Here is a 55,136-nt window from a genome sequence, read left to right as displayed (position 1 = left end):
CAATATCTCATTTTCTATTATATCTTTGCTTAGTACTTTGTACATAAGGAAGTGTTCATGATTAGTTGTTTAGCGATTACTAAACTAACACTTCCTTATTATATTTACAATTTTAAATTAGTCTAGAAGACTTCTATAATAAAATTACCACGCATACTACATTCGGGAATATTTTCTGTTATACAGCTATTTTGCAAATGTATGTATTTAATACTTTTTCACAAAATCAATTCCCCTTTACCCTGCCTTATTATTTCGGGCTCTCCGTCAGTACAATCTACTACAGTAGACCCTTCTATTCCACCAAATCCACCGTCGATTACAACATCTACGATATCTTGGTATCTTTCGTAAATCAATTCGGGATCGGTTGTATATTCTATAACCTCATCGTCGTCTTTTATGGAAGTTGTCAGTATAGGATTCCCTAAACTGTGAACAAGTTCACGAATAATATTGTTGTCGGGAACACGTATTCCTACCGTTTTTTTATTCTTGTATATTTTAGGGAGAGTAGAGGTTGTATTAAGAATGAAAGTGAATGCTCCCGGCAGATTTTTTTTCATTGTTTTGAAAGTAGCATTGTCAACCTTGGCATACTCGCTAATATTACTCAGATCGTAACATATAATAGAAAGGTTGCTCTTTGCCGGATTTATATTCTTCAATCTGCAAATTTCCTCTACTGCACGTACGTTCATAGCATCGCAACCAATGGCATATACAGTATCCGTCGGGTAGATAATAAGACCGCCATCCTGCAATATTTTGACAATCTTGTCCAATTCTTTCTGATTGGGGTTTTCGGGATATATTTTTACTAACATATAAATGTCTTTGTAAACAAAAAAACAGTTACCGGATATTTTAAATCTCCGATAACTGTTTTGTATTTAGTTTATCTTGTGGCGATTTATTTCTTTTCGATATAATCCGTAACGACAGCAGATGTTAGTCCCATATTGGAGAAGCCTCCATCGTGGAATAAGTTTTGCATCGTTACTTTACGAGTAAGATCAGAGAACATAACAATACAATAGTCAGCACATTCTTCAGCGCTGGCATTGCCTAGAGGAGACATTTTTTCTGCAAAGTCGAAAAATGCACCCATTCCGCCGATACCTTGTCCGGCAGTTGTCATTGTTGGCGATTGAGAGATTGTATTTACACGCACTCCTTTGTCTCTACCATAAACATATCCAAAACTACGTCCGATAGATTCAAGCAATGCTTTTGCATCGGCCATATCATTATATCCTGTAAATGTACGTTGAGCAGCAATATGCGTAAGTGCAAGAATAGATCCGCCATCAGCGATAGCATCCATTTTTTTAGCTACTTGCATCATCTTGTGAAAAGATTGGGCAGAAATATCTAGCGTCTTATCATAGAATCCATAATCAAGATTATCGTAATCTCTTCCTTTACGTACGTTAGGAGACATTCCGATAGAATGAAGAACAAAGTCAATTTTTCCACCAAGGATTTCCATCGACTGCGTAAATACTTGCTCAAGGTCTTCTACTATTGTAGCATCGGCAGCTATTACTTTCACATTAAGTTTTTCGCTTAATGCATTTGTTTCTCCCATTCTTACAGCCATTGGCGTGTTAGACAGAGTTATAGTTGCTCCTTGCTCTACAGCTTTTTCAGCCACTTTCCAAGCGATTGACTTATCGTTCAATGCACCGAAGATGATTCCTCTTTTGCCTTTTAATAAATTATTACTCATTTCTATTATTATTTAAATAGTTATCTTGTTGTTATGGCACAAAAATACTAAAAATGTGCAATAGTTGTTATCTTTTGTAACAAAAATATCAGATGATGACTCTAATCTGTGATTATTTGACCTTTCTTTTCTCGTTTATTGTTCATCATAACCACCAATATGACCGACGCAATAATGAGTACTAATCCTGCGAAGCTATTCCATCCGAATGATTCGTGAAAGTAGAATATGCCCACAATTGTAGCCACCACAGGCTCCATCGAACCGAGTATAGATGTTATAGTAGATCCTGCATATTTTACGGCAGTTATCAATGACAATCCTGATAAGACAGTCGCAAAAAGGACTAAACCGACAATGTTGAGCCATGCATTTCTATCAGGCAGAATCTCGATACCTGTTGTAAATGAAGCATAGATGGAAAACATAAAAGCACCAAATAGCATCACATAGAACATCAAAACTTCAGGTTCGAGTTTCTTAAATACAGGTCTACCAAGATTTACAATGTAGACGGCATAAGTAAATACGGTGATCAACACAATAAATAATCCACGGGTGCTTATGAATCCGTTATCGCTCCAGCAGAGCAAACCTACTCCAACGAGAGATGTTACGGCCGCAATAAATAAGGTCAGTGACTTCTTCTCCTTATAGAATATAATCATAAGACACGATACAACGATAGGATACAGGAAATGAAGAGTCGTAGATACTCCGCTCGAAATATAAGTATAAGAATATATTAAACCCATTGCTGTAATGGTGTATAACATCCCCATAACAAAGAGTTGGATAGCCGTCTTAGGTGGTATTCTGAAATCTTTTTTTCTAATGAGACAGATTGTGCCTAAAAGAATAGCGGCAAGCAGACTGCGGTAGAATAGAATAGATGGGGTATGTACTCCTGCTTTGAGTAATGGTATAGAAAAGAATGCAATCAAACCGAATGTCCCCGATGATAGCAATGCAAGTATAATACCTTTTGTTTTTTTCATTTATTTTTTTCTAAAAAGTACACAAAGGTAATATAAAGAGACAGTTCAAAGAATGCCTTATAATTAAAATGAATAACAACTAGTATATTTTGATGCCATCAGTCCATATTTTTGTTAGGCTTTATTTAGTATAAAATATATACCTTTGAGCAATAATTTAATAAACGGGCTGATAATGTTCAAAAAGATAAAGTCTTATATGATGCCTCTAGCCATGATTACAGGAGGCTTATTCTACCAATATACGTCACTATTATCTTTTATCACACCGTACCTTATTGCATTAATGCTATTCATCACCTATTGCGGCATCTCACTTCGCGATATTCGTTTTTCCCGCTTACATTTTTTTCTGCTACTCATCCAGATATTAGGAAGTGTAGGTGTCTACTTATTATTAGCACCTATCCATATTATTCTTGCACAAGGGGCTATGATCTGTATTTTAGCTCCAACAGCTACGGCGGCTCCTGTTATTACAGGTATGCTGGGAGGCAACACGGGTAGTTTGACCACGTATAGTTTACTAAGCAATATAACGGTTGCCGTTCTTGCTCCTATTATATTTGCTGCATTTGGCAATATTAATGCCGATTCATTTGTAGAGTCAATGCTAATTGTATCCGAAAAAGTCTTTATTCTTTTACTCCTGCCTTTTATTTGTGCACTACTACTAAGCAGACTTTTACCCCGAGTACATGAAACCATTAAGAAAAACCGAGGATTGTCTTTTTACCTATGGTCCCTCGCTTTAGTCATTATAACGGGAAAAACTGTATTTTTTATACTTAATCAAGAAAATCCGAACCTTCTGGTTCAAGTAGCCTTAGGCATCGGAGCATTTGTTATATGCGTAATCCAATTTTTAGTCGGACGTAAGCTAGGGAGCAAATATGACGACACCATAGCCGGTGGGCAGGGATTGGGTCAGAAGAATACTATTTTAGCCATCTGGATGGCACAAACCTATCTAAACCCCATATCGTCTATTGGACCAGGAGCATACGTTCTTTGGCAAAATTTGGTAAATTCTTATCAGGTATGGCGCAAGCGTAAAGATTTGTAGTAAGTCGAACTGTTAATATTTACAGATGATCGATAGGTGCCAGCACCATATTCTTCAAATATTCGAATTCCAACTCGAATGGCTCGCTAAATATCTCGTCGGCAAAAGCCGCTTCAATCTGTTTTACAGACCAAAACTTACCATTCATCTGTTCCGTTCTTTTTATTGAATATTCATCTTCTATCTTAATTATAAACAGAAAAGTAAGACGCTTAGTTTCTTCATTTTCAAAAACATATTTCAACAAGAATTTTAACGGAAGATCCATTTCATCCCCCATCATCTTTTTTATACTGTTGCGTGCAGCCAAATTGATTTCATGATTGAACAACATATACTTTTCGAAAGGATAGTCCAGCTTTCTAGGGCTAAGGGTATCCGCATTCGCTCTTTCTTGCAAAAAAACCTTACCATTAGATATGAGTGCCACTCTAACTATAGGATGCAGAAATTTATTCTTCATCTTTAGAGAAACTGATTTGGCTATTTTACCCGTTACTTCACCCTTTTCTGTAACTATAGGTAACCACTCTTCTTGTTTTAATTTTGCTACAATATTTCCTGTACGTGCAATCTGATAAATTCCGATAGCTAGTATTCCTACTATCGGTAGCACTGAATAAACAACTATATCCGAAATCCTGTCATCATAAATTGTCATTTTGAAGTGCTCGTACATCAACACAAAAAAGATGTGCATAGTGAGCGTGTACTGAAGCAAAGAAGCGATATGATAAAATTCATTCAAAAAAGCTTTTTGTAAAAGACTTCTTTTTCGAAAGAATTTAGTCGCAATAAAAGTTTTACTCAGCCTTATTCCAATAAGCATCGAAACAATACATATTTCACAAAAAGAGGAATAGGTATTAGGCACTTGCAAATAATTGTGAGCAAATAACCAAAAAATTAATGTAAAAGCCAAAGCTAAAGTAGATACATAAAATGTTATGCTAAACATTCTACTCTTAGATAAACCTCTAATGAGTATTTCAGCTATAATTGCAATCGCCAAAGATGCCATTAGTGCATACTGTTCCTGTATTCTTGATAATGAATGTAGAATCAGGTACAATACGAACGGAAGCAAGCCGATTACAGAATTAGAAATGTATCTTCTTATACCACTGTTAAGCATAAGTTATAATCCTTTAATAAATAATGTTACTAGGTAAGGCTTGGAGATATCTCTTATCTTAATGTGTAGGAAATATTGTAGAGCCTGTCGGTTTTTTTAATATAAAATAAACAATCAAATACAAATAAAGTTCTTCAAATTGCATTTAAATGTGTTTAATATACGCTTTGTTATTTTCTCCTCTAACTCATTGCTAGAGAATCTATTCTTTTTTTTCTCTAAATGTAAATAATTTATTTATAACAAACTGCATCATCGCAACTATTAGTACAGCAAAAACTTTTGCCACCATATTATTTAGTCCAATCACTCCTATAAAAAGGGTTAGGAGTACAGAGCTAACAACCATGCCAATACAGGCAATACCAACAAATGAGAAAAATCTTTTTATCTTATTATCCGTTACTTTAAATGTAAAATAGCTATTCAGCACGAAGTTGTTAATAACAGCCAGAGTCTGACTAATAATATTAGATATGAGAATATTGAGCATAAGTACCGACATATTCCCTCCCAACAAATTACTTATATGTGGTGAAAAAGCATAATGTACGGCAAATTTATTTACTAACAGGTAATAAATACTCATATCTATAATAAGACCTACAACCCCAACCATACCGTATTTTATCAATTGGCGGAATGACTTCTGTTGTGTGAGTTTGTTCTTAATCAGTTTATCGAAAAGGTTCTTCATTTGTTAGCTTTAATTAGCAAGCATTTGCTTTCTCTTTAATTTGAATAAGAGCATATGATCTTTATTTTCATTGAATTTATCACTCGATTCGAGCTGGATAAATTCATATTTTTCCTTATATTTTTCCTTTATATCATCAATAGATTCAATCATGATTATAAAGAAACCACTATCAGGTTGTTCTTTTTCAAAATTTTTGAAATTATTTCCCAAGTAAAAATTTAATCCATATAGATTCTTATATTCCAATAGATTATTCATTACATACGTATTATCCTTAAGTTCATATTTGTCCGAAATATACTCGGCAAAATGTCGGGGAGAATACGTATTTTTAAATGTAGGCAAAAGGAAAGAATCCATAAATATATTTATAGCCAGCATAACGCCAAAACCAGCCATAAGAACTTTTACATTCATCTTTCTCTTTAATAAATATATGCTGTTACCTATTGCTAAAATAAGAATAGTTATACCAAATAGACCTATCCATCCGGGATTCTGGAACAAGTCTGAGAATATCTTTATATCACGCAAAGTTCTTTCTCTTTTAGAAAAACTGTGCGAAATTTCTTCAATATTAATTATGCCTGCATAGGCCAGACCTACCACCAAAACCATCAGCACACAGATTCCAACAAGAATCAATGTCGAAATGCGTATCGCTTTAGGTTTCATTTCTGCAAGGTATATGAAAAATCGAGCAATAAATATACTGATGAAGGGATATACCAACATAATATATGTGCTCCGTTTAGATGCCGGTATAGTAAAGAACAGGAGAGGAATAACAATTGCAATAAAGCTGAACAATAAGACTTTATCCATTGCCATTATTTTATTAAAGCACTTTATGCAAATAGCCTTGAAACCTCCTTGCGGTTTAGTATACTTGATGAAGAATAAGGATATCACTAATAGTATAGTCCACGGTAAAAAACCTGCTAAAAGGATAAAAGGATAATAATACCACGGATTTTCAACTCCCAGATTATAGTCAGTACCCAATGTTTCAGTATCCATACGAAGGAAACGACCAAAGTTCTCTGCGAAAACTTTATCGAAAAAGGCATCTCCTTGCACTTGATAAGCAGCATAATACCAAACTAGCGGAATAAGTAACGCAGGAAGAGCAACAATAACACACTTCCCTACCGCACGGAAAAAATTGACTTTCTGTGTCAATAATAATGTACCGAAAACGAGACACGGAAGAACTATCCCTACAGGCCCTTTCACTAGTGTAGCCATACTTAATAATATCCATGCCGAAACAAGCTGTCCGAATCGCCGCTTTTCAGACCATGTATATAGTTGAATAGTACCTGCTACAAGAAAAAACGTCAATAACATATCCACCCGCGTAGTCATCGCAGCCCGATGTATTTCAAAACATGTAATCACAATAAGGCAGGCTATAAAGGACTCAAGAATAGGACGTCTTCGTGCAAAAAACATAAAACTAACACCTATCATAGCTATAAAAGCTAAAGCAGATGGTAGTCGCGATGTAAAAGGAGTAACTTCTCCACCATTCAGAGCCAACGAAAATCCCGATATCAACCAATGATTCAAAGGGGGCTTATAAGCGAATTCATCGGCATAATTAGATGGAATAATCCACTCACCTTTTTCTATCATCGATATTGCTAAAGCAGCTTCACGGGGTTCACCTTTTGTGTAGAAATCGCCCAAACCCAACCAAGGCAGAGTCGATAGTGCCGCTATTAAAAGAATTAATATTAGCGGCTTTTGGAGATAAAGTGTTTGGAGAAAATGAGTTTTCTTCATGTTTTACTTTATAGTAATAGTTGCCAAAGATACAGTTTATTCTGAATACTTTAAGAGTCTGGAATTAAAAATTAAATATCCGGAGATCAAAAAAAATGATTCGGCAATGAAAAACAAAAAATAATTGGCTACTTTTGATTTTATAGTGTAGAATTTGTATTGTGTAAATATGCTTAGTAATGGACGACAAAGTAAGACTTTCTGTATTAGGTTTTTCCTTTAACCAAACTCAGACCGGAACCTATGGATTGGTTCTGGCCGAAGAAGACGGACAACGTAGACTGATGGTTATTGTAGGAACACCTGAGGCTCAGTCGATAGCCTTCAAGCTGCAAAACTCAGCTCCGCCACGCCCGTTAACACACGATCTTTTTCAAATGTTATTGTCGAGCTTTAAGATAACTTTGTTAGAGGTTGATATATATAAATATGAAAACGGTGTTTTCTTTTCCCAATTATTGTTGAAGCAAGGTGAAGAAACCATTACAATTGAATCTCGCACATCTGATGCTGTTGGCATAGCACTAAGAACAAAATCACCGATATTCACAACTGAAGCCATAATGAAGGAGCTAGCAGTAATCTTAGATGACAATGCTGCATCTGATGACTTCGGTGATGATGAAAGAGATAATATAGCTCTTGATTACTCGCTTTTGAACGAAGAAGAGCTAGAGTCTTTACTCGAAGATGCTGTAAATGGAGAGGATTACGAATTAGCTTCAATCCTGAGGGACGAACTGGAAAAGAAAAAAGGAGACGAATAATATAATTGTAATGTAAAAAATAAAGGCATCCCATAATTGAGATGCCTTTTTAATTTTCATTTTATACTTACCGATTTCTGCTTCACATTCCAGCCCTCAATCATAATTTCGAGCGATGCATCCGATGTTTTCGGATTATATTCTACTATTACGGTTTTTTTATTGTCGGGAGTAACCGAAATATAATTATCCGAATAGAATGCAGGAAGTATCCGCTCTTTCGTTTTACTATCGACTAATGAAATACGATTAAAGAAAGCAATTGTATTACCTGCTTTATTAGACACACTCACTTCTACTTTACTATCATTTATTCTACGGGCAGAGATTTCGACATCTGTAGCTCTCATTTTTTGCAAACCGCTGTAAATACCCTTTGCATTTGGTAACCAATAGAAATTTTCACTTAATATAGTACCATTAGCATTAACCAACTGTAACGTTATAAACCCACCATCTTCATTACACAATCGAGGGATTAATCTCTTGAGAGACGAAAGCGGCTTAGCAGAAGACGCATTCATATACATAATTTCGCGAGAAATAACTTTTTCCTCTCCTGCCATAGTATGAGTTTTCACAACGGCCATTACATTATTCACATTCTCAAAACCATTATTTACAACCATCACCATACTATCCACCGGATTGTACATGATATGCAATGGTTCACTACCCGAACGCAGCCCATACAGACAAGCATTAGGATCGAGATAGTAATCATACATTTGCCCACGCATAGCAGTCCACGGATTTTGCGTTTTCCAGATAATACTTCCGGTATACCAAGTCCACATATGCGAACTGAATCCTTCCATCAATGCCCGATACTGATCGTAGTTTAACAACTGCGCTTTCATAGCAAAATCTTTCGCATCTTTAGCTTCTCCATATGGCTCAACATATTGGTCGTAGCCTATATATTTGTGATATTGCCACACAGAATCGACTTTATGTCGAGGTGTCGCTGCCGGATTATACTCAGGAGCTATAAGATTTTCAGTTGGAATAAATCGAAGCAAAGATTCATAGTCACCTACCCCTACCGATCCTACTTCCGAATTGAACGGAAATGTGCGATCTCCCCAGAATGTTCTTATATCTTGAATGCCGTAAGGACCGTCGCCATTACCACCGATAGAATTGAAAGACATCTCGTCTGAATTGGAATAGTCTATAAACCATCGCGTACCATCCAGTTCGGGCAGTATAGAATCACGAAGAGATACAAGTATATCATCCGGTGGAGTAATTTCATTTCCGCCACACCATATAGCCAACGAAGCATGATTACGTATCATTTTTATCATATCCGCAGCCGATTCCAAGAATAAAGAATGATTGTCGGGATATTTGCGTCGTGTCCACTGATCTTCAAGTTTCATTGGATCTACCCAGCGACCATTACAATCGCCCGACATCCAAAAATCTTGTATAACAAGCAATCCATACTTATCACACGCATCATAAAATTCGGGACGTTCGGCTAAAGCTCCTCCCCATATTCGGATAAGATTGAGATTCATATCCCGATGAAATCGTATTTCTGCGTCATATCGCTCTTTTGAGAAACGCAACATTGCATCCGAAATAATCCAGTTACCGCCTTTTATAAATATTTTTTGTCCGTTAATAGCTACCTGCATGCTTCGGGTGGTAATATTCCACTCTTGCTGCATTTCTCTAACACCAAAAGTAACACTTTCGGCATCTGAGGTTTTACCATTTGCAATAAACTCAATTTTAATATTGTACAGATTTTGATCACCGTATCCGACAGGCCACCACAACCTAGGATTTTCCATTATATAGTCAGGCAAAGCAATTTCTTTCGTCGAATTAGCAGCTAACGTTACATCCTGCGATATTGTTTGACCATTCAGGCTATATTGCAGTTTACCTTGCACACTTTTATTACTTGCATTCTCCAACTCAGTAGTTACTTTTATTTTAGCCGGAGCTTGTTTGCCCTCAACTTTGCGCTTGCCGGGAACAAGTGTTACAATATGCGGATTTTTCAGATTAACACTTCCGGTTTTTTCTATAAATACTTTATCCCAAATACCGGTATTCCTGTCTCTTATTGGCTGTATCCAATCCCAGCCCGCTACATACTGATGCGCAACACCTTTGGCAATAGTGCCGTCGCCTCCTTGCCCTCCATTCGGATTCCCTACAGGATCAGGAGGATATACAATTACTGCTAGACGGTTATTCCCGTCTTTTGCCAAATATGGACTAATATCGAATGTCTTTCGAAGAAACATACCCTCGTAAGGTTCTGAATTTATTTTCTTACCATTTATAAAAATATCGCAGCTATAGTTTATTCCTCTGAAAGTAAGCCATACACGATCATCGTTTTGAGGTACACTTTCTTTGAAATCTTTTACAAACCAATAGGTATAATATTCCCTTCCTGTATTATAAATATCCGGGATACGCTCATTATTCATTCCGTAGAATGGATCTGGTACTTCTTTATTTGCAAGCTGAGTTGTTAAAACAGTCCCGGGAACTACGGCTGGTTGCCATTTAGATAAAGAGTAAGATTGTTTTGAGATTGTCTCTCCTGCATCTTTCGTTTTTTGAGATGGCAAACATTTCCATCCGTTGTCAAGTTCATACTTGTCTTGTGCTAAAATTGCAGACACGCCTACACATAATAGCATTAATACAGTGGTAATTAGTTTTTTCATAGCTTAGGCAATTGTTATCTGATGAATGTATGTACAAATATAAGATTTTGTTTTGTTATTCTTTAACCAATTTGTACTGATAATTCCTTGTTTTTTGCCTATTTTTGTATCCCTTTTTAAGAAAAAACATGTCAGAAGAGAAAAGCATATTAATCAAAGGGGCACGTGTCAATAATCTGAAAGATATTGATGTAGAAATCCCACGAAATAAGTTTGTTGTAATTACCGGTCTATCTGGTTCCGGTAAATCGTCATTGGCATTCGACACTCTCTATGCCGAGGGTCAGCGTCGTTATGTAGAAAGTCTTTCTGCATATGCTCGTCAGTTCCTCGGACGAATGAATAAGCCGGAGTGCGATTACATAAAAGGCATCCCGCCTGCTATTGCTATCGAACAGCGTGTAACATCACGTAACCCACGGTCGACAGTAGGAACCTCGACTGAAATTTATGAATACCTGCGACTCTTGTTTGCTCGTATTGGCAAAACTATTTCACCGGTTTCGGGTGAAGAGGTTAAGAAACATCAGGTAAGCGATATCGTGAATAAGATGCTGACTTATCCGACCGATACGCGTTTAATCATCTTAACTAAGATAATATTACGCGATAATCGTACTATCAATCAACAATTAGATATCCTTGGCAAAGAAGGTTTCTCACGTGTAGAAGTAGACGGACGGCTAGAACAAATAGAAGATATTATTGCATCGGATAAAGTGTATGATCTGGACAATATGTTTCTCTTGATCGATCGTTTGACATGCGACAGCGACAATGCAAATATAAGCCGTTTCTCTGAATCGATAGAAACAGCCTTCTTCGAAGGAGAAGGTGATTGTATCATCCGCTTCTATGCCGAAAAAGGTGTAGAAACAATTGGCTTTTCGAAACGCTTCGAAGCAGATGGCATTCAATTTGAAGAGCCTAACGATATGATGTTCAGTTTCAATAGCCCCACCGGAGCGTGTCCCGTATGCGAGGGATTCGGCAAAGTAATGGGTATTGATGAAGATTTAGTTATTCCCAACAAGAGCCATTCGGTTTACGAAGATGCAGTAGTATGCTGGAAGGGAGAAAAGATGAGCGAATGGAAAAATCAGTTCATTCTGTCGGCAGACAAATATAACTTCCCTATTCACCGTCCTTATTTCGAATTAACAGATAAAGAACACGATTTGCTTTGGCATGGAGCTGAAGGATTACATGGTATTGATGATTTCTTCAAAATGGTAGAAGAGAATCAATACAAAATCCAATACCGTGTCATGTTAGCCCGCTATCGCGGAAAGACAACCTGTCCGGCCTGTAAGGGTGCACGGCTTAAACCGCAGGCACTATATGTAAAAGTTGGAGGAAAAACAATTTCGGACATAGTACTGATGCCTGTTTCTGAAATGAAAATATTCTTCGATCAGCTGGTTTTAGATGAAACAGACGCAGCAATCGCAAAGCGTCTATTAGTCGACATAACAAGCCGTATTCATTATATAACAAGTGTCGGGTTAGGTTATTTAACGCTCAATAGATTATCCAACTCTCTATCCGGAGGAGAAAGCCAGCGCATCAATCTAGCAACATCTTTGGGCAGCAGTCTGATTGGTTCTCTATATATACTCGACGAGCCGAGTATCGGTCTTCACTCGCGCGACACAAACCTACTGATTGATGTTCTAAGAGATTTACGATCTATAGGCAACACTGTTGTAGTGGTAGAGCATGACGAAGAAATTATCCGTGCAGCCGACTATATAATAGATATTGGACCTAAAGCAGGACGATTAGGTGGTGAAGTTGTTTATCAGGGAGATGTTGCAGGGCTCGAAAAACAAACCGAAAGCTATACTGTCCGCTATCTGAATGGAGAGGAAAAGATAGAAATACCTCAAAAGCGGCGTAAATGGAATAACTATCTGGAGATAAAAGGAGCCAGACAAAATAATCTGAAAAACATCGATGTAAAATTCCCTCTCAATGTAATGACTGTAGTAACAGGCGTTAGCGGTTCGGGAAAATCATCATTGGTTTGCGATGTACTTTACACTGCTCTCAACCGTTATTATAATGAGAAGGGCGACCAGATCGTTCAATATAATGGATTAGAAGGAGATCTGAAATTGATCAAGGTTGTAGAAATGATCGATCAGAATGCAATCGGACGCTCGTCCCGCTCCAATCCTGTAACTTATATAAAAGCTTACGATGAAATCCGCAAACTGTTTGCCGATCAACCTCTAGCGAAACAAATGCATTTTACTCCCGCTTTTTTCTCTTTCAATGTAGAGGGTGGGCGATGTGAAGATTGTGCAGGAGAAGGTAAGATTCTGGTAGAAATGCAGTTTATGGCCGATGTTTCACTTGTTTGCGAAACATGTAGTGGCAAGCGGTTCAAGCAAGATATACTTGATGTGTTGTATCGTGATAAAAACATCTATGATGTTTTAGATATGACTATCGATGAAGCTATCGACTTCTTCGGAGAAGGAAAAGGTAGTACCGAAAAGAAAATAGTAAAACGATTAAAATCATTACAAGATGTAGGATTGGGCTACGTAAAACTCGGGCAATCATCATCATCTTTATCGGGTGGTGAAAACCAACGGGTCAAATTGGCCTTCCATTTGGTTGATGAAAAATCAGACCCTACACTCTTTATTTTTGATGAGCCTACAACCGGCTTGCATTTCCACGACATCAAAACTCTGCTCAAGGTTTTCGACTCTTTGATCAAAAGAGGGCATACTATCATCATTATCGAACACAATATGGACGTTATCAAATGTGCAGACCATATAATCGATATAGGCCCTGAGGGTGGTAAAGAAGGTGGCTATGTTGTATGCGAAGGTACTCCCGAGCAGATAGTAAAATGCAAAAAGTCTCACACAGGATTTTATCTGAAAGATAAATTGTAATTTCAGAGCGATGAAAAATGCCGTAAAATCATCTATAAAATGGTATTTATTATCATTCGTTATCTGTTGCGCTGCTTTTATCGGTATCATGGCAGGGCGAGAAGCACTATTAGACAAAGATGGGGTTATAACTTGGGCAAAAGTAACCGGAACGCATAGCGAAACTCATTATTCGGGAGGACGACCCAGAGGTAGCAAAGTCACAAAAAAATATATTGATATTGTCTTTCAGACAAAAGACGAAACAATTGAAGATCAGGTAAAAAATGAGGTTGGAAAGGTTATGGCAGGCGATTCTATAAAGATAATATATGTTGCTACTTTCCCATCAATAATGGAGATTCATAAAGACGATAATGGTAATATCGATTGGAAAAAAGTACCGCGCCCTAAGCACACAAAATTCTTTGGATCGTCAGGTAAATAATTCTTTACTTACTTCTTAAATACAAGATAAACGGCTGCGATAAGGAAAAAGAAAGCCAATAAGTGATTCCACTTAAGCGTTTCCGTTTTGAACGCCAATGTGCTGAAAAGCACAAAAACGACAAGGGTAATTACCTCTTGGATAATCTTCAATTGCATCAATGAAAACGGTCCTCCATTACCTTGAAAACCCAACCTATTAGCGGGAACTTGAAAACAGTATTCAAAGAAAGCAATTCCCCAACTTATAGCAATCACACCAAACAATGGCAATGCGGCGAACCACGAATACTCCCTTAACTTGAGATGCCCATACCAGGCAAAAGTCATAAAAACATTTGAAACAATGAGTAAAAGAATTGTATAAAATCCCGATAGGTTCATATGATAATAATGATCAAATTAATAGTTGAAAAAATCAACTGCAAAATTAGTGAAATTTATTTCTCGGCATTCGTTTATAGTTAGAAGTCATCTAGACTTTTTATTCTAATTAATTTTCTTTAAGAATATACTAACAAAAGCTATACAAAAGGACATTGTTGTTTTTAAATCTATTAAGGAAAGCCCTACAACTATCCCTTCTAGCATTAGTCCTTTCAATTCTACATCTTTGTCTATAAAGCTTGCCATCAAATATTAAATCATTATATCTATCTACATCACGGGCATTCACAGATTTCTTTGTCGTTGTACAATATCCAGAGCACTTATCTTTAAATTCTTTGGAATCAAAACCGACATATGCATTGATAAATAAGTCATCGGTAGCAATTAGATGCTTTTAAAACCTGAAGAAGTTCATCAAAGCAATTTAAATCCAAATTAGCCTTATTCTTCTTGAGGATATGTAACCAATAATTTCCGCTTATTCCCAGTTTACACCATTTACGAGAATGGGTATTAACTATTGTATAACAAAGAATTACATCTTAAAAGAAACACTTTATTATTTTATTAGGAGGAATATTTGTTTTTATTAATAACTGTTTTTATATTTATTGCCATTAACCATTATAAGATATAAAATTATGAAAAACAATATAATATTCTTTATATGCATACTATCATTATCTTCAATATTATTAAGTTGCTCAGGTTACGCTGATTCAATTCCACCACGTCATTACAGATTGGAAATAAGATTTGAAGACGGTGCAGGTAATGATAAGCTTCGTGGAATAGATTACATAGAAGAAAATGAGGCACATAAAATAAAAAGAAATATTTACCGATTGGAGGTTGCACAAATAGGAAAATTCAAAGAAGAACTTTCCCTGTTTCCCTTATATTTGCAGATGACCGATTCTTATCATTATTTAGTTTTCGCGACTTCAACTCCACCAGAGTCACCAGATTTCCATCCTTCCAGATTGACCCACACATTTATTTGTCCTTATATTTTTGGCGATTCAGACGAACATATCATCATTTCTAATTGGAATAATAATCAGTTATGTACAAGTATTATCATTGACGGTAAAACCTACTCTGCAAACGGAACTGATCAACAGGGAAATGCTCCTTTTATTGTGCTATTAGATAAATAATTCTATGATTTTTATATTTCAATAACGAATTTTGTTTGTCAATATGGACTCTTAGTTGAAGGTTATCTGAATGCGGATTTTCGTTTGGTGATTTTTATTTCTTGTTCCCACTAAAATTTTGATTAGGTCAGCTAGCTTAATATTAAATTCTTATCTTTGGAACATTAAACCAGAAGATACATAATCCCTATGAGATCAGTTATTATATACTTGTTGTTATCCGTAAGCTGTGTAACCACCGCTTTAACACAAACACTAACCGAAGCTAAAGAATTATACAACAAAGGGGAGTTTGAAAAGGCTTTACCCCTATTCGAAGGCGAATATAATGCAAAACCCACAGATGCATCTATAAATTTCTGGTATGGTGCGTGTTTATTCGAAACAAATCAAAACCTCAAAAAAGCAGAAGAAGCACTTCGTTTTGCTTCCACCAAAAGAATACAAGACTCTTTTCTCTATTTGGGAATGCTTTACACCAATCAATACCGTTTCTCAGAAGCGAGAGATATGTTTAGTAAATACGAAGCCTTACTAAAAAAGAAAGATGATGCAGCCCGTGCTAATCTCGAAGAGAAAAGAAAGCTGACATCGCGATTGAATCGAATGGTTTCTAACACCGAGGATGTACAAATCATAGACAGCATAGTTGTTGATAAAGCAGAATTTCTTTCTGCCTACAAAATGAGCACCAGTTCGGGGCGTCTCGACTATTTCAATAAAGTATTTACAAGTAGCAGACCTGTTGAGTCTACGGTTTATTTTAATGAGAAAGGAACAAAGATATATTACGGCCAACCCCTCGAAGGTATTTCTTATAGCCTGTTCTCGATGGAAAAGCTTCTTGATGATTTTGGCAATGAAAAAGAACTATCTGCAACCAACTTTGGCTTGGAGGGCGATGTAAACTATCCATACATGATGGCTGACGGTGTTACGATATACTTTGCAGCCCGAGACGAAGAATCAATCGGTGGATACGACCTGTTTGTTTCCCGCTACAATATGAATAATGATACATTTCTCACACCCGAACGCTTAAATATGCCGTTTAATTCGCTGTACAACGACTATATGATGGTGGTTGATGAAGAAAAAGGAGTCGGCTGGTTCGCTTCAGATCGCTTTCAACGTGAAGGAAAAGTATGTGTCTACACATTCATTCCTAATGGCACGGTCAAAATAATAAGTAGTGATGACGAACAATATTTGGCAGGAAGAGCACATATATCATCAATAAAAAGTTCATGGATACCAGGCACAAACTATTCCAAACTAATAACATTGGCGAGGAAAGACGCGGAAGTAAAAGAAAAAGTTAATCATGATTTCGAATTTGTAATCAACGATACATACACTTATTATTCGTTGGGTGACTTTAAGAGCAAACCTGCACGAGAAGCCTACACCAAGGTACAGCAATTAAAAAATGAATTAAACACTTTAGATGAGAAGCTCGAAAGCGAACGAGTAAACTATATAGGTTCGTCGCAAGAAGGCAAACGCCGAATAAGCGCTTCGATTTTAAATATGGAAAAGCGGCAAGAGCAACTGCAAAAAGAAATTCCACTGATGGAAATTCAAGCCCGCAATCAAGAAATACAATTACTGAAATAGTTAGCATGAGGGAGTGTTGTAAGTAAAAGCACACTGTTTAAAGTGTTACTCGCTTTTGTCATTCTTCACTCCGTTCAGGATGACAGAATCATACGAAAAATGTTACAACACGCCCTCATTTTCTATATGAAGTAGAGCATCATTTCAATAAAATATAAATAGATAAACCCCATCCCACTTCAAACTAATTAGCTAGCATTATTGTTATAAATATTGATTACATATTAAATTTAACAATAAGATTTAGTTTATGAAGTATTCTTTTTGGTCGCTGTTCATATTAACAGCAAGTATAATGTTTACGAGTTGTGTTAGTAGGGGTAAGTTTCGGAATTTAGAAACAGACTACAAACAACTACAAACAGAATTTCAAGGAAGTCAATTGCAGTTGACAGAGAGCCGCACCCGCGTGACAAGTCTTGAAGATAGACTGGCTGAAGCCCGAAAAAACAATGATGAATTGCGTGCAGCTCTAACTGATATGCAAAATTCGTTGAATAAGAGTCTTTCGCAAAACTCTCAAGGTAATTTGAATATTGGAAAGCTGGTCGATGAAATCAATGCATCTAACCGCTTTATCCAACATTTGGTACAAGCTAAAAACAGATCTGATTCTTTGAATCTTGTAATGGTTAATAATCTTACCCGTTCACTATCTCGCGAAGAAATGAAAGACTTGGATATTCAAGTATTGAAAGGCGTTGTGTATATTTCTTTGTCCGATAACATGTTGTATCGTTCCGGAAGCTTTGAAATAAGTGACAAAGCAGGTCAAACTCTTAGTAAGATCGCTAAAATCATCTTAGATTATAAAGACTATGATGTATTGGTGGAAGGAAATACCGACACAGATCCAATTTCACGTCCTAACATCCGTAACAATTGGGATCTGAGTGCTTTGCGTGGTTCATCCGTTGTTCAGGCATTGCAAGACAATTACGGAATTGATCCTAAACGTTTGACTGCTGCCGGACGTGGAGAATACAATCCGATTGTAAGCAACAGTACACCTGAAGGAAAAGCTCGTAACCGTAGAACTCAGATAATCATTACTCCTAAACTGGATCAGTTTATGGAATTGATCGAACAGGCTCCGCCAAGTTCTCTCGACGCAAATTGATTATCCGCCTTACAAATGGTTGTCATAAATAAAGGTTGTCTCAAAAAATGAGACAACCTTTTTAATATATTAACCGATATAACTGCGGTACTAATTTACTTATTTTCGTCAGCCCATTGATTAAACATTTCTATTGATTTAGCCAATACTCCTGCCGAACCTTTAAAATGACCCGAGCCATCAGGCTTACATCCTTTGCCATACCACTCGTAAAAACCTTGATTTTTTATAACACGGTCTATCATTGGCCGAACCTCGTCATAGGCTTCCTCTGTAAATCCATTGGCTATGAGTTGCTGTATCATACGCCCACCAAACCAAGTCCAGTCACCGCCATTCTGATACACATAAGGTGTACCCATTCCTCCTCTGAAAAAACCTTCGGGATAGGTAGGATAAAGAGTCAATCCAATACTAGGCATTCCTGACAAGCGAACATTTTCGACCATTTGCTTATTAGCTATGGCGATTTCTTCTTTCGATAACAAGCCTGCCTCTATTGCAACGGCTGTACCTCCATGATAATGAATAGCCAACTCGTCAAACCCTTCGGGAATAGGAGATTTATCAAGATAAATATGAGGAATGAATTTTTGTCGTTCAGTATCCCACAAATGCTTTCTTACATTTTCAGCCAAACTGGTGCGCAGGTCTTTCCATTCTTGCTTTTTCACACTATCATCAGTCATTTCCTGAAGATAATCGAGCGCAATGATAAGCATTGCATTATCATATACATCTATTGCCAAATCTGATAGTTCATTTATATCACAACCACAATCATCATTAGGTTGTACGTCGCCCCAATCGGCAGTCATAGCACCATATATAAGACCATATTTTTCACTGAAACGCTCTTTCTTCAGGTAATCTACCATAAGTCCCATTCGTTCGATAACAGTTTTTCCTGCTACTACTTCCTGTAAAATAGATTTATCTCCTGTTTTGCGGATGTATTTTCCTACAATCTGTATAAGTGACGATTCCTGATCAGTTTCTACCGTATTTTTAAATGCCACATGATCGGGAGCAGCATCCGAATAATAAGGGGTATCGTCATTCCATGTAAATTCAGGTTTTAATACGTATCCATCGATCATTTCATTGTTAGGCTGCTGAAGAGCAAAGAAAAGAAGAATCGCATTTCTCAAATCCTGAGGATTACTTTCTTCACATGCCACTTCGATAAAAGTATTCATATCACGCGCCCAAATCTGCGAATAACCGCTACCTGCATTAAATCCACTACGGATAACCGCCCGAGCCATGCTATCAACTATATGCAAAGAGCTATCTTTACTTATAGTACTTGCCAGCTGTTGCGTTTCATTAGGCTTAGAACAAGAAAATAACAAGGAGAGTAAAACACATAAAATACTGTAATTCTTTTTCATAGTATATATTATTTGTACGGACATATATACAAAGTTATTTTATTATTTGACAATACAAAATAATATCGCCCCTATAAATACAGAATTACACTTACACATATATTATTTTTGCAATAAAAAAGGTTGGAGCTTTACACTCCAACCCAACCTTAACAATCTTCACTTCTCTTTTCACTCGTACACTTAATCTTTTTTTAGCAGAATCTTATCAATAGCGTCTTTTAGCTGTGGCTTAGGCACCGCTCCCTGAGACATCTGAGGAGACTCATTTAAAGGTACAAACAGTAAGCTTGGAATACTTCTGATTCCGAATAATTCCGCTAGTTCTTCCTCTTGTTCTGTATCAACCTTATAAATATAAACTTCATCTTTATATTCTGCCGCAAGCTCTTCCAATACAGGAGCAAGAGCTTTGCAGGGTCCACACCATGAAGCATAAAAATCGATCAAAGCAGGTTTATCACCCAAATATTTCCAATCGGGATTCACTTCATAATTCGCCACTTTTGTTAAGAAATCTGCTTTTGTCAAATATATAGTTTTCATATTATATCCTTTCTAATTATTTATTATCTCCCCTTTTGAATATACTGAACAACAATACCCCCATTATAGTTCCCCAAATAACACTATTTATTGGAGAAGATGTAATAGAGCAATTGCCACTCTCGCATCCTATATAGAACCAGTATAAGTATCCGCCAACCCCACCAATAATAGCGCCGACAGGATATAGCCAGTTCCGTTTCAAAATTTCAATCATTTTTTCCATTTTCAATCCTTTCTTTTTTAGATGAATAAATTTGTATTTGCATGATCTGTACGGTCAAGATAAGCTGCTACACCTCCAATTGTTACCCTATCTAAAAGTTCTTCACGTTTGATGCCCATCACATCCATCGACATAGAACACGCAATCATTTCAACGCCATTGTCGATAGCCTGCTGCATCAATGTTTCGAGGCTTTCTATATTTTTCTTTTTCATAATACGGCGCATCATTATACTGCCCATACCACCCATGTTCATTTTCGACAAACTTAGTTTCTTACTGCTCGACGGTAGCATCATACCAAACATTTTGCCCATTATATCTTTCGATACCTTTGGCTTATTCGTTTTCTTTATAACATTCAATCCCCAGAATGTAAAGAACATACTTACTTTTTTGCCCGAAGCCACTGCCCCGTTTGCAATAACGAAAGATGCCAAAGCACGATCGAGATCATCACTAAAGACAACCATCGTTTTATTATCACCTACCGATTTTACATCCCTATCCGATTGGTTTTTAGATGCTTTCTCTATGCGAGCTGTAATTATTCCACCTACATTACCCAGACTGATAATTTCTGCTCCAACCATTCTTGACCACCCTTTCAAGTCTTCACCAAAAGCCTGATCGGTTACTTTTATTTCCAATTGATCACCGTCATTTATCTGATCATAATTTTTCTTCAACTGCATAATAGGACCAGGGCATTGCAGTCCGCAAGCATCGATCGTAATTGTTTTTATATCTTTCTTTATATTAATCATTTTTTTGTCTTTATTATTTTTACTGAAAATCGTATCTGTTGATTGTTTTTCTATTGCAGACGAATAGGTCTTATACCCACCTGAAAGGTTATAAACTTGCAAAAATCCATTCTGCAATAAAATACGAGAAGCTAAATACCCGCGTAATCCCACAGCACAGTAAAATACAATTTTCTTATTCTTTGGTAATTCAGGCAAATGATTCCTCAGTTCGTCAACAGGAATATTAACAGCACCCTTTATATGGGCAAATTCGTATTCCTCCTTGGTACGGGAATCGATAATCATATACTCTGATGAATCGAGCTTCTTAATATCCTGCCAATGAATAATATTTACCTTTCCTTTTAATATATTCTCCGCAACAAAACCAGCCATATTAACAGGATCTTTCGCCGATGAAAAGGGCGGAGCATAAGCATGCTCAATTTCTTGCAGATCATATATCGTTCCTCCATTCTTAATTACCTGAGCGAATAAGTCGATACGCTTATCGACTCCATCAAAACCGACAACTTGCGCACCAAGCAGCTTTCCATCTTCGGGTGAAAAGTTTATCTTTATAGATAATGGCAATGCATTAGGATAATAACCTGCATGTGAACTACCATGTGTATAGGACGAAAGATGAGCAATCTGCTCCCTCTCTAATAATTTTGACGATGCTCCGGCAGCAGCTACAGTAAGATCGAATACTTTAGCAATGGATGTCCCTATAGTTCCATTATATTTACGGTGATTGCCTTCCACTATATTATCGGCCACAATACGCCCCTGCTTGTTCGCAGGACCCGCTAAAGGGATCAGCGAGTGTTTCGTTGTTATGGGATTGAAAATCTCTACAGCGTCTCCTAAAGCATACACATCCTCGTCTGAGGTCTGCAAATATTCATCTACTTTGATTCCTCCCAGTGAACCGATTTCCAATCCGGCTTCTTTTGCAAGCTTAGTTTCTGGGCGAACGCCAATGCTCAGTATAACCATATCGGCTACGACTTCTTTCTTACTCTCCAATAAGACTTTTATTTCATCACCTTCCGATTTGAATTCTACGACATTTTCATCTAGCAGCAATCCCACATTTTTACTTTTGAGATGTTGATGAACAATCGAAGCCATTGAGAAATCGATTGGCGCCATTACTTGATCTGCCCTTTCGATTACACAAACCTCCAATCCTGCCTCGTGCAGATTCTCGACCATCTCAAGACCGATAAATCCACCACCAACCACAACGGCCTTTTTCGGTTGATACTTGTCGATGTATTCTTTTATCTGATCCATATCGGGAACATTCCGTAAAGAAAAGATGCGCTTATCATTAATCCCTACTATCGGCGGTTTTATCGGCTCTGCACCCGTAGACACAACAAGCTTATCGTAACTTTCGGTATATATCTCATCTTTAGAAAGATTGTGAACTCTAACGGACTTATTCTTCAAATCGATTGCGGTCACTTCCGATTTTACACGAATATCTATATTGAACCGTTTGGTAAACCCTTCGGCTGTTTGAACAAAAAGCCGATCTCTTTCAGTTATTGCTCCTCCGATATAATAAGGTAAACCACAATTGGCATAAGAAACATACTCACCCCTTTCGAATAAAACGATTTGAGCTTTTTCATCCATTCTTCTTAAACGGGCTGCAGTGGTAGCCCCTCCTGCCACACCTCCGATTATTAATATTTTAATCATTTGTTATTGTATATATTTGTTATTAGCAATCATTTGAATAAAAAAAATGGAATTTATTCCATTAGCTTCGAAATCTGAGCTGTTAATCCTGAAAAATCCATCTCTTTACTCAACATTTCTTTTATTTTTTCTTTACCTGAATCAGTCAATGTAAAAATCATCTGGCGTTTATCTACTGCTCCCATTTCACGGCTGATATATCCTTTTGCTTCCACGGTATTTATTACACGCGAAACCCTCGAATTAGACAACCCGACAAAATCGCACAGCTCGTTAGCCGACTTAGACTTACCATCTTTCAGGCAGCAAAGCACTACACCTTCGTTGATCGTAATTCTATTGGTATCTGAAAAGTCTTTTTCAAACTGATAAAGCGCCTTATATATATCTTTTAATTTACAAATTGGTTCCATATAATATTATTTGCTAGCAGAAACTATTTGCAAATGAAAGTATATTTTTCGACTATACCAAATGTTTAACATTATTTCACCACAATCGACACTATATATAATTTAAAATAATGACGATGAATATATTAAGGAATATTTATATGAACAAAAATATCTAAATATATGTTTATTCTCCAAAGAGAAACTCAATAACGCATTGATGTTATTGGCTTTAAGGATTCATGAAACGTTTAATTAAATTAAATCAAACAAAAATGAAGAAGTACATTGCTGAGATGATAGGAACAATGGTTCTTGTCCTTATTGGATGCGGTAGCGCTGTGTTCGCCGGAGCAGCTCAACCTTTTGCCTCCGTAGGCACACTAGGCGTAGCCTTTGCTTTTGGACTATCTGTTGTAGCGATGGTCTATGCCATAGGCAAAATATCGGGATGTCATATCAATCCTGCTATCACACTAGGAATGCTTATTGCAAAGAAAATATCGGCGAAAGATGCCGGAATGTATATGATCTTTCAAGTGGTAGGTGCGATTATCGGCTCTGCCATACTGTATGTATTGGCCAGGGACTCAGGCTCGACCACAACACTTACTGGCGCTAACGGTTATACTAACCTGCTTCCTGCATTTGTAGCAGAAACAGTATTTACATTCATATTCCTACTCGTAGTGTTTGGCTCAACATCGAAAGGCGCACCGAATAATTTTGCAGGTATAGCGATAGGTCTAACATTGGTCATGATACATATTGTATGTATCCCAATCACCGGCACTTCGGTAAATCCAGCCCGTAGTATAGGACCGGCCATATTCCAAGGAGGTGAGGCGCTATCTCAATTGTGGCTGTTTATCGTTGCGCCGTTTCTCGGCGCTGCTATTGCTGCATTGACTTGGAAGAGTATTGATACAGCAGAAGCGGAAGCTTAAAATATATAATCACATATAACAAACGGCGATAAGGATATCCTTATCGCCGTTTTTGTATGTATGAAGAGTTATATTACACGTTCGATTTACCTTTAAATAAGGAAACAATCCACAGCAACACAAGTGCTCCTATAGTTGCTGTCACCAACGAACCGATAGTCCCATTAACACTCAGCCCCAAAAGGCTGAACAGCCAACCACCTATTACTCCACCAAGTATACCAACTATCAAATTTACAACCAAACCGAAACCTCTTCCTTTGAATATCTTCCCGGCAAGAAAACCGGCAAGAATACCTATAATTATCGAACCTATAATTCCCATAATGTTTATTTATTAGTAAATATAGAGTTAAAACAACTAAGTATGTGATATTGTTCCGATTTGCCTAAAATCAAGAAGAGTCCACAAACCGACGTTTGCGAACTCTTCATTAAAAACACCTTACCTAGAAATAATAGAAAAATAGACTGTCATCCAAATTGTAAACACTACAACTATGAACAAGTTAAGCATCTATTTATCTAAAGGATTTACTGACTTTATTTATTTATTGTAAGTATAAATCATCACCATGATTAAACTCAAAATGTTCTTTTTAATCGATTACGAAATTCCCATAATACCTAGCTCCATTCTCCCCCACAATAGAAAGACGATAAGAACCTATAGGATAATTCGATATATCAATATTTAAAGTAGGTTTGATTGCTGCGTTTACCGACTCTTCGTAAACCACAAATCCATTATCTCCTGCTATTGTTACTGAAACTGTATTCAAATTAACTCTGAATGTTATTTCAGCATATCCACCTACTATATAATAACCTTTAAATGCTTGCTCTACCAGCGAACGGGGTTGAGCTGAATTGCCGTCATCAATGCAATCTATATTCTTTCTTTCGTCGCTAACATTATATTCAATATCAGAATAGAAAGAATTAGCTACAGCATGAGACCCGGTTATAGAAAAAGTAACTAATATTATAAATAGTAAACAACTTTTTGTTTTCTTTGTTTTCATAAGCTTACTGTTTAATGTTTAAATTTATTTAATGTAATTTAAATTCTAGGCTAATATTATATTAATACTAAAAAGGTGTTAGCTTACATTAAACAAATTCAACTTTGCTTATCGTTCACTACAAAAGTATGTAGAAGTTATTCACAAAACAATACCCACTATAAAATGTGACAAGTATTTATTTTTTATATAAGTAATAATTAAATAGATATGATTCTGTTATTAAATATTTGTGACAACTACCAAAACAAATGTAGGATTATGTGAGGGTAATTTATTCAAGAAAAGACGATATACGAGTGTCCGAAATATTAATTTCTTGCAATTTTTTAATTAATCTCGACTTTCTCATTTGCAAAGCATGAGGTTTTACACCCATAATGATGGAAATATCTTTCGTCTCGTAACCACAATAGCTAAGAGAGAGGAATAATAAATCAGCTGAGTTAAGCGTCGATAGTATTTTAGGGTGCACAGATTGTGTTTCCATATAGTCAAAAGTCAGTTCCGACAAACGTTGCTCAGTTTCTTTTTTCATATTTTTCAATGAAGTACGTATTTGTTCATAACCTTTCGATTTTTCTTTTATGCCATAAGTAATGGATAGTGCTTCTATCTCTTTCTCAAAAGCGGCAGACTCTTCGGCAATATTTTTGTATATACTATTCAGATACATCATATTTTTCATTTGCTTATTTAAGAATGCATTATTCCTTTTCTCCAGTCTATGTTTATTCCGGATAACCCTTATAGCGAGTACTGCTATTATTAGCAATAATATAGCTAACAATGCAACTAATCCAATAATATATTCCCGCATTTGCAGCTCAAGCATTTTTTTTTCTTTTTCAGAAAGATCATATTTTTTCTCTATCTCCCTCAACCCCAAAGATTGCTGCTTTTCCTTTAGTGCTTCATACATCTTTTGATCTAAAACAAGATAATCATAGGCACCTTTATAATTTCCCTGTTTTGCTTCTAATCTGGACAAAACAGAATAAATCCTCATCTTCGTCGATATGTCAGATAATTGTGAAACTTTATCTTTTAGAGGTTCAGCAAAGTAACGAGCAGAATCCAACTGATCCACATCTAAATACAATCTGGATAAAGATAGTCTAAGTTTCAAAGAGTCTTGAGCATTAGAACTAGAAGCTAAGGCTCTTCGAAGGTAATATCTGCTCTTATCATACTCTTCTCTCTGGGCAAGAGCGAGGCCAATATGCCAGTCCAACATATACTCATAATATTTACTTTTCATTTGCTTGGCTATTGCAAGGCCTCTGGTATAATACATATCTGCACTTTCATACCGCTTAGCAACAGTACATGTTGTATATAGTGAGCACAAAGTACGAACAATCACTGAATCACTGTTTGGAATCTTATTATAGTATTCTAGTGCTCGTTCATAACGGACTACAGCACTATCATATACATATTCCTTAAGATACAGATAACCAATAGAACTCTGAATCAACCCATTAAGATGCAAATCATTCGATTCTTCAGCGTACTTTGCTGCTTTAAGATACTCCGCCATTGCGTCCCGAACAGAACCCTTTTCATAAAAGTAAGCTCCTGAATAAAAAGTGGCTAAAGCTATTTGTTTGGGATCATCATCTTTTTTCTTAAAATAATCTCTAGCTACGAAAATAAGGGTATCGGAAGTTATATCTTTATAGTTTTTGTACTTTGCCTGAACATTTGCGACTACATATTGCATGTAATTATTTTTACTCAAAGATTCGGGAGATTTAATAGAGTCTAATAAGATAAGCGCACTATCAGGTTTTAGATACATTATCCCTTGGGCCTGTGACAGTAAATCGAGTGATTCTTTATTGTCTTTACAAGAAAAAAGAGAAATTAATAGGAGCATAAATACGAAAATGCCTTTTCTCTTTCTGAATATTAATGTTTTCATAGCTGTAATATGAATTATAAAAGGTGTCTGAAAAACTGTTGAGTAAACTGACAAACAACTTCATAGTTTGACGATCAAATGGAACTCTTGTGTATAATAACAAATGCAAATCTAATAAAATTTAACGATTCACAACTATATATTTAAAAAATAGACCAGATCTGGTTAATAAATTAAATTGGTTAACCACCGTATTATATGGATATTATAAAGAAGTAACCCCTTAACAATCTCACGATCACCAAGGGGCTATTAATTAACTAAACTTATCATCAATCTTATCTTGAAGTCGATATCCCGGCCATATCCGTACCATTTGAATTTACTTCGATACGGCTCTCTGCTACCCACTCATGCCTGTCGTTATAGGCATAGATTACGTATTCAGATTTGTCAGACCAAGCATATCTTTTTGAGTCCCATTTTGTATAAAGGATAGCTGCGACCTGATTGTCTTTGTTATAGACAAATTCTGTTTTTTGAGTACCAATCCATCCTTCATCAGTCCAGGCATATAGGGTTCTTGCCAATTTATTTCCGGCAGTATCAAACAGGTGTGTAACTTTTTTCAACGGAGTCGATGTCCTTTGATCTACAGTTATATACTCTTTTGTAGATCCTGAATTTGTATTATCAAAGTTGTTGTAAACTATAGTTCCATCTTCTTGCTGAGAGAATAAACTTATTGAGAAAAAAAGTACTGCGACTAGTATTATTAATTTTACTTTCATTACCGTATTTTTTAGAGTTCATTATTAAATCGTTTTCATTAAAACAGCATCCTTCTGCTCTTTACATATATGACGATGTTAGATACCAATAGTTACAGTTTTTGATAAAGAATTTCAATTAAAAGACATCAAAAGACTAAATTATTTTTCGGTCACGAGATTGGTTATGGTATTATCTATACGCATTTGGCTTGTAGCAACCCATTCTCCACCATCGTTATAAGTATGAAGCAAGTATTCCGATTTATCAGACCATTCGCCTTTTTCCGCATTCCATTCTGTATAGATCAAACTTGCAAGCTGATTGCTTGAGGCACACTGGTATTCATTCTTTTGCTTAGCGACCCATCCCGAATTACTCCAGGTATATACAACTTTCTCTATTTTATTTCCGTCAGCATCAAAAATATAAGTTGATTTAGTCAAAGGAGCCAATGTTTGTTTATCGACAGCGATGCATTCTTTTGTTGTTACAGAACCTGTATTGTCTATATTATTGTAAACTATTGTTCCACGTTGTTGAGAAAATAAGCTTACTGAAGAAAAAAGAACTGCGATTAAGATAAATGTTTTAGTTTTCATAATTTGATATTTTTATGTTGTTAATATTTAAACAAAAGACTAATGAACTGGTGTATTAGTTAATTAGTGCACCACAAATATATACACTCTTTTTAATATACAAAACTTTTCCAAACATTTTTTTCAAAAAAAATTCAAATTAAATTATAAATAACTGTAAATATGTACTATATGGAATAAAAAAAATAGCTCCACATTGTGGAGCTATTCATCTATATAAATTAATATTACCTTAATTCTGACTCTTGATCAAAAAATCTTGGTATTCTGACCATAAACTATCTGTCGTATGCTGCTCACCAAGCACATGTTTCATCGCTTTATCGAAGCTCCATGGAATAATTTCCAGGGCTGATTTATTAAACTTACGTAAGAAATCGGGATCTTTGCAAGTCAACCATTCTAAGAAATAACCTGTTTTGCGGTATCCATCCATCCAGCTACCGCCCGGTTTACGATCGCTTACAGGAAAAAAGCCGTTATGAAAACGCACCGCATCGGCCATACCTTCTATAAATACCCAAAACTCTGTTCCTTGCTTGTAACCACCTATTCCTTGTGGCTCAAGCTGAAATCCATGAGTAAGTTCATGATATAATACACCGCGCGTTTCGTAAAGAACCTTTTCGTCACCTTGGGCTAATTCCGATTTTTCTACCCAGCGTGAACTATAGAATATATTGATAACAGGAGGCTGACCACCTTTTGCTGAAATTCCGTCTTTATCTTCAAGTGTATACTTGATTTTCTCTATATTAGGAATAGAATCCTGGTCTGACCAGTAAAGTGTTTGGGCTACCCACAAAGCATGCTGCTGAATAAAAGGTACTGCATCAGGCACAATACGCTTGTAGATATCAGAACCCTCTGTTCCTTCTGCCATGTTAGTAAATTCAATCTCGGGGAATTGGAAATTTCTCCATTTGGGATCAACCCATTTGCAATTTTCCTGCGCATTAAGATAAGCTACACTGCTTATAAAAATCAGGATTAGAATAATTTTTTTCATTCGTTGTTGTTTTATAGTTCAATTAGGTCAACACTAACTGTCTTTTTATAATAGAAGACAGACAAAATTATATTAAATAGTGAGATAATTAACATTCTTGCTGCTAAATAATGTTACTCACACATAAAAAAGGCAGATGTTTATTAAAACACCTACCCTTTTCAATTTATATATAGTACTCCAAGAGTTATTTTGGTTCTACCCAATCTCCATTTAACTTGATTAACTGCACTAATCTGTCGACAGCTTCTTCCGACGGGATATTCTTTTCTATCAGTTCTTTCTTTTTATAAAGGGATATTTTACCCTTTTCAGCCCCTACATATCCATAATCGGCATCAGCCATTTCGCCCGGTCCGTTTACAATGCAGCCCATAACACCAATCTTCAGGTGCTTAAGGTGTGCTGTTGATTCTTTTACACGGGCAACGGTCGTTTGAAGATCGAATAATGTTCGTCCACAACTAGGACAAGAGATATATTCAGTCTTACTAGTACGGATACGAGACGCCTGCAAAATACCGAACATATAAGCATCAATACTCTTTTGGTCCAGTTTACCTTCATTCTGCATCAGAATACCATTACCAAATCCATCCAAATAGATTGTACCAAAATCGGCTCCGGCTTTTATCTGTATATCTTCTGCCTCATCTTCTTTATATCGGCGGTTTACTATAATAGGTGTATCACAGGCATTATTCATAAGTGTATGGATGAAAGCGCGTTGCTCACCCACCCCATTAATATGATCAGTAGTCAGAATAATAACAATCGACTGATTTGATTTCAGAAGAGCAATAATATCATTATTCAGCTCGGGATATGAAAGTCTTAAGAATTTGATTTTAGCATTATTACTTGAGATATCTCTCCAATTAGCAGCATCGAATAGTGGGTAAGAATTTACATCACCCTTCCAGCCTGCTACATCAATAATAGAAGGTATAGCTTTTGGTGCTTGGACCGGCAATTCACTACCTACATAAATATAGTCAGGTAAAAAATGGCTGTTCAACTCGAAGTTACCATTCGAACGATCAGAAATTACGACAGGTAATTTGTCTCCACCAATATTCCCTACCTCATAAGTTTTTCTTCGATCGGTAGAAAATGGCGAGAATCCCGGATATACCTCTGCCTTTATTTCGGGATGACCGACTTTCTGACCAACATATGCTACAAGCTTGCGAGCAACAGGAACCTCCAGTTCGGGGTCTTCACTAAGCGATACACGAATTGTATCACCAATACCATCCGAAAGAAGCGTACCTATACCAACAGCCGATTTGATACGCCCATCTTCACCGTCACCCGCCTCAGTTACTCCAAGATGTAGGGGAAAGTTCAATCCTTCTTTTTCCATACGAGAAATCAATAGACGAACGGCTTTTGTCATAAGCACAGTATTGGACGTCTTCATAGATATAGCTATATCTTTAAAGCCTTCATCCAAACAAATATGCAAAAATTCCATACATGACTCAACCATGCCTTCGGGAGTATCGCCATAACGGTTCATTATACGGTCAGAGAGCGAACCGTGGTTCACACCTATACGCATAGCAGTCTTATGCTCTTTACATATATCTAATAGCGGTATAAGCTTTGCCCTTATCTTTTCTATTTCCAAAGCATATTCTTCGTCCGTATATTCAAATGTTGCAAAAGTTTTCACCCTGTCTACAAAGTTACCGGGATTTATACGCACTTTCTCTACAATCCTTGCTGCTGCCTCTGCTGCACGCGGATTGAAATGAATATCAGCAATAAGTGGCGCTTTATAGCCTCTACTTCTTATCAGTTCTTTTACATTTCGCAAATTTTCAGCCTCGCGTACACCTTGTGCTGTCAGTCGCACATAATCTGCTCCGGCTTCTATAATTTTTATTACCTGCTCGGCACTGGCCTCTGTGTCGTTCGTATTTGTGTTAGTCATCGATTGTACACGAATCGGGTTGTTACCGCCGAGTGGTGTATCACCAATTCTTGTTTCAGAAGACACTCGTCTTCTATAATTAAAATAATCCATTCGTGATTTTTTTAGTTGTAAACCGAATAATCAAGGTAAATACCTACTTATTATTTCTGCATGTAAAGTAATAATAACTTGCTGTAATTTTGAACAACAACGTAAACTATTTATTGTACTTATAACAAAGATATAGCTTTTTTGTTTTATTCCGAAATAGCAAAAAGACTATCTTCCCCCATCTAATTAAAAGGGTGATATTCAAACAAAATTGAACATCACCCTCTTTAGTATTTAGTTATAATAGGTTTATTTAACAGGTTCCAAACGGAACGAATAGCTAAGAACTTTGTTAGCAGGGATCATGTATTTCTCCATTGTAATAGGACCGCAACTTGCATTACCTAGACCTTCTTGTATGCAATCAAGATTCAAATAAATTTCCGGTTTACGAATATTATCCAGTTCAAAATCGTGTAAAGCAATCCACGCATCTTTATCCAAGAAATGTAATGCACTGAAATTCATACGATCTTTCGATGTGATCTTCAATCCACGATCATTATCATCAGTAAGGGTAATCCATCTTATACCCTCTCTGTTACCCATACTTTGTGCTCGAACATAATGTTCAGCTTCCATGCCTTTCACCGTAGTTTCATATAATCCTACGAGAGCAGATTGTTTTCTATCCGAATAATTTTCATGAGGTCCGTTTCCGTAATAGCGTACTTTCTCAAAACCTTGAGGCAATACCATTTGCAAACCTAAACGGTGAACAATGCCTCCATTGACAGGCTTAGTGAAGTTAGCATCTACATCTATTACGCCATTGGAGTAGACAACATATTTCACGAGATATGGAATCACGACAGGCTTTTCACTATTGATAGTTGCATTGATACTCGTTACAATGGTAACTGATTTATTACTATCATCAACTTTATAGCTGAATAGCGGTTTATCATAAGTAGTTTCATGGTAACTCTGATCTACATATTTGTCATTATTTATAGCTCGATACCAATTCAGCGATAATCCGTTATTATTATGGACCATTTCTCTATTGTCATATTGTAACGAAGTCATAACAGCAGTTTCCATATCGAATACTGTTCTGAAACCATTACTACTTATAATCAAGTTATTACCTTGAGTCGTTGCATTAATAGCTGGCAATGAAGATTGATCGACAGCAGCCACAACTGGGCGACTATTCAATGCAAACTGCTCGGTAGCAACAACATGCCCTGCTTCCCCCCAAACATTTTTGTTTTTAAGAGAGAAAGATATATTTAAGAAATACTCTTTACCTGCCTCTAGTTTCTTATTAAATGGTATTGTCACGATTTCTTTCTCATTGGGAGCCAGATTTAGCGATGTCAACGATCCCGATTCAACTTTAACTCCATCTTTTAAAACTTCCCATGTAATGTCGAATTCATTTAAGTTTAAGAAGTCATAGCGGTTTTCAATTTCAACTTTACCGCTCACCAAAGCAATCGGTTTAAATTTAATATACTGATACACCTTTTTCACTTCCAACAGTTTTGCTGTAACTCTTCTATCAGGCGTTGTCAAACCGTTACATGAAAAATCGAAGTCGTTTGGTTTATCACCGAAGTCACCACCAAAATAAAAACGTGTAGGAGACTCTCCGAATTTAGTTAGCCCTTGATCCACCCAATCCCATACACAGCCACCGATCATACGTTGCGAATTCTCTATATAATTCCAATAATCGACAAGATTACCGGGCGCATTACCCATCGAGTGAACATATTCGCACAAGAAATACGGTTTGTCTGAATCTTGTTGATCGAAACGGGTCATTCTGTCGATATCAGGATACATGTGAGAATCAATATCTGCTAACTCATTTTTTCCTTCATAATGAATAGGACGCGAAGGATCCAGTTCTTTCGCTTTTTTATACATTGCATCGAAGTTATCTCCATTACCACCCTCATTGCCTAGCGACCAGAAGATAACAGATGGATGATTCTTGTCGCGTTGAATAACTCTTGTTATACGATCCACATAAGCCGGAATCCAGCTTGGCATATTGCTTATAGAGTGATTCCCGTGATTTTCGAGGTCCGCCTCATCCATCGTATATAATCCAAAGTAATCGTACATTGCATATATTTTAGGACTATTCGGATAATGGCTTGTACGGATTGTATTAATATTATGATTCTTCATCATCAAGACATCGGTCATCATCGACTCAACATCTACCGCCTTGCCGTATACAGGATGTGTATCATGCCTGTTCACACCTTTAAAGAATATCTGCTCATTATTAATATAAACCCGCTTGTTTTTTATTTCAATCTTACGAAATCCAAATTTAGAAGACATCGCCTCCAACACTTTGCCCTGACTATCTTTAAGAGTAACAATTACTGTATATAAATTGGGCTTTTCGGCAGACCACAATAATGGATTATTTACTTTAGCTTGCAAATCATAATTCCATTCTTCATTGCCTTTCAAAGCTACGACAGCCTGCGACAACTTTGTATCCACAGTTTTCCCCGATGGATCGAGTAACGTAATATCTAATGTAGTAGCTTGCGATGTTTTGCTATCATAATTCTTTACATATGCCTTTGTCTTGAAAATAGCAGAACTATAATCATCGCCTGCAAATTCAGACTGCAAGAAGTAGTCACGCACATGTACTTTAGGCGTTGCAAAAACAAAAACATCCCGATGAATACCACTTAAACGGAACATATCCTGATCTTCGATATAGCTGGCATCTGTCCAACGATAGACTTCAGCAGCAATCGTATTATTGCCCGGCTTCACATATTTAGTAATATTGAATTCAGCTACATTATTAGCACCCTCGCTATATCCAACCTTAGTTCCATTTATCCAAACATATATCCCACTATATACTCCGTCGAAATGAAGAAAGATTTCTTTGCCATCCCAATCGGCAGGAACAGAGAAATCTCTGCGATATGAACCGACAGGATTTACTTCTATCTCATTGGTATATCCTTTTTGCGCCTGAATGAAAGGAGGGTTATTTTTGAACGGATATGTTATATTCGTATATATAGGTGTGCCGTAACCTTGCATTTCCCAGCTGGATGGAACAGGTATCTCTTTCCAAGACGATACATCATAATTCATCTTATAGAAATTGGTTGGACGTTCGGATGGTTGTTTCACCCAATTGAACTTCCAATTACCGTTCAGAGATAAATAATACGAAGAAGTAGGAGTTTCCCAAGGCTTATCGAATGTTTTGTCTGCTTTTAATGCTTCTACAGTTGGATACACATGATATGTAACATGACCGGGCTCTTTATTAACGGCAAAGATCGTTTCGTCCTCCCATTCTGTATTACCCCGTTTCGTTTTCTTATCTTCTTTGGGCGCTTGCATACTGGTCGGTACCAAGATCCATAATTGTGATGCATTTGGTAACTGATAAATAGCTGTTCCGGCATCATCGTCACCCGTAAAAGCAAGATTCATACCACTTGCCGGATGTGTAATCATATAGGCTCCTGTACCGGTAACTGCAAACTTCCATTGCTGATTACGGTTACCATTGTCTGTATCCCATTGAATAACAGCATTCCCATTACCTTCGACAGTATTATTATTGTCTATACTTTTATTATTGAAAGGACTGGATATTGTATAATAACCATTCGGAAGAGCTGTGATTTTCCAATACTGCCCCTTTGCACTATTAGAGCTTTTACTTAGAAAGATACCAGCCTCATTTGTGGTCTTTGATTTATTGTCTAAAACCAGACCAGACGGACTTTGAATCTTGTACAACACATCCTTTTTGATTTGTTGTGCAAATGTCTTCGACGAAATAAAAAGCATGCATACCAGAAACGCAGCAATACCTAAAGATCGATTCTTCATAATTAACTTTTAAGGTTACAAAAATTAGATTTTCTCAAACTCGATCATAAATATAGGCATATTTTCTAAAATGTACTATTACCTATTTTTATTTTTTTGCTCTATATCAAAACAATTTACAGTATAATTTGGTTTATATTATAAACTAGTTTATATTTGCAATATAATATTGTTATACAATTAAATAAATATCGTTATGGAAAAAGAATTTAACGGACAAGAAAGCTTGACATTGATCAACGAAATGATTTCGCAGGCAAGAAACAACTTTAGAAAAGAGACAGCAAACAGAGTCATATTTGTAGGATACTCAGTTGCTGTTGTAGCCATTATGAACTTAATATTAGTTCACACTCTCCCAAATCCAAATCAATCGTACTGGATATGGTTACTTATGATCCCAATGTCTATTATCAATGTATGTATTGCAAAGAAACAAGACAAACAAGCTTTGGTTAAAACCCATATTGACAAAATTATCGGTGCAATATGGAGAGCATACGGATATTCTATAATAGTACTGCTATTAGTCATATTCGGAACAACTGCCATTATAAATGCAGCATATCTCCCTCTGCTTATTACTCCGATTATACTCACTTTGACTGGATTGGCACAATATGCAACTGCAACCGCCTGCCGATTCAAACCATATTTTTATGGGGCAGCTATATTCTGGATTGGAGTACTTCTCTGTATTGGCAGCTATTGCACCGGCAACGGAAGTATTCAATTCATTATCTTAGCAGCAGCGTTCATAGCAGGGTTTGCCATACCGGGGCAACTCTTAAACCGTAAAGCCGAATAAAATGTTTAAAGACCTAGATCCTTTATTGCACTCCCAACTTCGGTTGGCAATCATGTCGTTGCTGCTGGCAATCGATGAAGCCGACTTTGTATTCATTCGAGAAAAAACGGGAGCTACGGCAGGAAATCTGAGCGTACAGATAGATAAGCTAAATGAAGCCGGATATATTGATGTAAGAAAATTTATAGATGGTAAAAAACCACGCACTGTCTGTAAAATAACACCTCATGGGGTTGATGCCTTCGATAAATACGTAAAAGCATTACAAAGTTATATACAGAAATAATCACCCCGTAATATATTAGATCAGCCGATACAAAACATTGTATCGGCTTTTTCATTAAGAAATAATCAGGAGTTTAACACATGCAGTGTGTGACAAGCCACTAGGGCAGCCGTCTCTGTCCGTAAGCGACTTTCGCCTAGAGAGATAGGCTCGAACCCATTTTGAAGTGCTTCTGCTACTTCTTTTTCGCTGAAATCACCTTCGGGGCCGATAAGAATAAGAGCAGCTTCACCCTTTTTATAGGCATCTTTCAGCAGCTTTTTATCTTGTGGGTAGCAATGCGCAATAAATTTGTGCCCTGTGAAATCTTGTTTAATAAACTTAGAGAAAGGAGTCATTTCATCCAATTGAGGTAAAATTGCTTTCTGCGATTGCTTCATAGCTGAAACAAGTATCTTTTCGATACGAGGCAATTTAATTTCCTTACGTTCAGAATGCTGACAAAGCAATGGAGAAAAGCGATCAATGCCTATCTCGGTCGCCTTTTCGGCAAACCATTCTACGCGATCTATATTTTTGGTTGGAGCGAAAGCAATTTGCAGATCGAAACCCCACGATTTAGGCTGATCTATTGTCTTCTCAATATTTACGATACAATGCTTAGGGTGTGCCTGAATAATAGAAGCATCAAAAAAATGTCCTCCCCCATCAGTAACAAGAATAGCATCCCCTTCTTTCATCCGCAACACTTTTACACAATGCAAAGCCTCCTCAGCAGGAAGTTCGGGATTGGTAAGTATATCCGGTGCAAAGAAGATGGTCTTATCCATTATTTAATCTTCAAAAATGATTCTATTATCACCAAGTTCTTTCACTTTGGCCAAAGATTCGACACGGATACCCAGTTCTCGTAATCTTTTACCTCCATCTTGGAAGCTTTTTTCTATGATAAAACCCATTCCAAATAGCTCAGCTCCGGCTTCTTTCACCAGATTATTGATGCCTACGGCAGCATTTCCATTTGCAAGGAAATCGTCGATGAAAACTACTTTATCATTCGAATTAAGGAAGTCACGGCTAACACATACATTGTAGTCAGTCCCTTTAGTAAAAGAATGAACAACCGTGGTTACCATATTTTCCATTGTTTTAGGTATCGCCTTTTTCACAAAGACTACAGGCAACTCTAGCAAATAGCCAAGCATAATAGCAGGAGCTATACCGCTGGCTTCTATCGTCACTATTTTATTTATCGGTAGATTTCCAAATCTACGCACAAATTCTACTCCTATTGATTTCATCAGAATGGGATCCATCTGATGATTGATGAAGCTATCTACTTTGAGAATACCTCCATCAAAACTTTTTCCGTCTTTTAGAATACGATCTTTTAATAATTTCATAACAATATATTTTTTATTCTTTAATACGGATAACAACATTTGCAATGATGGCAACAAGACCACCTGTTGTTATTCCCGAAGAAAAAGTTCCTTTAATCCATGATGGCATCTGATCTAAGATACCCGGTACTAGTTCTACACCTAATCCACAAGCAAAGCTCACAGCTAAAACAAGAATAGCCTTTCTATTAATATCCTGCGAGGCAATAATTCGTACTCCCGATGCGGCAACCGTACCAAACATCAATAGAGTAGCACCGCCTAACACGGGTTCGGGCATAAGAGAAAACACCCCACCTACAAAAGGGAAAGCACTTAGTATAACTAAGAATCCGGCTATATAGTAACCAATGTAACGACTGGCTACACCGGTCAACTGAATCAAACCATTATTCTGCGCAAAAATAGAGTTCGGAAAAGAATTGAATACACCGGCAATCATTGAGTTTACTCCATCAGCCAAAACACCACCTTGCGCACGTTTTAGAAATTTTGGTCCTTCAATCGGTTCTCCACCAATCATAGAGTTGGCTGTGATGTCACCATACGCCTCGATAGAGGTAATGAAGTAAATCAAAGCAACAGCTATAAATGCGGATATATCAAAACCCAATCCATATTTGAATGGTGTTGGTATATTTATCATACCCAATCCGCCTAATTCTGAAAAGTCTATGCGACCCATGAAATAGGCTACAACATAACCGATCAGAAGTCCTATAATAATAGAACTCATTCGGATATATTTATTCCTAATGCTATTTAATATGATAATCGAGATTAGTACTAATCCTGCCAATCCCAGATTCTGCATGCTACCAAACGTACCTGTCTTCATTGCATAATCACCACCACCACAAGATATGATAGCCACTTTAATCAGACAGAGGCCGATCATGGTTACCACAATTCCAGACACTAAAGGTGTGATTATTTTTTTAGTATATTTCAACAAGCGGCTAACTACAATTTCAACAGGGGCTCCGGCAATACATACCCCGAAAATAAGAGGCAATGCAGCAACACCCATTCCACCGAAACTAGAAGTTAATGCTCCAATAAACGAAAAACTTGTTCCTTGCACACAAAGCAAACCACAGCCAACAGGCCCGAAACGTCTGCACTGAATAAACGTAGAAATACCCGATGCTAATAATGCCATCGACACAAGAAAGCCCGTAGTGGCAGTATCCAATCCTAAAGCTCCTGCTATAATGAGCGGAGGAGTGATAATAGCCACAAAAATGGCCAATAGATGTTGCAGGGCGACAAATATGGATTCTTTGAAAGGTGGTCTATCTTCTATCTGATAGATAAGATCGGTTTTCATTATCGGTTGAATAATTTCATCTACTGCGCCTTTGCTAGCTTCCATATAAATTGTCGGGTGTTTTTATTTTAATGTTGATCCTGTTTCCATATTGAAGTTATACACTTCTTCTACAGGAAGTACTTTACGTGATACTTTGTTAATGTCTCTGCCTTCTTTAGTCCACAAGAATGGATAAAAGCTGTATGAATAGTCGGGCTTCAATTCCTTCACATCATCTTTCCAGCCTTTCCAACGAAGATTCCCATAGAATTCGTTCATATCTGTTTCGAAACAGAATAATAAGAACTGACTATAATCGATCTCCATCGCTTCCCACTCTAGCGAATCGGGAGAATAATAATATATATTTCCTGCGTCGTTACCCAAATAGCCTCCATTTACTGCATAGAATCCACCGATAGCATCGTCAGCAATCAGGAGATAACCGGCAATTTCGCCAAATTCCGAAAAGGTTTTACCCTTGTTCCAATCAGGCAATGAACGCTTCAACAACTTGCAACCGGATCCTAAAATACGAATCCATCCATGATCGATCAACAAACCTCCTGTATGATAGATAACAGCACCCATCAATGATTTAGTTGAAACCTGAGTTTTGTATAAAGCATCTTTCGCATTTGGAAGATCACATGGCAAAATTTCAACTTTATTTTTAGATACATCTATCCACTGTTTGATGTATGTCCAACCCGAATCTTCTGTGTTAACAAGCTCTTGTAGTGTACGCATTTAATTTAAATTACTCCCACTCGATAGTAGCAGGCGGTTTAGACGAGATATCGTAAACAACACGGTTTACACCTCTCACTTTATTTATAATTTCATTAGATACTTTTGCTAAAAATTCGTACGGTAAATGAGCCCAATCGGCAGTCATAGCATCCGTAGATGTTACGGCACGTAAAGCAACTGTATTTTCGTAAGTTCGTTCGTCTCCCATTACACCAACAGAGCGTACAGGTAATAATATAGCTCCGGCTTGCCATACTTGATCATAAAGACCATATTCGCGAAGCATGCTAATATAAATATCGTCCGCATTCTGAATAATTTCCACTTTCTCAGGGGTAATGTCTCCAAGAATACGTATTCCCAAACCAGGTCCCGGAAATGGATGACGTTTGATAAGATGATCCTTCATTCCTAATTCTAAACCTACACGGCGAACTTCATCTTTAAATAACAGACGAAGAGGTTCAACCAGTTTAAGGTTCATTTTTTCGGGAAGACCACCAACATTGTGATGAGATTTAATTACCGTTCCGGTAATAGATAACGACTCGATAATGTCAGGGTAGATAGTTCCCTGTCCGAGCCATTTTATATCTTTCAGTTTATGAGCTTCTTCATCGAATACATCGATAAAGCCTTTTCCTATTATTTTACGTTTTGTTTCGGGATCGGTTACTCCTGCTAATTCTTTATAGAAACGAGCCTTTGCATTTACTCCGATTACATTAAGCCCCAAATGTTCGTAATCTCTTTGAACATTTTCAAATTCGTTTTTACGAAGAAGACCATGATCTACAAATACGCAAGTAAGATTCTTACCTATTGCTCTATTCAACAATACTGCTGTAACAGACGAGTCAACGCCTCCCGACAAAGCAAGAATCACTTTATCATCACCTATTTGTTGCTTCAATTCAGCAACCGTAGAATCGATAAACGATGCAGGGCTCCAATCTCTTTGGCATCCGCAGATGTTAAGGAAATTACTTAGTAAACGTGTACCATCGGTAGTATGATAAACTTCAGGATGAAATTGTACCGCCCATGTAGATTCTCCGTTTATTTTATAAGCAGCAGCATCCACATCGCTTGTGCTGGCAATAATATCAAAATCGGCAGGTAAAGCAGTGATTGTATCACCATGCGACATCCACACCTGTGTACCTTGCGATATACCATCAAATAGCAACTGTCCTGATTCTATTTTTGTCAAATGAGCACGACCGTATTCGCGTGAATCACCTTTTTCAATCTTGCCACCCGAAGAATATGCAAGATATTGTGCACCATAGCAAATACCCAAAATAGGATACTTACCTCTAATCTGACTGAGATCAGGTTTAAAAGCACTATCATCATTTACAGAGAAGGGACTACCCGAAAGGATTACTCCTTTGACATTTTCTTCTTCGAAAGGAAATTTGTTATACGGGACTATTTCGCAGTAAGTGTTTAACTCTCTGACCCTGCGACCAATAAGCTGTGTGGTTTGTGAACCGAAATCAAGAATAATGATTTTCTCGTGCATACTAATAATAAAAAGAGGGTTATTATTTTAATGCGCACAAAGATACATCTTTTTTTGATATGTTGTTTATCGGTTTTTCACATTTAACTAAGAAACTTTTTGGATTTTTTTATAGGGCTCTTTTCACTTTCAAATACTTACTGAAAAAAACCAAAAAGTTTCCAATTATTTTTATAAGTATTTCATATACTTATTTATATGAAATATTCTCCAGAATCTCAATCTTACTTGTACCGGCAAACGGACTAAACAACTCGGTCAAAGCTCCCGAACCGATTTTAGTCGTCGGTTTAAAATTGTCTGAATTCATATAATTTAGCATGCTATGGTATAATTGTCTTGTTTCAGGTTTATCCATCGCTGCATTCAAATCGGACATACAAACTAACAATTTACCACTCTCAACCTGAAACTCAAAAATAAGTCCCAATTTATGATTTCGCTCCACGTTATCAATAACCTGTACAATTGGCTTATACCCCACAGGCATTCTATCCATAATCAGAGGATAACTATTCTTTACAATCGGAAACCACTGCCAGTTTGTATGGAAATCTGTTGGGAAATCGGCAAAAATGGGGTGTTCCGGCTTAGTCAAAATGCCCAATGTACCGGGAGATACAGGCCTTTTAATAGACTCACTGATAGTTTTGAACATACGATAGTTCCAATAATCGGTTTGAAACAGCCCCCCCACGGTTGATTGTTCATATTGTTTTCTATTGGGGAATAGCAATACGCTTTCTCCTTTTTTCAATCGCTCAATCGTACCATTATCCAGTCTATCTGCTATAGTAATAATCGCAGGTTTTTCGATTGATGTTTTTTCTGGATATATCCATAAAGGATATGAGTTTTTATAATCAGTATCTGATATGCTAAGTTTCAGCACAACTTTCTCCGCTTTTGCAATAGAAACTATCTTAGGCGTTATCGCCCCTAAATCGATCAATCCGTTTTCTTTAGCTTTAATATTAATCGTACCCTTATCTACAACTCGCTGATCATCGCTTTTTAGTTCCCAATACAAACTCTTACCATCCAATGAGGCTTCTGAATAGTTCGCAATTTTCACATTACCCTCTAAAGACTCATTATTGGTCCAACAGAATTTCTCTGTTGTAAATAAAGGCACCACAGGCGAACAAAATTCTCTCCATTCTTCGGCAGTAATTATCCCTTTGCTATCCATAAAAGCATCCAAAATTCCGACAAATGCTGATCCCTGACCCGGATAATCCTGCAGGTCTAACAATTGGAATCCGCCAAAACCGGCTGTCCTTAAATCCATCTCAATTTCAGCCCTGTAAAGTAATGCCGACCACTTTCCGGATGCTTCAAAGAAATCATCTGCCTGATCGGGCATGCCTGCATCCTCAAGCCTTTTTTTGAATATTTCAAAATTTCTCGGTTGAAGCACACCTGTATATTTTTTAATCTCATTATAATTCGGATATATCTGAAACTGCCCCGTCTCATGACTTATAACAGGAACTGTGGATGCACCGATTGCTTTTGAAAAATTCATGACAGAATTCGGATAAGTATGATTGATATATCCTCCATTATAAGCATCGGCAAAAGAAAACGAACCTCTTACATGTGTATTGAACGAATTTTGCTCCTCCCCTCCTATACGACATGTCACCAAGAAATCTTCACCTGGTATCTGCCCTCTAAATCCCAAAAAGTTGTTTGCCCCGAAAGCATATAAATGCCTGATATCTAAATCCCTAAACGTTTTGACAAAATTATCCATCACTTCCTGATCGCCAAAAAGCTCATTCCCCAAAGCAAACATTACGAAAGATGCGTGATTTCCATACGCATTCTGAATATTAACACCTTCTTTTGTGAGGAAAGAATTTAATCGATCATCTTCTTTTTTGAGGGTTCCCCAAAATGGCAACTCTGGTTGTAGGTAAATACCTTCAATATCGGCCGCATCGAAACAAGCTTTAGGCGGACACCACGAATGAAAGCGATAATGATTAATACCATATTGTTTGGCTATCTGAAAATACTTTCTCCATGTTTCTAAATCCATTGCGACATGAGCCGTCAGCGGAAAGACACATGCATCATGTTTCCCCCGCAAAAATGTTAGATTATCGTTGATTGTAAATTGGGAACCTTTAGCTTTAAAGTCTCTTAGTCCGAAATTAATAGTCTTCGAATCGCAGAGGCCTGTGCCGTCATCAAGTGTTACTTTCAGTTTATAGAGGGATGGATGAAACTCGCTCCACAGCAAAGCATCGTCTCCCAATGTATATTTTATTTCAATTTCATCTTTAGATGCATCTAAATCTTGACTGATTGCTTTAACTTTATGTTTTTTGTCTGTATTCCATGCTTCTGCTTGTAATTCTATTTTAGCAGGACTTGTCTTTTTCTCTGAATTTGAGAGTTTTATTTTCACCAAAATTGATTTGTCTTTTGCATCAGGATATATTTGAACATCCTGAATGTGCAATATATTAGTTGCTTCAAGATAAATCTCACCTATAATTCCATTCCAATTTGTTTGAGTCGATTCTGTATATGCGTGTGAGTTAGATAATAACTGAGGTGGTACTGACTGACCGTTATCCACCATTATAACAATGTCGTGCTTTCCGGGAGAAAGAAAAGGAGTCAGATCGTACACTTGTTGTGTGGACACATTATCGTTTGAACCAACTTTTTTCCCGTCAACCCATATATTTGTTGGCTTTGTGCGTTCAAGAAAGAGAGAGACATTTTTTCCTTTCCAGTCTTCAGGTATATCAACCTCTTTTTTGTACCAGGCTTTTCCTACATAGGAGTATGTTCGCGAAAGAAATGTAGTTTCGTCATTTTTTGTATTTAATATGCCTTTCTTGTTCGTATCTGTGGTTCCCGGCAAATCGACTAAATCTGCAAAGGCTTTTGTTTGCCAGTTCTTTTCAATCCCCTCGTTTAAAGAATCCAATTCGAATTGCCATTTGCCCTGCAAATCGATTCGTCCACGTTGATAATCGCCTTTAGCCCCATTACATGAGGAAAATATTGCAATGAAAGCAAGTAAAAATAGGGTAGTGTATTTTTTCATAATTAAAATTGTATTAAACAAAGAAACATGAGTTTGAGATTTGAGCAAGCTATTTCTATTTAATAATACATACTATTCCAGCCATATAACTCAGGCAAGAATCCTCATTAAACTACGAACAAAATAAATACAAATAATTGCTTCACCAACGTAACCGAAAATAGGACGGCAAGTTATAGAAATAAAAATTTATAGCAAAAAAAGGGAACAGTTAGTTCATAAGAAATTATCAATGAAAATTTTAACAATTTGCATCCTAGGGCTAATTGACCTATCTTTGTCGCATTAACTCAAAAAAATAGAATAATGGCAGAAGCTACAGCATGTCCAAAATGCAACATGGAAAACACATATTTCGACGGAACAGCATATGTTTGCCCTGATTGTTTTCACGAATGGACAGGAGAAGGGGATACCGATGCAGAAGACACAACTCCACGAGACAGTAATGGTGCAGAACTTTCGGATGGTGACGCAGTTACCGTAATCAAAGATCTTAAAGTAAAAGGATCTTCTATGGTTATCAAACGCGGTACAAAAGTAAAAAGCATACGATTGACTGAAGAACCAACAGAAGTAGATTGTAAAATAGATGGCTCGAGCATTGTTTTAAAAACTTGCTTTTTGAAGAAATAATAACTTCAACAAAAAATATACGGGGTGTTTATAACTTTAACGTTACAAACACCTTTTTTATTTGCAGACTCTTATACCTTTGTGTTTATTATGCAATACGATTTATTTTCTCAATCAAAATATAAATTTTTCAGCTTAGGCAGTGGCAGTAGCGGCAACTGCTATTACTTGGGTACCAAAGAGTATGGAATACTCATCGACGCAGGAGTCGGCATCCGTACTATTAAAAAAACACTGCATGAATATGGCATTGCAATGGAAAAGATTATTGCCATACTGATTACTCACGACCATGCCGATCATATCAAAACCGTAGGATGCCTTGGTGATAAACTAGCAATACCTGTGTACACTACCGAAGGTGTTCATGATGGAATCAGAAGGAATAAATATCTGAATGCAAATCTCATTACCTCTCGTAGAGTTATTAATAAAGAAGAGATTTTTTCGATTCGTGATTTCCAGATTACGGCATTCGATGTACCTCACGATAGTATAGAAAATGTGGGCTACCACATTCAATTTAACGATCAGGATTTTGTACTCATCACCGATATAGGCAGAATAACTGATACTATAAGATCTTATGCGAGTAAAGCAACACATCTGGTAATCGAAGCTAATTACGACGAAGACATGCTCCAAAATGGTAAATATCCTTATCACTTGAAACAACGCATCTCTTGTGGCATGGGGCATCTAAGCAATAAACTATCAGCCGAATTTATTTCGAGTATTTATAGCGAAAAACTACGAAATATCTGGTTGTGTCATCTTAGTCAAGATAATAATCACCCTGAATTAGCATATAGCACTGTGGAGAAGGCTCTTTCGGATAATGGTGTGGTAATTGGGAAAGATGTAAAACTGGAAGCTCTAAGCAGATATAAGGCATCAGGATTAAGAGAATTCTGATTTATTCTAACATCAGATTTATTACAGGATGATGTAACGGAAAATATGTCTTATACTTTTCATCCAATTCACCGGTCTTATAGCCAAATAAAAGACGGCAAAGCAAACGAATATCTACATTAAAATCGACCGACTCTGTAGCGGCTATTTCAGAACACCGACCATTTTCTACTCTAAAAATATGCTCGTCCACTTTTATTGAAAAAGTTTTATCGGTATTTTTCCGTGCATAGATAGATAAAAGCTTTTTAGGATCAATGATGCAAGCCATTGCCGACAAATTGGTTTTAGCAGGATAATCGTCCTCTTTCGAATCTTCTATGATTGTTTTAAAATCGGCAAAACTTTTCTGAACACAAAAATCTTTAGTCCCATACAAGGAGCTAAATAGCTGATAAGCATCTTCTATGCCAGAAGTGGTATTTATTATATCTTTTAATGAAGGCAGCGGTTCTTCTCCCTTTTCAAAGACTTGTTCGTAACCATATTTTTCGTAAAATCCATACAGCCAATCTTCGGCAGGAATAAGAATGGACAAGGCAACTCCTCTATCTAATATCAATTGATGAGACTTATAAATAAGCTGTGCCATATATCCCTTCTTTCTATACTCAGGTAAAGTACATAATCCCGCCAGATAGTAAAAAGGAATATTTTCTCCGTAAAAAGTAATCGTGTAAGGTAACATCTGCAACGAAGCTACCGGTCTATTCTCTTCAAAATAGACAAGCGTATTTCCTTCTCTGTATTTATTCGAGAAATAAAGATCCATAAACTGATCTGTATCATCAAAGCAGATTTTCCACATTTGACGTACCAAAGGAGTTATTTCTTTATTTGCAAACTGTATCATTTGATTGGTTTCAATATCCCTTCCTGTAAAAGTATATCAGGATGGTACGACATTTTAGCTTTACGAAGATTGTCTATTCCCATATCCTCTTCGCGATTGACATACATAAATTCTGATGCTTCATGCTCTATGAACTGCTGATTGATGATCGTATATGCACCGTTGATCTCACCAAAGGCTTTCTCTACATGCACCACGAATGAATCTTTTGTTAATGGCTCGCCTATCGAGAATGCAACAATCTTGCCATTTACTCTGACAGCGCCTCCCCTCAATTGAAGATAATCGAAGTTTTCGAGCATTATTTTGGTTGCAATATAATCATATTGAAGAGTTTTCTGAGCCTTAGGGATATTATTACCTTCCCATTCATCGAGCATATCAATACATTCGTTCAGCTCAGCAGGAGTTGTCAAGGGGAAATACTCCCAATCGGGATGATCCGCTTTGAACCGATTGATATGATTGCGTTTACTTTGCAATTTCTTACCCGAAAGTTTGATTAGCTTTTCCGATAAATATATGTATTCATCATTATCACGGTCGCATATATACTGAAATTGGCCGGGCATTTCGTGCTTAATAAGCTCCCACATTTTAAGAGAAATACCTTTCATCTGAAAAGGGATCTTATTGTCTTTTGCATCTTGCATTATTAAGGCAAAAGCATCAGTAAGAGGCATTTTGCCAATAGGCATCATATAATAAATTTCCCCGTTAGAATCTACAAACCGAAGAAAAATAGTTTGATGCACGACTGCGAACACTGTTTTGAATTTAGCATTCCATGCATAAAGATTTGTAAAGCAAAAGTCACAGGCCCTATATGTATTGCCCGCAAAACAGGCATCCATCTCTTTTTTATCAGACAGTTCTATTTGTTTAAAGTTGATCATAAAATGGTTTTGAAAATTTCCATTAGCAAAACAAAGCTACCATAATTATTGTTTAATAGCGAACATCTATGATAGATTTATATTATTAGTTATAAGATTTGTTTATACCAGATTTTATAACGTAATTTGCTCATTATAAAGAACCATTCTATATAAGGAACTATCAGAAGATGCCAAATACAAAGAAAGTACTTGCTGTTGCAGAGACATCGTACATTATTCGCAAAGGACTCGTATATGTACTATCGCAACTAGCTAGTGTATCGAAGGTTGTGGAACTGAAAGAAATGGAGGACATTAATTATCAACTTGATATTTTACGTCCGGATGCTGTATTGATTAATCCTATGCTATTGGGGCATACAGCTAAACATAACATTCGCCAACAACTTAATTTGAATAAACAAACGGCTATCATAGCACTGGTGTACAACCTGATTGATGAGCAGTTTTATAAATCATACGACGCAGTCATCAGAATTAATGATTCTGAGTCTAAAATAGAGGAGATACTTCTTGCTTGTTTGAATAAGGAACAAAATAATCAGGCAGAGTTAGAAGGTTTAAGTGATAGAGAAAAAGAAATATTGATAAGCGTGGTGAAAGGGATGAGCAATAAAGAAATTGCCGACCATCATAACATATCTATCCATACAGCTATAACGCACAGACGAAATATTACGCGAAAGCTTAAAGTACACAGTATTTCAGGATTGACTATTTATGCCATCATCAACAAACTTATTGACATTTCCGAAATAAAATATCAGGACGAATAAAAATTAATTGCTATGCAAAATATAACTATTGTGTTTAAGAAGTCAATGAAAATGTCGGATCTGATTGATTCCGATTATCGATTGCTGCTACTTCTAAACCGCCTTAATATATCTTTGGGATTTGGCGAGAAAAGTGTAGATGCCGTTTGTCAGGAAAATAATTTTGACACCAATTGTTTTTTATTCCTGGCGAACTATCAATCGAATAAATCCATTACAGATATACAGCATACTTTCGAGTCATTACCTTTGGCTCCATTCTTACACTATCTGAAAAATTCGCATCATTATTTTCTCGATCAGAGATTACCAAACATACGCCGTAAGCTCGAAATGGTGTTCGAATCTTCCGATAAAAGGCTCCAAAATATAGTTCTCAACTTTTTTGATAATTATACTAAAGAGGTATTTGAGCATATGCAATACGAAGATGAAGTGGTGTTTCCTTATGTATACTCACTCATAAACGAAGATAATCTAGATCAGTACTCGATCAACATCTTTGAAGAGAGGCATAATGATATAGAAGGTAAGATGAACGACCTGAAACAAATATTGATGAAATACGTTTCGGGTACAACAGACCAAATACTTATGGTAAATATTTTAATGGAACTATATATGTCGGAAGAAGAACTGGAAGCACATACATTTATAGAAGATAGTTTGGTTATACCACGAGTAAAGCAAATAGAGAAAAAGAGGTTAGAAAAATAAGTCTTATTTTCGCCCTTTCTTATTACTCTTTTCTTCCATTGTACCCATTAATAGTTCTTGTAGTTTTTCGGGAGTAACATTTGTCTGGATTTCTCCGCCGCTGGCAAATGAAATTTTACCCCTTTCTTCGGAAACGATAATCACTTTGGCATCTGTTTCCTGCGAGATACCTAATGCAGCTCTATGCCTTAATCCCAGCGACTTTGGCAGATCCTGATTTTGAGAAATAGGCAGAATACATCCGGCAGCCTTGATTCTATTATCAGCTATTATCATCGCACCATCATGCAAGGGCGTATTTTTGAAGAAAATGTTTTCTATTAATCGTGTACTTATCTCCGCATTAAGCATTTCGCCTGTTTGCTCGAAACTGCTCAACTTCATTTCCTGCTCTATTACAATCAATGCCCCCGTGTAAGTTTTCGCCATATTCATGCACGCCAAAACAAGAGGTGTAACAATTGTGTCCGACAAATCGCCGGAGTCTTTAGAACTGAATATCTTAGCAAAGAATCGAAATGTTTTATTTGAGCCCAGTGACATCAGAAAACGCCTGATCTCATCCTGAAAAATAATGATAAGAACAAATAACCCGATGCTTACAAATTTATCGAGAATAGCCCCCATCAAGCGCATCTGAAATACCTGCGACACAAGTATCCAAAGAATCATAAAAGCTAGTACTCCTTTGAATATAGCTCCTGTACCGGATTTGGCAACAAGATTGTACAATTGATACATAACTATTGCTACCAATAGTACATCAATTATATCTTTTATTCCAAAAGGCTCTAACATAATCCTTTGCTTAAATTATCAAGTGTTTCTATTATTTGAATAGATTCTACTGCTTCCCTCACATCGTGTACACGAAGAATATTCGCACCGTTCTGAATAGCAAATGTATTTAAAACTGTCGTACCATTTAAACTTTCAGTAGGATTTATTCCTAATAAATTATAAATCATCGATTTTCGCGAGATACCCACGAGGAGAGGTAGGTCGAAAATATCAAATCCCTTAAGAGATGCCATCAACTCATAATTCTGCTTTACAGTTTTACTAAAGCCAAATCCGGGATCGATAATTACATCGTTCACTCCCAATAAATGCAACTCTGCTATTTTCTGTGAGAAATAATAGAATATATCCTGAATCAGATTATCATATTTCGTTTGCTTCTGCATAGTTTGAGGAGTTCCACGCATATGCATTAATATATAAGGCACTTTCAGATCGGCCACCGTTTCAAACATATTCTTATCGATCTCTCCACCTGATATATCATTGATAATAGCAACTCCATACTCTTCTACACAACGGCGAGCTGTATTGCTATAGAAAGTATCCACCGATAGAATTGCATCGGGAAATTCGCGGTTAATGACTTTCAATGCAAAACCCAAACGTTCCATTTCTTCTTCGCTCGTAAGCATAGTCGAAGACGGGCTTGTAGATTGACCTCCAATATCGATAATCTTACCGCCTTGTGATAAAATCTCATTCACCCGAAGTATTATCTGTTCTTCGGTTTGTTTGCGACTACCTTCGTAAAACGAATCGGGAGTAATATTCAATATACCCATCACCATAGGATGAGATAAATCAAGTAACTCTCCTTTTATATTAATCGTTTTTGATTGCATTACAGTTCGATTATATTTTCTTCCAATATCGTTATTTTTTCTATTCCATCTTCAGTTACTACAAAAGTATTTTCAACACCAACAGCACCTACTTCGGGAATCACAAATTTAGGTTCTAAAGCAAAAACGATATTCGGCTCAAGCAATTCTTTCGAGCGGGGAGTTAACACAGGCGGTTCATTTATTTCGAGACCGACCCCATGACCAATAAATTTAGCCTGTTGTTTTGTTCCCATAAAATAAGCTTCAAGATTATTCTTTTTCACCAATTCCATCGCAATATTATACATTTCCGAACAAGCAGTACCCGGACGAGCCATATCCATAACACGATCTTGTATTTCGCACGATACTTCATGCGCTCTGTATGCGAGATCAAGCGTTTTACCGACAGAGAACACACGCGTCATATCGGTCATCCACGGCGAATAATTACCTGCCATGTCTACCATTATAGTTTCTTTCTCCAATAACTTCTGACCACTAGCACCAAGCGGTAGAACAGGACTTGTACCCGCACCACCTAAAGCATAGTCGAATGGTGAGGGTGCTTCTGCATTTTCTCCGGCTAAAAGGCTACCCATGTAGATATCCATATTTTCACCATAACTACGGAAAATACCTAACGAGCCATGCAAACGCATTAGTTTTTCTATCTCAATTTGAAGTTCAACATCGGTCATTCCTCTTCGAAAGACTGATGGAATCAACTTATATACAGCTTCGTGCTTGCGTGCACAAGCTCTCACTTGCGAAAGTTCAAAATCGGTCTTTATACTTCGCAGTTTGCGCATGAAAGTGGAAGCATTAGCTGCTTCTTTAATATTCAGCGTATTCATCAGACGCATACATTCCCCGAAAGGGAGAATATCTGTTTCTATTAAAACAGTTTCAGGCAAATTTATGCCTCTGTTTTGTAACTCTTCGACTATCTGTTCGGGCTTACGGATGTATATCGTATTATCGAAAGCAATGCCTTCGGGTCTTTTCACAAAATGTATCGGTTTCCCTTCGGCCGACAGGTAAAAATATCCATTATAGATACACCCTGTCATATAAAACACATTTACACCGGTAGCCAATATACAAGCTTCGATATTCGCCGCCTGCATCGCTTTTTGAAGTCGAAGGCTACGAATTTCTAAGTCTTTCGACAATGCTATTTGATAGTCCATTATCTATATAATTTATTTTTCTCAATATATTCATATACACTGTCAGGCAAGAATGCTTTTATATTTTTACCTACAGCAATACTTTCACGAATAAAAGTCGATGAAATCTCTATAACCGGAGATTCCAGCGCTTCAACTTTTTGTCTCAATTTAGTTGGAATAGTGATTCGATAGCCTACACGGGGATAAACCTTTATAGGGTACTCCTGTACCATTCTGTCATAATCTTTCCATTCCTCAAAATTGCTCCAATTGTCAGCGCCTATAATAAGCATGAAGTTATTTGCAGGATAAGCCAATTGAAGAGCCTCCAGTGTATTAATTGTATAAGAAGGTTTAGGCAGAAACAGCTCGAAATCACTCGCCTTCAATCGTGAATATCCTTCGAGAGCCAGTTGCGCCATATGAAAGCGTTCCTTTTCATCCAATAAACCGACATTATCCTTCAATGGATTCTGTGGGCTAACCAAGAACCATACTTCATCTATTTCAGTAAACTCAACAATATAGTTTGCCAAAATAACATGTCCTATATGTATCGGATTGAACGAACCCGAAAATACGCCTATATTCATTCTGCTAAAAAATCACTTACTATTTTTAATGCCTCTGCTTTTGCTGTATCTAGATCATTGTTCATGATAATCACATCGAACTGAGGTGCAAAAGTCAATTCATATTCTGCTTTTTCAACGCGGGATTCTATTACTTCCAGCGAGTCTGTGCCTCTGGCTATTAGTCGGGAACGTAGTTCTTCAACCGATGGCGGCTGTATAAAAACAGACAAAGCCCTGTCGCCATAGTATTTCTTAATGTTACATCCGCCAACAACGTCTACATCGAAAATAACATTTCCTCCCGAATTTATAATGCGCTCTACTTCCGCCTTAAGTGTACCGTAGAATTTATCTGTATATACTTCCTCATATTCGAGGAACTCACCATTTGTAATCTTTTGGCGAAATTCTTCCGGCGTATGAAAATAGTATTCAACACCATGTCTCTCTTCTCCTCGTGGTAAGCGGCTCGTAGCTGATATAGAAAAGTGCAGATTCAAATTTTGCGAAAGCAAATAATTCACAATGGTAGATTTTCCCGAACCCGATGGAGCAGAAAATATGACTAAATGTCCCATTCTTATTTTATCCTTGTATTTATTTTATAAAGATTACAAAACGTTTAATATCTGTTCTTTAATTTGTTCCAGCTCATCTTTCATACGCACTACCGTTTGTTGCATCTCAGCATGATTAGATTTTGAGCCCATTGTATTTATTTCGCGACCTATTTCTTGTACGATAAAACCTAGCTTTTTACCTTGTCCTTTACCTGTTTTTATTGTTTCTAAGAAATAGCTCAGGTGATTGGTCAGTCGAGTCTTTTCTTCGTTTATATCGAGCTTTTCAATATAATAAATCATCTCTTGCTCGAAACGGTTCTTATCATAATCAAGATTATCTATTTTTTGAATCGCTTCTATTATGCGGGTTTTCACTTTGTCGATGCGCTCTGCTTCGTAAGATTCTACTTCCAATAATAAAGCAGAAATATTCGCTATTTTTTCCTCAAAAAGCTTCTGAAGCATTGCCCCTTCTTGTTTGCGGAAAGCAGCCATATTCTCCAAAGCCTCATCTATTACTTTCGATACACTCTCCCATTCTTCTACGTCCACTTCTTGCGCCTCATATTTCAGCACATCGGGCATGCGCAGTAGTACCTGATACCAGTCTTGTGGTGTAGCAACACCTAGCTTGGTAGCAGATTCTGTTATTTGAGCATGATAAGCTTCAATAATATTCTGATTGAGTTGCGTGGTAGTTTCATTTCCTACATTTTCGATATAAATAAGAAAATCTACTTTTCCACGTTCCAATGTTCTGGCCAGAAGGTTACGCACAGCCATTTCGTTTTCCTTATACAGATTAGGCATTCGAACCGAAAGATCCAATTGCTTACTATTAAGAGACTTTACTTCGACAGTAATTTTTCTTTTTGCTAGCTCACCTGTGGCCTTTCCGAAGCCGGTCATTGATTGTATCATATAATTTTCAGATTTTAGAATGACAAAAATAAGCAAATATTAGGCGCTATGGTTAAAAATGAAGAACTTTAAATGCTACAGATGCGTTATTGATTAATGAAATCTTTATTTTTGTAAAAAATTAACGTATTTTTATGGAAAAAGCACTATTTGTACAATATCCTAAATGTAGTACATGCCAAAAAGCCGGTAAATGGCTTAAAGAGAATAACATTGAAGTCGAAAGCCGAGATATAACAAAAGAAAATCCGACAAAGGTCGAACTGGCCGTCTGGATCAAAAAATCGGGGCTACCCATCAATAAATTCTTCAATACATCAGGAAATATTTACAAAGCAGAAAATCTGAAAGAGAAGGTAAAAACTGCATCTGAAGATGAGTTATTAGACATTTTATCATCCAATGGCATGGTTGTGAAACGACCTATTGTTGTAACCAAAAACCATGTACTAGTAGGTTTTAACGAAAAAGAATGGGCAGAAAATCTGAAATGACTACTTTCACCGAATGGAAGAGAACGACGAGGAAGTAAAAGTTCCTAAGAAAAAGAAAAGTCTTATAAAAAGACTCTTTAAATTTTTGCTATACACAATCCTAGGTTTCATAGGATTGAATGTATTGCTGTATTTTTTATTGTCTATTCCTGCCGTTCAACAAAAAGTAGCAAATTTCGCCGTCAATCAATTAAAATCGACGTTGAATACGGAGGTTTCGATAGATGAAGTACGCCTCAGCCTATTCAATCA

At 36.8% G+C, this 55,136-nt stretch carries 51 protein-coding genes (1 of these 51 only partly in view); 16 read left to right on the top strand and 35 right to left on the bottom strand.

The window, feature by feature from the left end; genetic code table 11:
• Window positions 1–218: 218 nt before the first annotated feature.
• The 3 genes from G7Y57_RS11515 to G7Y57_RS11505 form a co-directional block, all read right to left on the bottom strand.
• Window positions 219–827 carry an L-threonylcarbamoyladenylate synthase gene (locus tag G7Y57_RS11515; protein ID WP_165024097.1) on the bottom strand — a complete coding sequence of 203 codons (609 nt, stop codon included), beginning with the start codon at window positions 825–827 and terminating at the stop codon, window positions 219–221.
• Window positions 828–913: 86 nt separating this feature from the next.
• Complete coding sequence (locus G7Y57_RS11510) at window positions 914–1,732, bottom strand: enoyl-ACP reductase (RefSeq protein ID WP_165024095.1); 819 nt, start codon at window positions 1,730–1,732, stop codon at window positions 914–916.
• Between the two features lie 101 nt (window positions 1,733–1,833).
• Window positions 1,834–2,730, bottom strand: coding sequence for a DMT family transporter (locus G7Y57_RS11505; RefSeq protein WP_165024092.1), 897 nt, complete (start codon window positions 2,728–2,730; stop codon window positions 1,834–1,836).
• 175 nt (window positions 2,731–2,905) lie between these two features.
• On the opposite strand from G7Y57_RS11505, the gene G7Y57_RS11500 reads away from it, so the two are divergent.
• Complete coding sequence (locus tag G7Y57_RS11500; protein ID WP_165024090.1) at window positions 2,906–3,796, top strand: bile acid:sodium symporter family protein; 891 nt, start codon at window positions 2,906–2,908, stop codon at window positions 3,794–3,796.
• Between the two features lie 19 nt (window positions 3,797–3,815).
• Here the strand turns inward: G7Y57_RS11500 and G7Y57_RS11495 are convergent, their stop codons facing one another.
• The 3 genes from G7Y57_RS11495 to G7Y57_RS11485 form a co-directional block, all read right to left on the bottom strand.
• Window positions 3,816–4,931 carry a hypothetical protein gene (locus G7Y57_RS11495; RefSeq protein WP_165024088.1) on the bottom strand — a complete coding sequence of 372 codons (1,116 nt, stop codon included), beginning with the start codon at window positions 4,929–4,931 and terminating at the stop codon, window positions 3,816–3,818.
• Between the two features lie 202 nt (window positions 4,932–5,133).
• On the bottom strand, window positions 5,134–5,628 hold the full coding sequence (locus G7Y57_RS11490; protein WP_165024085.1) for a GtrA family protein: 495 nt from the start codon (window positions 5,626–5,628) through the stop codon (window positions 5,134–5,136).
• A 9-nt stretch (window positions 5,629–5,637) separates the two neighbouring features.
• Window positions 5,638–7,419, bottom strand: a complete 1,782-nt coding sequence (locus tag G7Y57_RS11485) for an ArnT family glycosyltransferase (RefSeq protein WP_165024083.1) — start codon at window positions 7,417–7,419, stop codon at window positions 5,638–5,640.
• Window positions 7,420–7,598: 179 nt separating this feature from the next.
• Here G7Y57_RS11485 and G7Y57_RS11480 point away from each other — a divergent pair, with 179 nt between their 5' ends.
• A complete protein-coding gene (locus G7Y57_RS11480; RefSeq protein WP_165024080.1) occupies window positions 7,599–8,186 on the top strand; it encodes a bifunctional nuclease family protein in 588 nt (195 codons plus the stop codon).
• Window positions 8,187–8,242: 56 nt separating this feature from the next.
• Here G7Y57_RS11480 and G7Y57_RS11475 read toward each other — a convergent pair whose 3' ends face one another.
• Window positions 8,243–10,885: a glycoside hydrolase family 2 protein gene (locus G7Y57_RS11475; RefSeq protein ID WP_165024078.1), complete on the bottom strand. Its 2,643-nt coding sequence runs from the start codon at window positions 10,883–10,885 to the stop codon at window positions 8,243–8,245.
• Between the two features lie 128 nt (window positions 10,886–11,013).
• Between G7Y57_RS11475 and uvrA the strand changes: the two genes are divergently transcribed.
• Window positions 11,014–13,800 carry an excinuclease ABC subunit UvrA gene (gene uvrA, locus G7Y57_RS11470; protein ID WP_165024075.1) on the top strand — a complete coding sequence of 929 codons (2,787 nt, stop codon included), beginning with the start codon at window positions 11,014–11,016 and terminating at the stop codon, window positions 13,798–13,800.
• Window positions 13,801–13,810: 10 nt separating this feature from the next.
• Window positions 13,811–14,227: a hypothetical protein gene (locus G7Y57_RS11465; protein WP_165024074.1), complete on the top strand. Its 417-nt coding sequence runs from the start codon at window positions 13,811–13,813 to the stop codon at window positions 14,225–14,227.
• 8 nt (window positions 14,228–14,235) lie between these two features.
• Here the strand turns inward: G7Y57_RS11465 and G7Y57_RS11460 are convergent, their stop codons facing one another.
• Window positions 14,236–14,610: a DMT family protein gene (locus tag G7Y57_RS11460; RefSeq protein WP_165024070.1), complete on the bottom strand. Its 375-nt coding sequence runs from the start codon at window positions 14,608–14,610 to the stop codon at window positions 14,236–14,238.
• Between the two features lie 647 nt (window positions 14,611–15,257).
• On the opposite strand from G7Y57_RS11460, the gene G7Y57_RS11455 reads away from it, so the two are divergent.
• The 3 genes from G7Y57_RS11455 to G7Y57_RS11445 all read left to right on the top strand — a co-directional run bounded on the left by G7Y57_RS11455 (window position 15,258) and on the right by G7Y57_RS11445 (window position 18,513).
• Complete coding sequence (locus tag G7Y57_RS11455) at window positions 15,258–15,776, top strand: hypothetical protein (RefSeq protein ID WP_165024068.1); 519 nt, start codon at window positions 15,258–15,260, stop codon at window positions 15,774–15,776.
• 189 nt (window positions 15,777–15,965) lie between these two features.
• Window positions 15,966–17,393 (top strand): tetratricopeptide repeat protein, encoded by a 1,428-nt coding sequence (locus G7Y57_RS11450; protein WP_165024065.1) that lies wholly within the window; start codon window positions 15,966–15,968, stop codon window positions 17,391–17,393.
• A gap of 250 nt (window positions 17,394–17,643) precedes the next feature.
• Window positions 17,644–18,513, top strand: a complete 870-nt coding sequence (locus G7Y57_RS11445; protein ID WP_165024063.1) for a flagellar motor protein MotB — start codon at window positions 17,644–17,646, stop codon at window positions 18,511–18,513.
• A 95-nt stretch (window positions 18,514–18,608) separates the two neighbouring features.
• Here the strand turns inward: G7Y57_RS11445 and G7Y57_RS11440 are convergent, their stop codons facing one another.
• The 5 genes from G7Y57_RS11440 to G7Y57_RS11420 form a co-directional block, all read right to left on the bottom strand.
• Window positions 18,609–19,907, bottom strand: a complete 1,299-nt coding sequence (locus tag G7Y57_RS11440) for a GH36-type glycosyl hydrolase domain-containing protein (RefSeq protein ID WP_165024060.1) — start codon at window positions 19,905–19,907, stop codon at window positions 18,609–18,611.
• A gap of 183 nt (window positions 19,908–20,090) precedes the next feature.
• Window positions 20,091–20,453, bottom strand: a complete 363-nt coding sequence (gene trxA, locus G7Y57_RS11435) for a thioredoxin (RefSeq protein WP_165024057.1) — start codon at window positions 20,451–20,453, stop codon at window positions 20,091–20,093.
• Between the two features lie 16 nt (window positions 20,454–20,469).
• Complete coding sequence (locus tag G7Y57_RS11430; protein WP_410492643.1) at window positions 20,470–20,679, bottom strand: hypothetical protein; 210 nt, start codon at window positions 20,677–20,679, stop codon at window positions 20,470–20,472.
• A 17-nt stretch (window positions 20,680–20,696) separates the two neighbouring features.
• Window positions 20,697–23,141 carry an FAD-dependent oxidoreductase gene (locus tag G7Y57_RS11425; protein WP_165024104.1) on the bottom strand — a complete coding sequence of 815 codons (2,445 nt, stop codon included), beginning with the start codon at window positions 23,139–23,141 and terminating at the stop codon, window positions 20,697–20,699.
• A gap of 56 nt (window positions 23,142–23,197) precedes the next feature.
• The gene (locus G7Y57_RS11420; RefSeq protein ID WP_165024055.1) at window positions 23,198–23,557 is read right to left on the bottom strand and encodes a MarR family winged helix-turn-helix transcriptional regulator; all 360 of its coding nucleotides are present in this window, start codon (window positions 23,555–23,557) and stop codon (window positions 23,198–23,200) included.
• Window positions 23,558–23,811: 254 nt separating this feature from the next.
• Between G7Y57_RS11420 and G7Y57_RS11415 the strand changes: the two genes are divergently transcribed.
• Window positions 23,812–24,483, top strand: coding sequence for an MIP family channel protein (locus G7Y57_RS11415; RefSeq protein WP_165024052.1), 672 nt, complete (start codon window positions 23,812–23,814; stop codon window positions 24,481–24,483).
• A 73-nt stretch (window positions 24,484–24,556) separates the two neighbouring features.
• On the opposite strand, the gene G7Y57_RS11410 is transcribed toward G7Y57_RS11415, so the two are convergent.
• The 8 genes from G7Y57_RS11410 to G7Y57_RS11375 all read right to left on the bottom strand — a co-directional run bounded on the left by G7Y57_RS11410 (window position 24,557) and on the right by G7Y57_RS11375 (window position 35,632).
• Window positions 24,557–24,808 carry a GlsB/YeaQ/YmgE family stress response membrane protein gene (locus G7Y57_RS11410; RefSeq protein ID WP_165024051.1) on the bottom strand — a complete coding sequence of 84 codons (252 nt, stop codon included), beginning with the start codon at window positions 24,806–24,808 and terminating at the stop codon, window positions 24,557–24,559.
• A 274-nt stretch (window positions 24,809–25,082) separates the two neighbouring features.
• Window positions 25,083–25,508 carry a DUF3244 domain-containing protein gene (locus tag G7Y57_RS11405; protein ID WP_165024048.1) on the bottom strand — a complete coding sequence of 142 codons (426 nt, stop codon included), beginning with the start codon at window positions 25,506–25,508 and terminating at the stop codon, window positions 25,083–25,085.
• A 274-nt stretch (window positions 25,509–25,782) separates the two neighbouring features.
• Window positions 25,783–27,435: a hypothetical protein gene (locus G7Y57_RS11400; protein ID WP_165024046.1), complete on the bottom strand. Its 1,653-nt coding sequence runs from the start codon at window positions 27,433–27,435 to the stop codon at window positions 25,783–25,785.
• Between the two features lie 278 nt (window positions 27,436–27,713).
• On the bottom strand, window positions 27,714–28,166 hold the full coding sequence (locus G7Y57_RS11395) for a DUF3836 domain-containing protein (RefSeq protein WP_165024044.1): 453 nt from the start codon (window positions 28,164–28,166) through the stop codon (window positions 27,714–27,716).
• Window positions 28,167–28,307: 141 nt separating this feature from the next.
• Window positions 28,308–28,748: a DUF3836 domain-containing protein gene (locus G7Y57_RS11390; RefSeq protein WP_165024042.1), complete on the bottom strand. Its 441-nt coding sequence runs from the start codon at window positions 28,746–28,748 to the stop codon at window positions 28,308–28,310.
• A gap of 232 nt (window positions 28,749–28,980) precedes the next feature.
• Window positions 28,981–29,757 (bottom strand): basic secretory protein-like protein, encoded by a 777-nt coding sequence (locus G7Y57_RS11385; RefSeq protein ID WP_165024040.1) that lies wholly within the window; start codon window positions 29,755–29,757, stop codon window positions 28,981–28,983.
• 187 nt (window positions 29,758–29,944) lie between these two features.
• Entirely contained in the window at window positions 29,945–31,789 is a 1,845-nt protein-coding gene (locus G7Y57_RS11380; protein ID WP_165024038.1) for a 4-hydroxy-3-methylbut-2-en-1-yl diphosphate synthase, read from the bottom strand.
• Between the two features lie 249 nt (window positions 31,790–32,038).
• A complete protein-coding gene (locus G7Y57_RS11375; protein WP_165024036.1) occupies window positions 32,039–35,632 on the bottom strand; it encodes a glycoside hydrolase family 2 TIM barrel-domain containing protein in 3,594 nt (1,197 codons plus the stop codon).
• A gap of 196 nt (window positions 35,633–35,828) precedes the next feature.
• Between G7Y57_RS11375 and G7Y57_RS11370 the strand changes: the two genes are divergently transcribed.
• Both G7Y57_RS11370 and G7Y57_RS11365 read left to right on the top strand, forming a co-directional pair.
• Window positions 35,829–36,440, top strand: coding sequence for a hypothetical protein (locus tag G7Y57_RS11370; protein WP_165024034.1), 612 nt, complete (start codon window positions 35,829–35,831; stop codon window positions 36,438–36,440).
• 1 nt (window position 36,441) lies between these two features.
• Window positions 36,442–36,726: a winged helix-turn-helix domain-containing protein gene (locus tag G7Y57_RS11365; RefSeq protein WP_165024032.1), complete on the top strand. Its 285-nt coding sequence runs from the start codon at window positions 36,442–36,444 to the stop codon at window positions 36,724–36,726.
• Window positions 36,727–36,791: 65 nt separating this feature from the next.
• Here the strand turns inward: G7Y57_RS11365 and G7Y57_RS11360 are convergent, their stop codons facing one another.
• The 6 genes from G7Y57_RS11360 to G7Y57_RS11335 form a co-directional block, all read right to left on the bottom strand.
• Entirely contained in the window at window positions 36,792–37,496 is a 705-nt protein-coding gene (locus G7Y57_RS11360; protein ID WP_165024030.1) for a 16S rRNA (uracil(1498)-N(3))-methyltransferase, read from the bottom strand.
• Between the two features lie 3 nt (window positions 37,497–37,499).
• Window positions 37,500–38,069 (bottom strand): xanthine phosphoribosyltransferase, encoded by a 570-nt coding sequence (gene xpt / locus G7Y57_RS11355; protein ID WP_165024028.1) that lies wholly within the window; start codon window positions 38,067–38,069, stop codon window positions 37,500–37,502.
• A gap of 13 nt (window positions 38,070–38,082) precedes the next feature.
• Window positions 38,083–39,444 (bottom strand): nucleobase:cation symporter-2 family protein, encoded by a 1,362-nt coding sequence (locus G7Y57_RS11350; protein ID WP_165024026.1) that lies wholly within the window; start codon window positions 39,442–39,444, stop codon window positions 38,083–38,085.
• 18 nt (window positions 39,445–39,462) lie between these two features.
• The gene (locus tag G7Y57_RS11345; RefSeq protein WP_165024023.1) at window positions 39,463–40,131 is read right to left on the bottom strand and encodes a DUF2625 domain-containing protein; all 669 of its coding nucleotides are present in this window, start codon (window positions 40,129–40,131) and stop codon (window positions 39,463–39,465) included.
• A 10-nt stretch (window positions 40,132–40,141) separates the two neighbouring features.
• Entirely contained in the window at window positions 40,142–41,662 is a 1,521-nt protein-coding gene (guaA, locus tag G7Y57_RS11340) for a glutamine-hydrolyzing GMP synthase (RefSeq protein ID WP_165024021.1), read from the bottom strand.
• Between the two features lie 190 nt (window positions 41,663–41,852).
• Window positions 41,853–44,732 (bottom strand): sugar-binding domain-containing protein, encoded by a 2,880-nt coding sequence (locus tag G7Y57_RS11335; RefSeq protein WP_165024019.1) that lies wholly within the window; start codon window positions 44,730–44,732, stop codon window positions 41,853–41,855.
• A gap of 306 nt (window positions 44,733–45,038) precedes the next feature.
• Here G7Y57_RS11335 and G7Y57_RS11330 point away from each other — a divergent pair, with 306 nt between their 5' ends.
• On the top strand, window positions 45,039–45,368 hold the full coding sequence (locus G7Y57_RS11330) for a zinc ribbon domain-containing protein YjdM (protein WP_165024017.1): 330 nt from the start codon (window positions 45,039–45,041) through the stop codon (window positions 45,366–45,368).
• A gap of 90 nt (window positions 45,369–45,458) precedes the next feature.
• Complete coding sequence (locus G7Y57_RS11325) at window positions 45,459–46,283, top strand: MBL fold metallo-hydrolase (RefSeq protein WP_165024015.1); 825 nt, start codon at window positions 45,459–45,461, stop codon at window positions 46,281–46,283.
• Between the two features lies 1 nt (window position 46,284).
• On the opposite strand, the gene G7Y57_RS11320 is transcribed toward G7Y57_RS11325, so the two are convergent.
• Entirely contained in the window at window positions 46,285–47,136 is an 852-nt protein-coding gene (locus G7Y57_RS11320) for a GNAT family N-acetyltransferase (protein ID WP_165024013.1), read from the bottom strand.
• Window positions 47,133–48,032, bottom strand: coding sequence for a DUF2156 domain-containing protein (locus G7Y57_RS11315; RefSeq protein WP_165024011.1), 900 nt, complete (start codon window positions 48,030–48,032; stop codon window positions 47,133–47,135). The genes G7Y57_RS11320 and G7Y57_RS11315 overlap by 4 nt, the downstream gene beginning before the upstream one ends.
• 170 nt (window positions 48,033–48,202) lie before the next feature.
• Here G7Y57_RS11315 and G7Y57_RS11310 point away from each other — a divergent pair, with 170 nt between their 5' ends.
• Together G7Y57_RS11310 and G7Y57_RS11305 are read left to right on the top strand one after the other, a co-directional pair.
• Entirely contained in the window at window positions 48,203–48,811 is a 609-nt protein-coding gene (locus G7Y57_RS11310) for a LuxR C-terminal-related transcriptional regulator (protein ID WP_165024009.1), read from the top strand.
• A 12-nt stretch (window positions 48,812–48,823) separates the two neighbouring features.
• The gene (locus tag G7Y57_RS11305) at window positions 48,824–49,528 is read left to right on the top strand and encodes a hemerythrin domain-containing protein (protein ID WP_165024007.1); all 705 of its coding nucleotides are present in this window, start codon (window positions 48,824–48,826) and stop codon (window positions 49,526–49,528) included.
• 3 nt (window positions 49,529–49,531) lie between these two features.
• Here G7Y57_RS11305 and cdaA read toward each other — a convergent pair whose 3' ends face one another.
• The 6 genes from cdaA to G7Y57_RS11275 are packed head-to-tail and all read right to left on the bottom strand — an operon-like array spanning window position 49,532 to window position 54,390.
• Complete coding sequence (cdaA, locus tag G7Y57_RS11300) at window positions 49,532–50,326, bottom strand: diadenylate cyclase CdaA (RefSeq protein ID WP_165024004.1); 795 nt, start codon at window positions 50,324–50,326, stop codon at window positions 49,532–49,534.
• Window positions 50,320–51,174: a dihydropteroate synthase gene (gene folP / locus G7Y57_RS11295; RefSeq protein WP_165024002.1), complete on the bottom strand. Its 855-nt coding sequence runs from the start codon at window positions 51,172–51,174 to the stop codon at window positions 50,320–50,322. The genes cdaA and folP overlap by 7 nt, the downstream gene beginning before the upstream one ends.
• A complete protein-coding gene (locus G7Y57_RS11290) occupies window positions 51,174–52,349 on the bottom strand; it encodes a M24 family metallopeptidase (protein WP_165023998.1) in 1,176 nt (391 codons plus the stop codon). Before G7Y57_RS11290 ends, folP begins: the two co-directional genes overlap by 1 nt.
• A complete protein-coding gene (gene nadD, locus G7Y57_RS11285) occupies window positions 52,349–52,924 on the bottom strand; it encodes a nicotinate (nicotinamide) nucleotide adenylyltransferase (protein ID WP_165023996.1) in 576 nt (191 codons plus the stop codon). The genes G7Y57_RS11290 and nadD overlap by 1 nt, the downstream gene beginning before the upstream one ends.
• A complete protein-coding gene (gene gmk, locus G7Y57_RS11280) occupies window positions 52,921–53,484 on the bottom strand; it encodes a guanylate kinase (protein WP_165023993.1) in 564 nt (187 codons plus the stop codon). Before gmk ends, nadD begins: the two co-directional genes overlap by 4 nt.
• A gap of 33 nt (window positions 53,485–53,517) precedes the next feature.
• Window positions 53,518–54,390, bottom strand: a complete 873-nt coding sequence (locus G7Y57_RS11275) for a YicC/YloC family endoribonuclease (RefSeq protein ID WP_165023991.1) — start codon at window positions 54,388–54,390, stop codon at window positions 53,518–53,520.
• A 134-nt stretch (window positions 54,391–54,524) separates the two neighbouring features.
• Between G7Y57_RS11275 and G7Y57_RS11270 the strand changes: the two genes are divergently transcribed.
• Window positions 54,525–54,884, top strand: coding sequence for an arsenate reductase family protein (locus tag G7Y57_RS11270; protein ID WP_165023988.1), 360 nt, complete (start codon window positions 54,525–54,527; stop codon window positions 54,882–54,884).
• Between the two features lie 13 nt (window positions 54,885–54,897).
• Window positions 54,898–55,136 carry the start of a translocation/assembly module TamB domain-containing protein gene (locus G7Y57_RS11265; RefSeq protein WP_165023986.1) on the top strand. Its footprint extends 4,345 nt past the window's final position, so the window shows 239 of its 4,584 coding nt (coding positions 1–239); it begins with the start codon at window positions 54,898–54,900; its stop codon lies off the right edge, out of view.

It is taken from the genome of Dysgonomonas sp. ZJ279 (genome assembly GCF_011039205.1).
GTDB lineage: Bacteria > Bacteroidota > Bacteroidia > Bacteroidales > Dysgonomonadaceae > Dysgonomonas.
This window is presented reverse-complemented; position numbering and strand designations above follow the sequence as displayed.

What these genes read in the sequence shown, in the direction of transcription:
- G7Y57_RS11455 (WP_165024068.1), top strand. Translation starts at nt 15,258, where the DNA reads ATGAAAAACAATATAATATTCTTTATATGCATACTATCATTATCTTCA.
- G7Y57_RS11485 (WP_165024083.1), bottom strand. Translation starts at nt 7,419, where the DNA reads ATGAAGAAAACTCATTTTCTCCAAACACTTTATCTCCAAAAGCCGCTA.
- G7Y57_RS11440 (WP_165024060.1), bottom strand. Translation starts at nt 19,907, where the DNA reads ATGAAAAAGAATTACAGTATTTTATGTGTTTTACTCTCCTTGTTATTT.
- G7Y57_RS11490 (WP_165024085.1), bottom strand. Translation starts at nt 5,628, where the DNA reads ATGAAGAACCTTTTCGATAAACTGATTAAGAACAAACTCACACAACAG.
- G7Y57_RS11495 (WP_165024088.1), bottom strand. Translation starts at nt 4,931, where the DNA reads ATGCTTAACAGTGGTATAAGAAGATACATTTCTAATTCTGTAATCGGC.
- G7Y57_RS11385 (WP_165024040.1), bottom strand. Translation starts at nt 29,757, where the DNA reads ATGAAAAAAATTATTCTAATCCTGATTTTTATAAGCAGTGTAGCTTAT.
- G7Y57_RS11320 (WP_165024013.1), bottom strand. Translation starts at nt 47,136, where the DNA reads ATGATACAGTTTGCAAATAAAGAAATAACTCCTTTGGTACGTCAAATG.
- guaA (WP_165024021.1), bottom strand. Translation starts at nt 41,662, where the DNA reads ATGCACGAGAAAATCATTATTCTTGATTTCGGTTCACAAACCACACAG.
- G7Y57_RS11420 (WP_165024055.1), bottom strand. Translation starts at nt 23,557, where the DNA reads ATGGAACCAATTTGTAAATTAAAAGATATATATAAGGCGCTTTATCAG.
- G7Y57_RS11395 (WP_165024044.1), bottom strand. Translation starts at nt 28,166, where the DNA reads ATGAAAGTAAAATTAATAATACTAGTCGCAGTACTTTTTTTCTCAATA.
- xpt (WP_165024028.1), bottom strand. Translation starts at nt 38,069, where the DNA reads ATGAAATTATTAAAAGATCGTATTCTAAAAGACGGAAAAAGTTTTGAT.
- G7Y57_RS11275 (WP_165023991.1), bottom strand. Translation starts at nt 54,390, where the DNA reads ATGATACAATCAATGACCGGCTTCGGAAAGGCCACAGGTGAGCTAGCA.
- G7Y57_RS11500 (WP_165024090.1), top strand. Translation starts at nt 2,906, where the DNA reads ATGTTCAAAAAGATAAAGTCTTATATGATGCCTCTAGCCATGATTACA.
- G7Y57_RS11510 (WP_165024095.1), bottom strand. Translation starts at nt 1,732, where the DNA reads ATGAGTAATAATTTATTAAAAGGCAAAAGAGGAATCATCTTCGGTGCA.
- G7Y57_RS11415 (WP_165024052.1), top strand. Translation starts at nt 23,812, where the DNA reads ATGAAGAAGTACATTGCTGAGATGATAGGAACAATGGTTCTTGTCCTT.
- G7Y57_RS11345 (WP_165024023.1), bottom strand. Translation starts at nt 40,131, where the DNA reads ATGCGTACACTACAAGAGCTTGTTAACACAGAAGATTCGGGTTGGACA.
- G7Y57_RS11365 (WP_165024032.1), top strand. Translation starts at nt 36,442, where the DNA reads ATGTTTAAAGACCTAGATCCTTTATTGCACTCCCAACTTCGGTTGGCA.
- G7Y57_RS11380 (WP_165024038.1), bottom strand. Translation starts at nt 31,789, where the DNA reads ATGGATTATTTTAATTATAGAAGACGAGTGTCTTCTGAAACAAGAATT.
- G7Y57_RS11410 (WP_165024051.1), bottom strand. Translation starts at nt 24,808, where the DNA reads ATGGGAATTATAGGTTCGATAATTATAGGTATTCTTGCCGGTTTTCTT.
- G7Y57_RS11375 (WP_165024036.1), bottom strand. Translation starts at nt 35,632, where the DNA reads ATGAAGAATCGATCTTTAGGTATTGCTGCGTTTCTGGTATGCATGCTT.
- G7Y57_RS11480 (WP_165024080.1), top strand. Translation starts at nt 7,599, where the DNA reads ATGGACGACAAAGTAAGACTTTCTGTATTAGGTTTTTCCTTTAACCAA.
- G7Y57_RS11450 (WP_165024065.1), top strand. Translation starts at nt 15,966, where the DNA reads ATGAGATCAGTTATTATATACTTGTTGTTATCCGTAAGCTGTGTAACC.
- G7Y57_RS11475 (WP_165024078.1), bottom strand. Translation starts at nt 10,885, where the DNA reads ATGAAAAAACTAATTACCACTGTATTAATGCTATTATGTGTAGGCGTG.
- G7Y57_RS11430 (WP_410492643.1), bottom strand. Translation starts at nt 20,679, where the DNA reads ATGGAAAAAATGATTGAAATTTTGAAACGGAACTGGCTATATCCTGTC.
- G7Y57_RS11290 (WP_165023998.1), bottom strand. Translation starts at nt 52,349, where the DNA reads ATGGACTATCAAATAGCATTGTCGAAAGACTTAGAAATTCGTAGCCTT.
- G7Y57_RS11505 (WP_165024092.1), bottom strand. Translation starts at nt 2,730, where the DNA reads ATGAAAAAAACAAAAGGTATTATACTTGCATTGCTATCATCGGGGACA.
- G7Y57_RS11405 (WP_165024048.1), bottom strand. Translation starts at nt 25,508, where the DNA reads ATGAAAACAAAGAAAACAAAAAGTTGTTTACTATTTATAATATTAGTT.
- G7Y57_RS11305 (WP_165024007.1), top strand. Translation starts at nt 48,824, where the DNA reads ATGCAAAATATAACTATTGTGTTTAAGAAGTCAATGAAAATGTCGGAT.
- G7Y57_RS11315 (WP_165024011.1), bottom strand. Translation starts at nt 48,032, where the DNA reads ATGATCAACTTTAAACAAATAGAACTGTCTGATAAAAAAGAGATGGAT.
- folP (WP_165024002.1), bottom strand. Translation starts at nt 51,174, where the DNA reads ATGCAATCAAAAACGATTAATATAAAAGGAGAGTTACTTGATTTATCT.
- gmk (WP_165023993.1), bottom strand. Translation starts at nt 53,484, where the DNA reads ATGGGACATTTAGTCATATTTTCTGCTCCATCGGGTTCGGGAAAATCT.
- G7Y57_RS11445 (WP_165024063.1), top strand. Translation starts at nt 17,644, where the DNA reads ATGAAGTATTCTTTTTGGTCGCTGTTCATATTAACAGCAAGTATAATG.
- nadD (WP_165023996.1), bottom strand. Translation starts at nt 52,924, where the DNA reads ATGAATATAGGCGTATTTTCGGGTTCGTTCAATCCGATACATATAGGA.
- G7Y57_RS11460 (WP_165024070.1), bottom strand. Translation starts at nt 14,610, where the DNA reads ATGAACCTATCGGGATTTTATACAATTCTTTTACTCATTGTTTCAAAT.
- G7Y57_RS11515 (WP_165024097.1), bottom strand. Translation starts at nt 827, where the DNA reads ATGTTAGTAAAAATATATCCCGAAAACCCCAATCAGAAAGAATTGGAC.
- G7Y57_RS11270 (WP_165023988.1), top strand. Translation starts at nt 54,525, where the DNA reads ATGGAAAAAGCACTATTTGTACAATATCCTAAATGTAGTACATGCCAA.
- G7Y57_RS11310 (WP_165024009.1), top strand. Translation starts at nt 48,203, where the DNA reads ATGCCAAATACAAAGAAAGTACTTGCTGTTGCAGAGACATCGTACATT.
- G7Y57_RS11390 (WP_165024042.1), bottom strand. Translation starts at nt 28,748, where the DNA reads ATGAAAACTAAAACATTTATCTTAATCGCAGTTCTTTTTTCTTCAGTA.
- trxA (WP_165024057.1), bottom strand. Translation starts at nt 20,453, where the DNA reads ATGAAAACTATATATTTGACAAAAGCAGATTTCTTAACAAAAGTGGCG.
- G7Y57_RS11350 (WP_165024026.1), bottom strand. Translation starts at nt 39,444, where the DNA reads ATGGAAGCTAGCAAAGGCGCAGTAGATGAAATTATTCAACCGATAATG.
- cdaA (WP_165024004.1), bottom strand. Translation starts at nt 50,326, where the DNA reads ATGTTAGAGCCTTTTGGAATAAAAGATATAATTGATGTACTATTGGTA.
- G7Y57_RS11400 (WP_165024046.1), bottom strand. Translation starts at nt 27,435, where the DNA reads ATGAAAACATTAATATTCAGAAAGAGAAAAGGCATTTTCGTATTTATG.
- G7Y57_RS11335 (WP_165024019.1), bottom strand. Translation starts at nt 44,732, where the DNA reads ATGAAAAAATACACTACCCTATTTTTACTTGCTTTCATTGCAATATTT.
- G7Y57_RS11330 (WP_165024017.1), top strand. Translation starts at nt 45,039, where the DNA reads ATGGCAGAAGCTACAGCATGTCCAAAATGCAACATGGAAAACACATAT.
- uvrA (WP_165024075.1), top strand. Translation starts at nt 11,014, where the DNA reads ATGTCAGAAGAGAAAAGCATATTAATCAAAGGGGCACGTGTCAATAAT.
- G7Y57_RS11360 (WP_165024030.1), bottom strand. Translation starts at nt 37,496, where the DNA reads ATGGATAAGACCATCTTCTTTGCACCGGATATACTTACCAATCCCGAA.
- G7Y57_RS11325 (WP_165024015.1), top strand. Translation starts at nt 45,459, where the DNA reads ATGCAATACGATTTATTTTCTCAATCAAAATATAAATTTTTCAGCTTA.
- G7Y57_RS11370 (WP_165024034.1), top strand. Translation starts at nt 35,829, where the DNA reads ATGGAAAAAGAATTTAACGGACAAGAAAGCTTGACATTGATCAACGAA.
- G7Y57_RS11465 (WP_165024074.1), top strand. Translation starts at nt 13,811, where the DNA reads ATGAAAAATGCCGTAAAATCATCTATAAAATGGTATTTATTATCATTC.